Origin of the sequence: Gordonia sp. AC31, from assembly GCF_031844505.1 — a bacterium.
In the GTDB taxonomy this organism is placed as follows: domain Bacteria; phylum Actinomycetota; class Actinomycetes; order Mycobacteriales; family Mycobacteriaceae; genus Gordonia; species Gordonia hongkongensis.
Genome location: NZ_JAUZVK010000001.1, coordinates 56,852 through 114,522 on the forward strand (window position 1 = coordinate 56,852; position 57,671 = coordinate 114,522).

49 protein-coding genes and 3 pseudogenes (2 of these 52 running past the window's edge) are annotated in these 57,671 nt (G+C 68.6%); 8 read left to right on the forward strand and 44 right to left on the reverse strand.

The features are described from left to right. Together Q9R39_RS00280 and eutC are read left to right on the forward strand one after the other, a co-directional pair. Positions 1 to 848 carry the 3' portion of an ethanolamine ammonia-lyase subunit EutB gene (locus tag Q9R39_RS00280; protein WP_058251780.1) on the forward strand. It extends 562 nt beyond the left edge of the window, so only the last 848 of its 1,410 coding nucleotides appear in the window; its start codon lies beyond the left edge, outside the window; its stop codon occupies positions 846 to 848. After that, complete coding sequence (eutC, locus tag Q9R39_RS00285) at positions 845 to 1,654, forward strand: ethanolamine ammonia-lyase subunit EutC (protein ID WP_078113216.1); 810 nt, start codon at positions 845 to 847, stop codon at positions 1,652 to 1,654. The genes Q9R39_RS00280 and eutC overlap by 4 nt, the downstream gene beginning before the upstream one ends. Before the next feature lie 317 nt (positions 1,655 to 1,971). On the opposite strand, the gene Q9R39_RS00290 is transcribed toward eutC, so the two are convergent. The 29 genes from Q9R39_RS00290 to Q9R39_RS00430 all read right to left on the reverse strand — a co-directional run bounded on the left by Q9R39_RS00290 (position 1,972) and on the right by Q9R39_RS00430 (position 33,959). Beyond that, positions 1,972 to 2,277 (reverse strand): SHOCT domain-containing protein, encoded by a 306-nt coding sequence (locus Q9R39_RS00290; protein WP_311276938.1) that lies wholly within the window; start codon positions 2,275 to 2,277, stop codon positions 1,972 to 1,974. Between the two features lie 10 nt (positions 2,278 to 2,287). Next, a complete protein-coding gene (locus tag Q9R39_RS00295; protein ID WP_058251776.1) occupies positions 2,288 to 2,746 on the reverse strand; it encodes a DUF6325 family protein in 459 nt (152 codons plus the stop codon). 52 nt (positions 2,747 to 2,798) lie between these two features. Continuing rightward, positions 2,799 to 4,628 carry a long-chain fatty acid--CoA ligase gene (locus tag Q9R39_RS00300; protein ID WP_078112864.1) on the reverse strand — a complete coding sequence of 610 codons (1,830 nt, stop codon included), beginning with the start codon at positions 4,626 to 4,628 and terminating at the stop codon, positions 2,799 to 2,801. 108 nt (positions 4,629 to 4,736) lie between these two features. Further along, complete coding sequence (locus Q9R39_RS00305) at positions 4,737 to 6,722, reverse strand: ABC transporter ATP-binding protein/permease (RefSeq protein WP_078112863.1); 1,986 nt, start codon at positions 6,720 to 6,722, stop codon at positions 4,737 to 4,739. A gap of 221 nt (positions 6,723 to 6,943) precedes the next feature. Beyond that, positions 6,944 to 7,453, reverse strand: coding sequence for a hypothetical protein (locus Q9R39_RS00310; protein ID WP_249145343.1), 510 nt, complete (start codon positions 7,451 to 7,453; stop codon positions 6,944 to 6,946). Positions 7,454 to 7,478: 25 nt separating this feature from the next. Beyond that, positions 7,479 to 8,357 (reverse strand): acyl-CoA thioesterase II, encoded by an 879-nt coding sequence (locus Q9R39_RS00315; protein ID WP_065632354.1) that lies wholly within the window; start codon positions 8,355 to 8,357, stop codon positions 7,479 to 7,481. A gap of 64 nt (positions 8,358 to 8,421) precedes the next feature. After that, positions 8,422 to 9,846 carry a pyruvate kinase gene (pyk, locus tag Q9R39_RS00320; protein WP_065632353.1) on the reverse strand — a complete coding sequence of 475 codons (1,425 nt, stop codon included), beginning with the start codon at positions 9,844 to 9,846 and terminating at the stop codon, positions 8,422 to 8,424. A gap of 174 nt (positions 9,847 to 10,020) precedes the next feature. Further along, positions 10,021 to 11,526 carry a glutamate synthase subunit beta gene (locus Q9R39_RS00325; protein WP_078112862.1) on the reverse strand — a complete coding sequence of 502 codons (1,506 nt, stop codon included), beginning with the start codon at positions 11,524 to 11,526 and terminating at the stop codon, positions 10,021 to 10,023. Next, on the reverse strand, positions 11,519 to 16,090 hold the full coding sequence (gene gltB, locus Q9R39_RS00330) for a glutamate synthase large subunit (RefSeq protein ID WP_078112861.1): 4,572 nt from the start codon (positions 16,088 to 16,090) through the stop codon (positions 11,519 to 11,521). The genes Q9R39_RS00325 and gltB overlap by 8 nt, the downstream gene beginning before the upstream one ends. Before the next feature lie 273 nt (positions 16,091 to 16,363). Continuing rightward, complete coding sequence (gene lgt, locus Q9R39_RS00335; RefSeq protein ID WP_307848063.1) at positions 16,364 to 17,899, reverse strand: prolipoprotein diacylglyceryl transferase; 1,536 nt, start codon at positions 17,897 to 17,899, stop codon at positions 16,364 to 16,366. A gap of 80 nt (positions 17,900 to 17,979) precedes the next feature. Next, on the reverse strand, positions 17,980 to 18,789 hold the full coding sequence (trpA, locus tag Q9R39_RS00340) for a tryptophan synthase subunit alpha (protein ID WP_211539296.1): 810 nt from the start codon (positions 18,787 to 18,789) through the stop codon (positions 17,980 to 17,982). Next, positions 18,786 to 20,132 (reverse strand): tryptophan synthase subunit beta, encoded by a 1,347-nt coding sequence (trpB, locus tag Q9R39_RS00345; RefSeq protein ID WP_211539297.1) that lies wholly within the window; start codon positions 20,130 to 20,132, stop codon positions 18,786 to 18,788. The genes trpA and trpB overlap by 4 nt, the downstream gene beginning before the upstream one ends. Before the next feature lie 62 nt (positions 20,133 to 20,194). After that, positions 20,195 to 21,013 (reverse strand): indole-3-glycerol phosphate synthase TrpC, encoded by an 819-nt coding sequence (gene trpC / locus Q9R39_RS00350; RefSeq protein WP_065632347.1) that lies wholly within the window; start codon positions 21,011 to 21,013, stop codon positions 20,195 to 20,197. A 164-nt stretch (positions 21,014 to 21,177) separates the two neighbouring features. Beyond that, complete coding sequence (locus Q9R39_RS00355) at positions 21,178 to 21,984, reverse strand: TIGR02234 family membrane protein (RefSeq protein ID WP_211539298.1); 807 nt, start codon at positions 21,982 to 21,984, stop codon at positions 21,178 to 21,180. Then, positions 21,981 to 23,555, reverse strand: coding sequence for an anthranilate synthase component I (locus Q9R39_RS00360; protein WP_137808506.1), 1,575 nt, complete (start codon positions 23,553 to 23,555; stop codon positions 21,981 to 21,983). The genes Q9R39_RS00355 and Q9R39_RS00360 overlap by 4 nt, the downstream gene beginning before the upstream one ends. Further along, positions 23,552 to 23,731: a tautomerase family protein gene (locus Q9R39_RS00365; protein WP_004021167.1), complete on the reverse strand. Its 180-nt coding sequence runs from the start codon at positions 23,729 to 23,731 to the stop codon at positions 23,552 to 23,554. Before Q9R39_RS00365 ends, Q9R39_RS00360 begins: the two co-directional genes overlap by 4 nt. A 75-nt stretch (positions 23,732 to 23,806) precedes the next feature. Continuing rightward, positions 23,807 to 24,208: a phosphoribosyl-AMP cyclohydrolase gene (gene hisI / locus Q9R39_RS00370; protein ID WP_211539299.1), complete on the reverse strand. Its 402-nt coding sequence runs from the start codon at positions 24,206 to 24,208 to the stop codon at positions 23,807 to 23,809. Positions 24,209 to 24,248: 40 nt separating this feature from the next. After that, positions 24,249 to 25,022 carry an imidazole glycerol phosphate synthase subunit HisF gene (gene hisF, locus Q9R39_RS00375; RefSeq protein ID WP_211539300.1) on the reverse strand — a complete coding sequence of 258 codons (774 nt, stop codon included), beginning with the start codon at positions 25,020 to 25,022 and terminating at the stop codon, positions 24,249 to 24,251. Beyond that, positions 25,019 to 25,885: an inositol monophosphatase family protein gene (locus Q9R39_RS00380; protein WP_068970344.1), complete on the reverse strand. Its 867-nt coding sequence runs from the start codon at positions 25,883 to 25,885 to the stop codon at positions 25,019 to 25,021. The genes hisF and Q9R39_RS00380 overlap by 4 nt, the downstream gene beginning before the upstream one ends. Further along, the gene (gene priA / locus Q9R39_RS00385) at positions 25,885 to 26,628 is read right to left on the reverse strand and encodes a bifunctional 1-(5-phosphoribosyl)-5-((5-phosphoribosylamino)methylideneamino)imidazole-4-carboxamide isomerase/phosphoribosylanthranilate isomerase PriA (RefSeq protein ID WP_058251759.1); all 744 of its coding nucleotides are present in this window, start codon (positions 26,626 to 26,628) and stop codon (positions 25,885 to 25,887) included. The genes Q9R39_RS00380 and priA overlap by 1 nt, the downstream gene beginning before the upstream one ends. A gap of 80 nt (positions 26,629 to 26,708) precedes the next feature. After that, positions 26,709 to 27,044, reverse strand: coding sequence for a hypothetical protein (locus Q9R39_RS00390; RefSeq protein ID WP_211539301.1), 336 nt, complete (start codon positions 27,042 to 27,044; stop codon positions 26,709 to 26,711). Next, a complete protein-coding gene (hisH, locus tag Q9R39_RS00395; RefSeq protein WP_068970342.1) occupies positions 27,041 to 27,682 on the reverse strand; it encodes an imidazole glycerol phosphate synthase subunit HisH in 642 nt (213 codons plus the stop codon). Before hisH ends, Q9R39_RS00390 begins: the two co-directional genes overlap by 4 nt. After that, positions 27,679 to 28,317: an imidazoleglycerol-phosphate dehydratase HisB gene (hisB, locus tag Q9R39_RS00400; protein ID WP_055476578.1), complete on the reverse strand. Its 639-nt coding sequence runs from the start codon at positions 28,315 to 28,317 to the stop codon at positions 27,679 to 27,681. The genes hisH and hisB overlap by 4 nt, the downstream gene beginning before the upstream one ends. Beyond that, positions 28,314 to 29,459, reverse strand: a complete 1,146-nt coding sequence (locus Q9R39_RS00405) for a histidinol-phosphate transaminase (RefSeq protein WP_211539302.1) — start codon at positions 29,457 to 29,459, stop codon at positions 28,314 to 28,316. The genes hisB and Q9R39_RS00405 overlap by 4 nt, the downstream gene beginning before the upstream one ends. After that, positions 29,456 to 30,799 (reverse strand): histidinol dehydrogenase, encoded by a 1,344-nt coding sequence (gene hisD / locus Q9R39_RS00410; RefSeq protein WP_211539303.1) that lies wholly within the window; start codon positions 30,797 to 30,799, stop codon positions 29,456 to 29,458. The genes Q9R39_RS00405 and hisD overlap by 4 nt, the downstream gene beginning before the upstream one ends. Before the next feature lie 201 nt (positions 30,800 to 31,000). After that, entirely contained in the window at positions 31,001 to 31,930 is a 930-nt protein-coding gene (nadC, locus tag Q9R39_RS00415) for a carboxylating nicotinate-nucleotide diphosphorylase (RefSeq protein WP_211539304.1), read from the reverse strand. Next, positions 31,927 to 33,000, reverse strand: a complete 1,074-nt coding sequence (gene nadA / locus Q9R39_RS00420; protein ID WP_211539305.1) for a quinolinate synthase NadA — start codon at positions 32,998 to 33,000, stop codon at positions 31,927 to 31,929. Before nadA ends, nadC begins: the two co-directional genes overlap by 4 nt. Before the next feature lie 195 nt (positions 33,001 to 33,195). Next, on the reverse strand, positions 33,196 to 33,702 hold the full coding sequence (locus Q9R39_RS00425) for a DUF1990 family protein (protein WP_211539306.1): 507 nt from the start codon (positions 33,700 to 33,702) through the stop codon (positions 33,196 to 33,198). Beyond that, positions 33,699 to 33,959: a helix-turn-helix domain-containing protein gene (locus Q9R39_RS00430; protein ID WP_055476572.1), complete on the reverse strand. Its 261-nt coding sequence runs from the start codon at positions 33,957 to 33,959 to the stop codon at positions 33,699 to 33,701. Before Q9R39_RS00430 ends, Q9R39_RS00425 begins: the two co-directional genes overlap by 4 nt. Positions 33,960 to 34,060: 101 nt before the next feature. Between Q9R39_RS00430 and map the strand changes: the two genes are divergently transcribed. Further along, positions 34,061 to 34,834: a type I methionyl aminopeptidase gene (map, locus tag Q9R39_RS00435; protein WP_211539307.1), complete on the forward strand. Its 774-nt coding sequence runs from the start codon at positions 34,061 to 34,063 to the stop codon at positions 34,832 to 34,834. A gap of 320 nt (positions 34,835 to 35,154) precedes the next feature. After that, on the forward strand, positions 35,155 to 35,883 hold the full coding sequence (locus Q9R39_RS00440) for an NUDIX domain-containing protein (RefSeq protein ID WP_311276939.1): 729 nt from the start codon (positions 35,155 to 35,157) through the stop codon (positions 35,881 to 35,883). Here the strand turns inward: Q9R39_RS00440 and Q9R39_RS00445 are convergent. The 6 genes from Q9R39_RS00445 to Q9R39_RS00470 are packed head-to-tail and all read right to left on the reverse strand — an operon-like array spanning position 35,846 to position 41,148. After that, entirely contained in the window at positions 35,846 to 36,442 is a 597-nt protein-coding gene (locus tag Q9R39_RS00445; protein ID WP_311276940.1) for a DUF2567 domain-containing protein, read from the reverse strand. The two genes, Q9R39_RS00440 and Q9R39_RS00445, sit on opposite strands and share 38 nt — an antisense overlap. After that, complete coding sequence (locus tag Q9R39_RS00450; RefSeq protein ID WP_055476568.1) at positions 36,439 to 36,678, reverse strand: hypothetical protein; 240 nt, start codon at positions 36,676 to 36,678, stop codon at positions 36,439 to 36,441. Before Q9R39_RS00450 ends, Q9R39_RS00445 begins: the two co-directional genes overlap by 4 nt. A 33-nt stretch (positions 36,679 to 36,711) precedes the next feature. Next, entirely contained in the window at positions 36,712 to 37,749 is a 1,038-nt protein-coding gene (gene bioB / locus Q9R39_RS00455) for a biotin synthase BioB (RefSeq protein ID WP_311276941.1), read from the reverse strand. Further along, on the reverse strand, positions 37,746 to 38,627 hold the full coding sequence (bioD, locus tag Q9R39_RS00460; protein ID WP_311276942.1) for an ATP-dependent dethiobiotin synthetase BioD: 882 nt from the start codon (positions 38,625 to 38,627) through the stop codon (positions 37,746 to 37,748). Before bioD ends, bioB begins: the two co-directional genes overlap by 4 nt. After that, entirely contained in the window at positions 38,624 to 39,823 is a 1,200-nt protein-coding gene (locus Q9R39_RS00465; protein WP_078112858.1) for an 8-amino-7-oxononanoate synthase, read from the reverse strand. The genes bioD and Q9R39_RS00465 overlap by 4 nt, the downstream gene beginning before the upstream one ends. After that, positions 39,820 to 41,148: an adenosylmethionine--8-amino-7-oxononanoate transaminase gene (locus Q9R39_RS00470; protein WP_311276943.1), complete on the reverse strand. Its 1,329-nt coding sequence runs from the start codon at positions 41,146 to 41,148 to the stop codon at positions 39,820 to 39,822. Before Q9R39_RS00470 ends, Q9R39_RS00465 begins: the two co-directional genes overlap by 4 nt. 130 nt (positions 41,149 to 41,278) lie before the next feature. On the opposite strand from Q9R39_RS00470, the gene Q9R39_RS00475 reads away from it, so the two are divergent. From Q9R39_RS00475 to treY, 4 genes are all read left to right on the forward strand, one after another. Then, complete coding sequence (locus Q9R39_RS00475; RefSeq protein ID WP_078112856.1) at positions 41,279 to 41,836, forward strand: TetR family transcriptional regulator; 558 nt, start codon at positions 41,279 to 41,281, stop codon at positions 41,834 to 41,836. A gap of 159 nt (positions 41,837 to 41,995) precedes the next feature. Beyond that, positions 41,996 to 44,173, forward strand: a complete 2,178-nt coding sequence (locus tag Q9R39_RS00480; protein ID WP_311277062.1) for an acyltransferase family protein — start codon at positions 41,996 to 41,998, stop codon at positions 44,171 to 44,173. A 115-nt stretch (positions 44,174 to 44,288) separates the two neighbouring features. Continuing rightward, positions 44,289 to 46,880 (forward strand): glycogen debranching protein GlgX, encoded by a 2,592-nt coding sequence (gene glgX, locus Q9R39_RS00485; protein WP_396275630.1) that lies wholly within the window; start codon positions 44,289 to 44,291, stop codon positions 46,878 to 46,880. A 5-nt stretch (positions 46,881 to 46,885) separates the two neighbouring features. Continuing rightward, positions 46,886 to 49,309 carry a malto-oligosyltrehalose synthase gene (treY, locus tag Q9R39_RS00490; protein ID WP_247449496.1) on the forward strand — a complete coding sequence of 808 codons (2,424 nt, stop codon included), beginning with the start codon at positions 46,886 to 46,888 and terminating at the stop codon, positions 49,307 to 49,309. 81 nt (positions 49,310 to 49,390) lie between these two features. Here the strand turns inward: treY and Q9R39_RS00495 are convergent, their stop codons facing one another. From Q9R39_RS00495 to Q9R39_RS00535, 9 genes and pseudogenes are all read right to left on the reverse strand, one after another. Continuing rightward, positions 49,391 to 50,305 carry a hypothetical protein gene (locus Q9R39_RS00495; protein ID WP_159371024.1) on the reverse strand — a complete coding sequence of 305 codons (915 nt, stop codon included), beginning with the start codon at positions 50,303 to 50,305 and terminating at the stop codon, positions 49,391 to 49,393. A 59-nt stretch (positions 50,306 to 50,364) separates the two neighbouring features. Next, the gene (locus Q9R39_RS00500; protein WP_159371025.1) at positions 50,365 to 51,537 is read right to left on the reverse strand and encodes an MlaD family protein; all 1,173 of its coding nucleotides are present in this window, start codon (positions 51,535 to 51,537) and stop codon (positions 50,365 to 50,367) included. After that, a complete protein-coding gene (locus Q9R39_RS00505) occupies positions 51,534 to 52,682 on the reverse strand; it encodes an MlaD family protein (RefSeq protein WP_159371026.1) in 1,149 nt (382 codons plus the stop codon). The genes Q9R39_RS00500 and Q9R39_RS00505 overlap by 4 nt, the downstream gene beginning before the upstream one ends. 11 nt (positions 52,683 to 52,693) lie before the next feature. After that, positions 52,694 to 53,794 carry an MCE family protein gene (locus Q9R39_RS00510; RefSeq protein ID WP_311277063.1) on the reverse strand — a complete coding sequence of 367 codons (1,101 nt, stop codon included), beginning with the start codon at positions 53,792 to 53,794 and terminating at the stop codon, positions 52,694 to 52,696. A 56-nt stretch (positions 53,795 to 53,850) separates the two neighbouring features. Beyond that, complete coding sequence (locus Q9R39_RS00515) at positions 53,851 to 54,840, reverse strand: MCE family protein (RefSeq protein ID WP_055476590.1); 990 nt, start codon at positions 54,838 to 54,840, stop codon at positions 53,851 to 53,853. Beyond that, positions 54,837 to 55,871, reverse strand: coding sequence for an MCE family protein (locus Q9R39_RS00520; RefSeq protein WP_311276944.1), 1,035 nt, complete (start codon positions 55,869 to 55,871; stop codon positions 54,837 to 54,839). The genes Q9R39_RS00515 and Q9R39_RS00520 overlap by 4 nt, the downstream gene beginning before the upstream one ends. Further along, positions 55,868 to 56,962: pseudogene (locus Q9R39_RS00525) on the reverse strand (MCE family protein); the annotation flags it as partial. The gene Q9R39_RS00520 and the pseudogene Q9R39_RS00525, both read right to left, overlap by 4 nt. Then, positions 56,941 to 57,426, reverse strand: a pseudogene (locus Q9R39_RS00530) (MlaE family ABC transporter permease); the annotation flags it as partial. The pseudogenes Q9R39_RS00530 and Q9R39_RS00525, both read right to left, overlap by 22 nt. 1 nt (position 57,427) lies before the next feature. Further along, positions 57,428 to 57,671: pseudogene (locus Q9R39_RS00535) on the reverse strand (MlaE family ABC transporter permease) (it continues 577 nt past the right edge of the window).

Sequence of the window (57,671 nt, forward strand, 5' to 3'; positions counted from 1 at the left end):
GTGGCGACGCGGTCATCGGCATCAACCCGGCGTCGGACTCACCACGGGCGACCGCGGATCTCCTGCACATGCTCGACGACATCCGGCAGCGTTACGAGATCCCCATGCAGTCGTGTGTTCTGTCGCATGTGACGACCACCGTCGACCTCATCGAGCAGGGTGTGCCGGTCGACCTCGTGTTCCAGTCGATCGCAGGCACCGAGGGAGCCAACAAGGGATTCGGGGTGACGCTGGACATCCTGCGCGAGGCCGACGAGGCGGGTCGGTCGCTGCACCGAGGGACCGTCGGCGACAACGTGATGTACCTCGAAACCGGTCAGGGATCGGCACTTTCGGCCGGCGCGCATCTGGGAACCGGCGGCAAGCCCGTCGATCAGCAGACCCTGGAGGCGCGTGCCTACGCGGTCGCGCGAGAACTGAATCCCCTGCTGATCAACACCGTCGTCGGTTTCATCGGGCCCGAGTACCTCTACGACGGCAAGCAGATCATTCGCGCCGGTCTCGAGGATCACTTCTGCGGCAAGCTGCTCGGGCTCCCGATGGGCGTCGACGTCTGCTACACCAATCACGCCGAGGCCGACCAGGACGACATGGACACGCTCCTCACCCTGCTCGGCGTCGCCGGTGCCGCGTTCGTCATCGCCGTTCCCGGAGCGGATGATGTGATGCTCGGGTACCAGAGCCTGTCGTTCCACGACGCGCTCTACGTCCGGGAAGCACTCGGACTCCGACCGGCCCCCGAGTTCGAGTCCTGGCTGGTGCGACTAGGCATGACCGACGGCGCCGGGCGCATCCTGCCGGTGGATCCGGGCGAGTCTCCGCTCCTGTCATTGACGGCCGGCCGATGACGGAGGCCCGGCCCACATCAGCGGGCGGTCACGCGCCGCAGCCCGACCCGTGGTCCGAGCTGCGGCGCAGCACACAGGCCCGGATCGGACTCGGGCGCTCGGGCAATTCGCTGCCCTCGCGGCGGGTCCTCGAATTCCAGGCCGCCCACGCCGCCGCCCGCGACGCCGTCCACGAGCCCCTCGATGTCGACGGTTTCGCGCGCTCGATCGGCGAACTCGAACTCGATCCCCCGGTCGTCGTCACGAGCCGTGCGGGGACACGCAGCGAATACCTGCGCCGGCCCGACCTCGGCCGGTTGCCCGAAGATCTCTCCCAGGTTCCGCGCTCGGACGCCGAAGTGGGGATCGTGCTGGCCGACGGACTGTCACCGCGGGCTCTTGCCGACCACGGCCGGGGTCTCGTCGCCGCGCTCCTCCACCAGTTCGACGGCCGGTACTCCATCGCACCGCCGGTCATCGCGACCGAGGCCCGCGTCGCCCTCGGCGATCACATCGGCGAGGCGCTCGGGGTCAGCACCCTCATCGTGATCATCGGTGAGCGCCCCGGCCTCTCGGTCGCCGACAGCCTGGGCGTCTATCTCACCCACCTCCCCCGGCCGGGACGCGCCGACTCCGACCGGAACTGCATCTCGAACATCCACCCGCCCGACGGTCTGCACTACGACGTCGCCGCACGGACGACTGCCGCGCTCATCGCCGGCGCCCGGAAACTCGGACGATCCGGTGTTGCACTGAAGGACATGTCGCGCACCGGAGAACTCGACGGGATCGACGACGCGGAAGCGACGCCCCCCGCTTCCCCCTGAGGTGCGAGGAGCGCAAGCGACGCCCCCTCCGCTCCCTGAGGTGCGAGGAGCGCAAGCGACGCCCCCTCCGCTCCCTGAGGTGCGAGGAGCGCAAGCGACGCCCCCTCTGCTCCCTGAGGTGCGAGCGAAGCGAGCCACGAAGGGTCTCGCAGACGCCTCACCAGGCCCTTCGTGGCTCGTCGCTACCGCTCCTCGCACCTCAGGGAGCAGGGGGTCGACTCCCTCGCACCTCAGGGAGCAGGGGGTCGACTCCCTCGCACCTCAGGGTCCGGGGGTTATGCGGTTCTTTCGGATCAGGGAGCAGGGCGGAGCGGCGATCAGGTCCCGAGGATCTTCGCTTTCTGCGCGGCGAACTCGGCTTCGGTGAGAATGCCCTGCTGGTACAGGGCTCCGAGCTCCTTCAGCGCCGAGATGGTGTCCGTCGGGGTCGATGCGGGCGCCTGCTGCTGAGGCGGCTGGGCGTACTGGGGTTGTGCGTATTGCTGTTGCGGCTGTGGGTCCTGGGCGGCGGCACCCTGCTGGGCCCACCGGCTCGCCTGGCGCCGGGACACCCGATTGCTCACCGCTGTCGCGGTTCCGGAGATGACAGCGGTGCGTGCGACACCGCGGAGAAGTCCTGGCATGTCGGTCCTTTCAGGATTCGATTCGGTTGTCGGCGGCATCGAGCTGCTCCAGTAACGCGTCCACCGGAATCCGGCCCGATGCGACGAGCTGTCCACCGCCGTTACGGACGGCTGTGGCGAACGGCGCGGCCCAGGCGTTCTCCCAGACGACAACGGCCGCACTGGAGCCCGGGTCGATGATCGCGGCTGCCTCCGCGAGATCGGAATCGTCGAGCAACGAGGTCGCCGCGCCGTCGAAGATCGCGAAATCAGCGCCGAGCGAGTTGATCTCGAGCCGGGCGACCGTACCGTCGGCGTCCTTGGTGATGAAGACGATGTCGATCAGTCGCACGATCCCGCGGTCGATCAGATCGATGAGGTGTGGAAGTGCCTCACCGGTCGGCTGCTTGCCCGTCCACTCGACCACGATGTAGTCGATGGGTCCGAGTTCGCGGTCAGCCGTCTGGTCGACACCTGCTTGGTCGTCCAATTCCTTCTCCCTGTCTCGTGCCGGCGATGTGACCGTCTGCAACGAGCCCCGGTCACGACCTCAGATCCACCACCGAACGTCCCGGTTGCGCCTCGTACAGTTCGCCGATCTCACTGGCGTACTTGGTCGCAATCGGCTTGCGGCGCAACTTCATCGTGGGGGTGAGCTCGTCGCCGCCGGGATCCCAGGCAGTCGGCACGATGGTAAATCGTTTGACCTGCTCCACGCGGGACAGTGACCGATTTCCGGCACGGATTGCCACCGCCACCTCGTCCACCACATCGGGGTGCGAGGACAACTCGGTCAGGTCGGCACCGGACAGGTCGAGTCGCTTGGCTCGCGCGGCCGCCGCATCCGGGTCGAGAACCACGAGCGCGGACACATAGGGCCGGCCGTCGCCGATCGCCGCGACCTGACCGATCAGCGACGACGCCGCCTTCATCGCGTTCTCGATGTTGTTGGGCGACATGTTCTTCCCGGACTCGTTGATCATCAGTTCCTTCTTGCGGTCGACGATGGTCACGTTGCCGTCACCGTCGATCGTCGCGATGTCACCGGTCGACAGCCAGCCGTCGGCATCGATCGTCTCGGCCGTCTTGTCGGGCTGTTTGCGGTAACCGCGCATCACGACCGGTCCGCGGACGAGGAGCTCTCCGTCGTCGGCCAGTCGCACCTCCATGCCGCGCACCGGTTTGCCGACGGTGCCGATCCGGAGGTTGTCGCTGGTCGTCATCGTCGAGACGCCAGTCGTCTCCGACATCCCCCAGACCTCGAGAACCGGAATACCGAGTCCCAGGAAGAACTTCAGCACCTCCGGTGGGATCGCGGCCGCACCCGATCCGGCGAAGGAGACCTGATCGAGGCCCAGCGCGGAACGGACCTTGTGCAGCACAAGGCGATCGGCGAGACCGTGTGTGAGACCGCCGGAGCCCTTGCCGTCGATCTGGGCCTGCGCCGCCGAGGCCCCGGCGCGGAACGCCCAGTCGGCGAGCGCCTTCTTGACCGGGCTGGACTCCTCGGCGAGCTTCGCCTCGATCCCCGCTCGGATCTTCTGCCACACCCGCGGCACCCCGAAGAAGAACGTCGGGTGCACGTCGGGAAGGGCCGCGGCGATCTCCCGGGGATCAGGCACCGTGGTGATCTGGATGCCGCGCATCATGTTCGCGGCGTGGGAGGAGACCCGGTCGGCGATGTGCGCTGCCGGTAGATACGAGATGGCCCGGTCGTCGAAGCCCGCCTGAACGATCTCGGCGAGCGCCGTCATCTCGGCGACGATGTTGCGATGGGTGATCTCGACGCCCTTCGGCGGGCCGGTGGTGCCCGAGGTGTAGATCAGGGTCGCGAGGTCCTCGGGTTCCACCGCCTGCCACGTCGCGGTGAAGTCGAATCCGGCCGGCGGCGGGGACTGTTCGAGATCGGCCAGCGACAACGCGCCCGTCGCGACGCCGTCGACGACGATCCTGGTGGACACCCCGGTCGCCGCGGCGGTGATCGCGGGCAGGAACACCTGCTCGGTGACGACGACGGAGTTCTCCGCGTTGCCGAAGAGGTACTCGATCTGTTGGGGCGAACTGGTGTTGTAGATCGAGAAGGGAACCGCGCCGAGGTGCAGCGCCGCGGCGTCGACGAGGTGGAACTCGGGGCGGTTCGTCAGCATGATCCCGACGGTGTCACCGCGCTTGACCCCCAGGGCCGCGAGCCCACCGGCGATGGCTTCGACGCGCGCGGCGTACTCCGCCCACGTGATCTCCTGCAGCCCGCCGACCGTACGGATGGCGACGGCGTCGGGCCGTACGGTGACCGTCTGCTGGAACGCGGCGGGCAGTGTCGCCACTGCGACACCGGTCTGATGGGGGAACGTGATGGTCTCTGCAGCGGTCATGACAGTCCTCGACTGGCCGGAGTGATGTGTTGCACGTCACATTAGCCAGTCCGGGCGTGTGTCACGGCCGGTTCCGGTGAATGGTGAACGGTTGACAAAAACCCCAGATCAGGACGGTTTGTCGAGCGAAGGACGCTCGGTCAGCGACTCGAGATTCCAGGCGCCGCCACCGGTCAGTTCGAGCAGGTCGGTGTGATGCTGGTCGGTGGTGCTCCGGTGACTCACCGACACCAGGATCGTCTCCGGCAGCTCCGTGCGGATGAGCGAGTACAGCGAGTACTCCAGCCCCTCGTCCACGGCCGAGGTCGCCTCGTCCATGAACACGGCCTGCGGCCGGGTCAACAGGATGCGCGCGAAGGCGACGCGCTGCTGCTCGCCCGGGGAGAGCACCTTGACCCAGTCCTCCTCGTCGTGGAGCCGGTCGACCAGATGCGGGAGGAAGACCTTCTCGAGCGCCGCCTTGATGGCCTCGTCGCCGACGTCGTCGGGCAGTGCCGGGTAGGCGACCGCCGTGCGCAGATCCCCCAGCGGGATATAGGGCATCTGCGACAGGAACAGGGTGTGCTCTCCCGGCGGTCGGGTGAACTCGCCGTCGATGAAGGGCCACAGTCCGGCGAGGCCGCGGAGCAGTGTCGTCTTGCCCGAGCCCGACCGCCCTTTGACGACGAGAGCGGCCCCGGGTACCAGGGAGAGGTTGAGCCCGCTGATGAGTTCGTCGCCGCTCGGGGTCTTCACGTCGACGTCCGAGAGGGCAACGGCGCGTTCCCGATCCACGGTCGTGACCTGGGCCATGGTCCGCGACCGTGCATCGGCGTCGGCGAGACCGTCGAGACGGATGATCGACGCGCGAAGAGCGGTGAAATCGTCGTAGGCGTTCCGGAAGAACGAGAGTGCGTCGTGCATCTCGCCGAAGGCGCGGGCGGTCTGCGTCATGTCACCGAGCTTGATCTGACCGTCGAAGAACCGCGGTGCCTGCACGAGAAGTGGGAACACCACCGCGAGCTGCGACGCGCTGAAGTTCCATCCGACGAACGCCAGCTGCACATGGATGATCTGCCAGAAGTTCTTCACGACCGCACGGAATCGAGTCATCAGGTTGTTGTGTTCGACGCGCTCGCCGCTGTAGAAGGCGACGTTCTCCGCGCTGTCACGGACGCGGACGAGTGCGTAGCGGAAGTTCGCGGTGAGGCGTTCGCGCCAGAAGTTCAGTCGGATCAGCGGGCGTCCGATGGCGAACGCGACCACGCTGGCGACGAGAACGTAGACCAGGACCAGCCACATCATCATGCGCGGGATCTCGACCCCGAACAGCGTGACCGGCCCGGACAGGTCCCAGAGCACGACCGAGAACGACACGATGGACGCACACGCCGGGAGCACACCGTTCGTCGAGACCCCACCGCCGCCCCAGAACAACGACGAGCCGACGGTGGCGATGTTGGTGATGTCGGCCTCGATACGCTGGTCCGGGTTGTCGACCCCGGGGTGGATGTCGACGGCCCGTCGCTGCGGATCCGACTTACCGCGCCCGAATCGTCTGCGCCGTAACAGTCCCGCGCTGAGGTCGACGAACCGGTTGCGGTAGAAGGCACGGCCGGACATCCAGTCGGCGGTCGCCCCTTCGGTCAGCCAGTAGCGGAGCCGGATCTCGAAAGCCGCACCGACATAGATCTCGACCATGGTGCGGACGACGTGAGTGGCGGCGAGGATGCCGAAGATCGTAATCGAGTGCCAGAACGCGTCTTTGCCGATCTGGAGCATCTCCGCCCCCTGTGGCCCGCCCGTCGCGATGCCCTCGGCCGCGGTCTGCAGAGACGTGTACAGGTCGTTGCTCCAGTAGCTGAACAGGACGCTCAGCCGCACACCGAGCAACGAGAGCAGGGTGAGGACGACGACCAGCGCCCACGCCCAGACCCGAGTTCTCGGGTCGGTGAAGAACCCCCCGATCACCCGCCACAGCGGGCCGCCCCACCGGCTGAACCGCGACAGCAGGTAGCCGATCACCAGGATGGCCACGGCCGAGATCGCGAACGCGATCGCCAACCACTCCAGACTGGCCCACACCTCGTTGCCCCAGTCGATGCTGTACTCCACGCACACTCCTCGCGTCGGATGGCCCGGCGGCGGGCATCACGGTCGACAAACCCCGGTCGATCGCAGCGAGGACCCCGTCGCCACAACGGGTCCGGGCCTCAACGATGATCCGGCGCAGTTTAACCCGGCGTTCACCCGGTGTCCGGGCAACCGCGTCGACGGAGCGCCGACCGGTCGCCGGGAGCGCGGAATGTCGGTTTTGCCGAGCGGTTCTGGTGACGTCAGCCCAGCGGGCGCAGCACCGCACCCTGCTGGAGCGCCGCGGTCGAGACCGACTCCGAGAAGCGACCGTCGGCATCGCCGACGCTGACGAGATAGCCCGCGTCGGTGTACTCCACGCCGCTCACCTCGAAAGTGAGTTGGCACCCGTCGTCGCCGCGGAGGAACACCGACAGCGTGGTGGTCGCCACATCGCCACCGGCCGCGTCGTAGAGGACGACCGGTGCGCCGCGGGCGAGGGTGCCGCCCCCGGGCAGGGTGGCGACCTCGGTCAGACAATCCGCAACGACCCCGCCCTTGGCGGTGAACGTGGGCGCGGTCAGGAGTCCGGCGACGACCGCGACGCCCACGATGACCGCGAAGACGATCATCGCGGCGGCGGTCGCGACGATGACCGGGACCCGCGTGCGCCGCTGCCATGTCCGGCGCGGCAGCGGCGGGCCGGGGTCCAGCCACATCTCGGGTGCGGGGCCGTACCCCGGGGTCATCGACCCGCCCGTGCCGCGATCCATCAGCTTCCCCTGCAGACCCGTGCGGTCACTTCTTGGGCGGGAAGTACTTGATGAGCGCTTCTTGCACGACCGACGTCGCGAGAGTGCCGTCGCGCATCCAGAACCGGCCCGATCCCATCCCGCGTGACCCGGTGGCAACCGGTGACCGCGTGGCGTACAGCAGCCAGTCGTCGAACCGGAACTCGCGGTGGAACCACATCGAGTGATTGACGGTCGCGGCGAACAACCGGTCCATGCCCCAGGAGAGGCCGTGGGTGGTGATGATCGAGTCCAGTACCGTGGTGTCGGAGGCGTAACACATTGCGGCGACGTGCATCACGGGGTCGTCGGGCATCGTGCCGTCGGCCTTCATCCACACCCGGTTGTCGGTCAGCTTCTCCCCCGCCTCCTTCGCCTTCCAGCTCGGATCGTTCGCGAAACGGATGTCGATGGGGTGCAACGCATTCACGAAGGCCGCGATACGGTCCTCGTAGCCCTTGAAATGCTCACCGAGAGTGGGTAATTCCTCCGGATAGGGCACCTGGGGGATCTCCACCGCGTGCTCGAGCCCAGAAGTGTTGTCCTGGAACGCGACCAGCATCGTGAAGATCTCTTCGCCGTCCTGCTTGGCAGTCACCTGACGATTGGCGAACGACCTGCCGTCGCGGAACCGGTCGACGTGGTACTCCAACGGTTTGGTGACATCACCGCCACGGATGAAGTGCGCGTGCAGCGCGTGGATCGGCGGGTTGCCCCGACTCAGACTCCGGGCCGCCGCGACGACCCCCTGGCCGAGCAACTGACCGCCGAACGTCCGGGCGGTGACCTGCTCGGGATGGTGCCCGATGAACAGGTCGTCACCCTGACGTTCGACGTCGAGCAATGCGAGCAGCTTGCCGAGATCCCCGGCCTGGTCCACGGTCATGCCTCACACCCTAGAACCCGGACGCGGCTGCGTCGTGCACCGGCCCGAGCAGGAGCGGACGCGGTCAGTGGTCCTGCTCGCCGATCCGGTGCACGTGGATCAGGTTGGTCGAACCCACCGTCCCGGGCGGGGCCCCGGCCACGATCACCACGACGTCACCCTCACTGAGGCGCCCGATACGCAGCAGCTGATGGTCGACCTGGTCGATCATGTGGTCGGTCGTGTCCACGTGGTCGACGATGAACGTCTCGGTTCCCCAGCTCAACGCGAGCTGGCTGCGGACAGCCTGGGTCGGCGTGAACGCCAGCAACGGGAGGCGCGAGTGCAGACGGGCCAGTCGACGCACGGTGTCCCCGGATTGGGTGAACGCGACCAGCGCCTTCACCTCGAGGCGCTCGCCGATGTCGCGGGCCGCGTAGGAGATGACACCGCGCTTGGTACGGGGCACGTGGGACAGCGGCGGCACGTCGCGGGGGCCGGTCTCGACCGCCCGGCAGATCCGGTCCATGGTCCGCACCGTCTCGAGCGGGTACTTGCCCACCGACGTCTCGCCGGACAGCATGACCGCGTCGGCACCGTCGAGCACCGCGTTCGCAACATCGGAGGCCTCGGCCCGGGTCGGCCGCGAGTTCTCGATCATCGAGTCGAGCATCTGCGTCGCCACGATCACCGGCTTCGCGTTCTCGCGGGCCATCTGGATGGCCCGCTTCTGGACGAGCGGGACCTCTTCGAGCGGGAGTTCGACGCCCAGGTCACCACGGGCGACCATGATCGCGTCGAAGGCCAGCACGATGGCCTCGAGGTTCTCGATCGCCTCGGGCTTCTCGAGCTTCGCGATGACCGGCACCCGGCGGCCGACGCGGTCCATCACCTCGTGGACCAGTTCGATGTCGGACGGGCTGCGCACGAAGGAGAGCGCCACCATGTCCACGCCCAGTTCGAGGGCGAATTCGAGGTCTGCGATGTCCTTCTCCGACATCGCCGGCACCGAGACACTCATCCCGGGCAGCGACAGCCCTTTGTTGTTGCTGACCGGGCCGCCCTCGGTCACGGTGCAGAGCACGTCGTTGCCCTCGACCGCGGACACGGCGAGGCCGACCTTGCCGTCGTCGACGAGCAGGCGGTCGCCGGGGCTCGCGTCCTCGGCGAGCTGCTTGTAGGTGGTCGAGACGCGGTCGTGGTCGCCCACGACGTCGTCGACGGTGATGCGCACCTGCTCGCCGGTCTCCCAGACGGTCGAGCCGTCACAACCGTCGAAACGGCCGAGCCGGATCTTGGGGCCCTGTAGGTCGGCGAGGACGCCGACGGCTTTCTCCGTGGTGTCCGAGGCCTTGCGGACGCGCGCATAGACGGCCGCATGGTCCTCATGCGTGCCGTGGCTGAAGTTCATCCGGGCCACGTCCATGCCGCTTTCGACGAGCTCTTTCAGTCGCTCGTCGCTCGCGGTGGCGGGGCCCAGGGTGCAGACGATTTTGGTTCGGCGTGTCACAAGAACACCTTAGTCCCGTCCATGGTCCATCTCCATGTCGCCGACGACATGTCACCGGCCCGCCACCGGCTGTTACCGCTGGTGGCGAGCCGCTACCGCCGAGTATGAAATTTACTTAACTTGTTGCGGCCGCGTGTGTTCGACCGAGCCCGTCGGGTGGCGACGAGGGCCTGCTCAGCGCACCGACAGGGGCAGGGACGCCGGACGGACCGGAGACGGGAGGTCGGACTCGCCGACCAGGAACTCGTCGACCGCACGCGCGGTCGAGCGACCCTCCGCGATCGCCCACACCACCAACGACGCGCCGCGGTGGGCGTCACCGCAGACGAACACGCCCGGGGCGTCGGTCTGCCAGTCGCTCCCGCAGGAGATCACGCCGCGCCGGTTCGGCTCGATCTCGAGATCGGTCAGCAGCGTCCCACCCCGTACCCCGGCGAACCCGATCGCGAACAGGGCCAGCTCGCAGGGGATCTCGAATTCCTCACTCACCGGCGTGATCTCGCGGCGACCGTCGGCGTCGCGCGTCACCTCGACCTCGGCGAGCACCATCGTCGTGACGTTGCCGTCCTCGTCACCCTCGAATCGCTGCACCGCGACCTGGTGCAACCGTTCGCCGCCTTCGTCGTGTGCGCTCGAGGTCCGCATGATCAACGGCCATGTCGGCCACGGCGACCGTTCGTCGTCGCGCTGCCCGGGCAGTTCCGGGTTGTAGTCGAGTTGCACGACCGAGGCCGCGCCCTGACGGTGCGCCGTACCCAGGCAGTCGGCTCCCGTGTCACCACCGCCGATGATCACCACGTGCTTGCCCGCGGCGGTGATGGGTGACGGCCCGTCGCCCTCGCACTCCTTGTTGGCGGGCACGAGATGCTCCATGGCGAGGTGGATGCCGTTCAGCTCCCGCCCCGGCACCGGGTTGTCGCGTGCCTCCATCGCACCGATGGCCAGGACCACCGCGTCGTGCTTCGCATGTAGATCAGCCACGGACAGGTCGGCCCCCACGTCGCAGTTGGTGACGAAGGTCGTTCCCTCCGCCCGCATCTGGGCGATACGCCGGTCGATGTCGGACTTCTGCAGCTTGTACTCCGGGATGCCGTAGCGCAGCAACCCGCCGAGACGGTCGTCGCGCTCGTAGACGGTGACGTCGTGACCGGCCCGGGTGAGCTGCTGTGCCGCAGCCAGTCCCGCGGGTCCCGAGCCGACGACCCCGACCGACTTGCCGGTCGTGGACTCGGGCGGCTCGGGCCCGATGATGCCTTCGGCCCACGACTCGTAGGCGATGGTCTTCTCGATGCGCTTGATGGTCACGCTGCCGCCGGTCGCCGGTTCGGAGATCGACAGCACGCAGGCGGACTCGCACGGCGCCGGGCACACCATCCCGGTGAACTCCGGGAAGTTGTTGGTCGCGTGCAGCCTGCTGCTCGCGGCATCCCACCGGCCGCGCCGGACGAGGTCGTTCCACTCCGGGATGAGATTGCCCAGTGGGCAACCCGCGGTTCCGGAGTGACAGAACGGGATACCGCAGTCCATACACCGGCGGGCCTGTCCGCTGACCTCGTCGAGAACCTTGATCGGATTGTCGGCGTGTTCGTAGACATCGTCCCAGTCCTGGACGCGTTCGGCGACCGGACGGTACTTAGCCTCTTTCTTCGGGACCTCCAGGAACCCGCGCGGGTCAGCCACGTGCCGCCTCCATGATCGCTGAATCGACGTCGCGCCCTTCGGCTTCGGCCATCCGGGCCGCGTCGAGGACACGCTTGTAATCGGTGGGCATCACCTTGGTGAACGCCAGGCAGCGTCGAGGCCAGTCGGCCAGTATCGACGCGCCGATCGCGGAACCGGTCAATTCCGTGTGCGTGGCGATGGTGTGCTTGAGCCAGGCGAGGTCCTCCGGGTCAGGACGCAGGAGTTCGACCATGGCCATGTTGACCTTCGCGGGATCGAGGTCGTGGACGAACGCGATACCACCCGACATGCCGGCCGCGAGATTGCGTCCCGTCGGTCCGAGGACGACCACCCGGCCACCGGTCATGTACTCGCAGGCGTGGTCGCCCACTCCTTCGACGACCGCCGTCGCACCCGAGTTGCGTACCGAGAAGCGTTCGCCCACTCGGCCTCTGAGGTACACCTCACCGGAGGTCGCCCCGTAGAGGATCGTGTTGCCGGCGATCACCTGGTCCTCGGCGACGAACAGCGAGTCGGGATTCGGCGTGACGACGATCTTGCCGCCGCACAGCCCCTTTCCGACGTAGTCGTTGGTGTCACCGGTCAACCGGATCGTCACGCCCGGCGGCAGGAAGGCTCCGAGCGACTGCCCGGCCGAACCCTCGAGCCTGACCGTGATCGTGTCCTCGGCGAGGCCGTCGGCCCCGTACCGCCGGGTCACCTCCGAACCGAGCAGGGTGCCGACCGTCCGGTTCACGTTGCGCACCGGCAACTCCAGGGTCACCGGGTGTGCGTCCTCGAGTGCACCCTCGGCGAGCTGGATCAGCGTCTGGTCCAGCGCGCGCTCGAGGCCGTGTTCCTGGCCCCGCACCCGACGACTCGGACCCTTGTCCTCGACCTTGCGGAAGATCGGGCTGAGGTCGAGCCCCTTGGACTTCCAGTGCGCGACCGCGGCGTCGGTGTGCAGACGCTGAGACTGCCCGATGGCGTCGTCGAGCGTGCGATAACCCAACTGCGCCAGATACTTCCGGACGTCCTCGGCGATGAAGCGGAAGAAGTTGACCAGATGGTCGACCTGACCGGTGAAGCGGGACCGCAACAGCGGGTTCTGGGTGGCGACGCCGACCGGGCACGTGTCGAGGTGACAGACGCGCATCATGATGCACCCGGCGACGATCAGCGGCGCGGTCGAGAACCCGTATTCCTCGGCGCCCAGCAAGGCCGCGGTGATGACATCGCGCCCGGTGCGCAGCGCCCCGTCGCACTGCACCGTGATGCGGTCGCGCAGGCCGTTCAACATCAGCGTCTGCTGGGCGTCGGCGAGGCCGATCTCCCACGGCGTGCCGGCGTGTTTGAGCGAGGTGAGCGGCGACGCGCCGGTGCCGCCGTCGTGCCCGGAGATGAGGACGACGTCGGCGTGCGCCTTCGACACTCCGGTCGCGACCGTCCCCACGCCCACCGCACTGACCAGCTTCACGTGGATGCGTGCCTGCGAGTTCGCGTTCTTCAGGTCGTGGATCAGCTGGGCTAGGTCCTCGATCGAGTAGATGTCGTGGTGCGGCGGCGGCGAGATCAGCGCGACACCCGGCGTCGAATGCCGGGTCTTCGCGATCCACGGATACACCTTGTAGGCCGGGAGCTGGCCGCCCTCACCGGGTTTGGCACCCTGCGCCATCTTGATCTGAATGTCGGTGGCGTTGATGAGGTAGTCGCTGGTCACGCCGAACCGGCCCGACGCGACCTGCTTGACCGCGCTGCGGCGTTCCGGATCGTACAGACGCTCCACGTCCTCGCCGCCCTCCCCGGAGTTCGAGCGGCCGCCGATCCGGTTCATGGCCATCGCGATGGTCTCGTGGGCCTCCGCGGAGATCGAGCCGTAACTCATCGCGCCGGTGTTGAAGCGCTTCATGATGTCCTCGACCGGCTCCACCTCGTCGAGCGGGATCGGTTCGCGCGCATCGAGATCGAAGTCGAACAGTCCGCGCAGGGTGCCGCCCTCACGCGAGAGCCGGTCGACCTCGTCGGAGTACTGCTGGAAGATCTCGGCCCGGCCGGTCTTGGTGGCGTGCTGCAGCAGGAAGATGGTCTCGGGCGAGAACAGGTGCAATTCGCCCTCGCGGCGGTACTGGTACTCGCCGCCGACCTCGAGCCGACGGTAGACCTGTTCGGTGGGGTTCTCCGGGAAGGCCCGGTGGTGGCGGATGCGCACCTCCTCGGCCAGTTCGTCGAGTCCGACGCCCTCGATCCGCGACACCGTACGGGTGAAGTACTCGCGCACCACCTCCGACGACAATCCCACGGCCTCGAAAGCCTGTGCCGCGGTGTAGGAGCTGATGGTCGAGATGCCCATCTTGCTCATCACCTTCAACACGCCCTTGCCGAGCGCCTCCAGATAGTTGCCGATCGCCTTGGCCCGGGTCACCCCGGTCAGCTCACCCTCGGCGATCAGGTCTTCGATGGTCTCGAGCGCCAGGTAGGGATTGACCGCGGCCGCCCCGAAACCGATCAGGGTGGCGATGTGGTGGACCTCGCGGGCATCGCCGGACTCCACCACCAGCGCGACCCGCGTCCGCTCCTTGGTGCGGACCAGGTGGTGGTGCACCGCCGAGGTGGCCAGCAGCGACGGGATGGGCGCGTGCTCGGCGTCGGTGAGCCGGTCGGAGATCACGAGCGTCGTGTGCCCCTCGGCGATCGCCTGACTGGCGCGCAGCCGGAGGTCCTCGAGCGCCGCGGCGAGACCCGCACCGCCCTCGGACACCTCGTAGAGCGCCCGGAGCACCTTCGCCGACAGACCGGGATTGTCCCCGTCGTCGTTGATGTGGACGAGTTTGGCCAGCTCGGCGTTGTCCAGCACCGGCCAGTGCACCATGATCTGGCGGCACGACGCCGCGGTCGGCCGCAGCAGGTTCTGCTCCGGGCCCATCACGCGGCTCATCGACGTGACGATCTCCTCGCGGATCGCATCCAGCGGCGGATTCGTGACCTGGGCGAACAGCTCGACGAAGTAGTCGTAGAGCAGCCGCGAACGCTGCGACAGCACGGCGACCGGGGTGTCGGTGCCCATCGATCCGAGGGGTTCGTAGCCCGACGCCGCCATCGGGGTCAGGAGTACGCGCAGATCCTCCTCGGTGTAACCGAAGGAGATCTGCCGGCGGACGACGGTGTCGTGGTTGGGCTGGAAGACCGGCCGGTCCGGGAGCGTCGCGATGTCGAGCAATCCGGCGTGCAACCACTCGTCGTACGCCTCGGCGTTCATGAGCTCGCCCTTGAGTTCCTCGTCCGGGATGATCCGGCCCTGCTCGGTGTCGACGAGGAACATGCGGCCGGGTTCGAGCCGGCCCTTGCTGATCACGTCGTCGACCGGGACGTCGAGCACACCGGACTCGGAGGCGAGGATGACCCGGCCGTCGCGTGTCTGCCACCACCGGCCCGGGCGCAGTCCGTTGCGGTCGAGGACCGCGCCGACGACCGTGCCGTCGGTGAACGTGACGCACGCGGGACCGTCCCAGGCCTCCATGATCGAGGAGTTGAACTGCAGGAACGCCCGACGACGGGGATCCATGTCGGGCACGTTCTCCCACGCCTCGGGCACCATCATCATCACCGCGTGGTGGACGTCCCGACCGCCGAGGTGCAGGAGCTCGAGGACCTCGTCGAGCGACGCCGAGTCGGAGGCCTCGGGCGTGCAGATCGGGAACGCGCGCTTGAGATCGCCGGGGATGAGGTCGGTCTCGAGGAGCGCCTCGCGGGCACGCATCCGGTTCCGGTTGCCGCGCACGGTGTTGATCTCGCCGTTGTGCGCCACGAACCGAAAGGGGTGCGCGAGCGGCCACGACGGGAAGGTGTTGGTGGAGAACCGGGAGTGCACGATGGCGATCGCACTGAGGCAGCGATCATCTCGCAGATCCTCGTAGTACAGCGGGAGCTGCATCGTGGTGAGCATGCCCTTGTAGACCATCGTTCGACTCGACAGCGATGGGAAGTACAGCCCGGTGCCGGCTTCGTCGATCTCCAGTGTCACCCGTTCGGCCTGCTTGCGGAACGGGTAGATGAAGCGGTCGAGAGCGAGCCCGGCGATGCGGTCGGCGCCAGGCGCCGGGTCGACGGTGACGAACAGCTGCATCATGTACGGCATGCACGCGACGGCCGTTCCGCCGACGTCGGCGTGTTCGTGGTCGACGGGGAGGTCCCGCCAGCCGAGTACGGTGATGCCCTCGTCGGCGGCGAGGGCCTCGACCCGTTCGATCGCCGCGCGGCGGAGATCGGGGTCCATGGGCAGGAAGCACGTTCCCGCGGCGTAGCTGTTCGATCCGTCCGCGGCGGGCTCGGGAAGGTCGAAGTCGACGGTGTCGCGCAGCAACTCGTCGGGGAGTTGGATCAGAATTCCCGCGCCGTCACCGCTGTTGGTCTCCGCCCCGGCCGCACCGCGATGCTCGAGGTTCTCCAGCGCCAGCAACCCGTCGGCGACGATCGAATGCGAACGGCGACCGTGGATGTCGGTGACCATGGCCACACCACACGAATCGACCTCGGCCTCCGGGTCGTACAGACCCTGCTTGGCCGGCAGCGCAGAAAACAGCATCACTACCTCCACTCGAACCGAGAACCGGCTCGCTGCTGAGTGTCCAATGGGACAGCACTGGCCCGTGGAGCATTGCGCGGCGTACGAATGACCGTGCCGAGATCGGTACCGGGCTGAGTCAGAACCGTTGAGCGCTCACGTGCTCTGGAACGGTCGGTACCGGGCGGAGGGATCGCGCACCGTGAGATCCGATCCTATCCGAACACCCGGGGAGGCGTCGTCACCCGCGACCTGTGACCCTGCCGACGGATCAGCGCGTGGCAGGACCGAACGTCAGGACTTGTCTGCGTCAGACGAACCGGCACCGGCACCCGGTGTGGTGTCGGTGGGGGTGTCCGTCGGGATGTCGGTATCCGACTCCTCAGCGGGATCGGCGGTGTCGGTGACCGCGTCGGCGTCGGTGTCCGGGGCTGCGTCGGGAACCGAGTCGGTGGTCGAGTCGTCCTCGTCGGTCGACTTCTCGACTGCGTCCATGTCGTCGGGCTCGGGGTCCGCGGTCTCGTCGGCAGCCGGTTCGTCCCCCGGCGACGTCGCCGTCTCCGGCTGAGCCGGCTCGTCGACCGCCTCCTCGCCACCGGCCTCGACGGTGTCCTCGCCTGGATCGACCGGACCGTCGGCAACCGGCTGCGGTTCGGTGGACGAGTCGGTGTCCGGTTCGGCGCCCGGCTCCGCATCGCTGCCCGCGGTCACGGGGTGTGCGGCCGCGACCGGGTCATCCGTGTCGGCGGTGTCGTCGGTGGACGGCTCCCCCACCGCGCCCGCCTTCCGACCCTGGTCGTCGGAATCGAAGAGGGATGATCCCGCTGCACCCGTCGCCACCCCGGCGGCGGCCGCCGGACTCGGCTCCGGTTCGATGTCCTCGTCGTACCAGTCGTCGACGTACCCGGCGACACCTTGCTCCGCGAGCTCCGCGGCACGGTCGTCGTGATACATCTCCAGTCCCTGTTCGCGTCCCTTGGGCGCGACCACGAAATAGACGACGGCGGCGAGGAACACCAACGCCGCGGTGAAAAGGTTCGGTCGGATGCCCGCGATGTCGTTGGCGACGGCCGCGCGATCGTCGCGCAGCAACTCGATGAAGAACCGGCCCAGGCAGTAGCCCGCCACGTACAGCGCGAACAACCGGCCGTGCCCGATGCGGAAGTACCGGTCGACGACCACCAGGAGCACGACGACGAGCACGTTCCACAGCAGCTCGTAGAGGAAGGTCGGATGGACCACCGCGACCACGACGCCGTTGGACACGCCGTCGATCAGTCCGGGGTCGGAGTACCCGGCGGCGTTCTCGCGTTCGTAGATCTCGAGGCCCCACGGGAGTGTGGTCTCGCGTCCGTAGAGCTCCTGGTTGAAGTAGTTGCCCAGGCGACCGATGGCCTGTGCCAACAGGATCGGCGGCGCGATGGCGTCGCCGAAGGCCGGTAGTCGGATGCCCCGGCGTCGGGCGCCGATCCACGCGCCCACCGCACCGAGCGCGACCGCGCCCCAAATACCGAGTCCGCCGTCCCAGATCTTCAGTGCGTCGATCGGTTCCTTCAGCGCATCGGCACCGAAGTACGTCTTCCAATCGGTGATGAGATGGTAGAGCCGGCCACCGATGAGGCCGAACGGAACCGCCCAGATCGCGACGTCGAGAACTTCGCCGTCCTGGCCGCCGCGGGCCATCCATCGGCGGTTGCCCCACCAGACCGCGACGATGATGCCGACGATGATGCACAACGCGTACGCGCGTAGCGGGAAGGGTCCGATCTCCCACACGCCCTGAGGCGGACTCGGGAGGTAGGCGAGCATCGTCGAGGTCGGCGCGATCACGCTGTCACCCTAGCCGACCGGATGGGACGTTCGACCTGTCGACCGGGACCCGCCGCGTCGATCACGAGAGCGCATTCGGTTCAGACAGACGCCCGACGCGAGCGGACCCCTTCGGCCAGTTCGGAGACGAGCGAGGCCAACCGGTCCTGGCCCGCGTTCGCCGCGGTCACCAGCGCCGAGCCCACGATGACTCCATCTGCGTACGAGGCGATCTGGGCCGCCTGCTCGCGGTTGCGAACGCCGAGCCCGACGCCGATCGGGATGTCGGAGTACTCGCGAACCCGCGCGCACAGCTCGGGAGCCATGTCCGACACGGCATCTCGCGCACCGGTGACACCCATCGTGGAGGCCGCGTAGACGAAACCCCGGGACGCATCGACGGTGAGGGCGATCCGCTCAGTCGTCGACGACGGGGCGACGAGGTAGATGCGGTCGAGCCCGTGCCGGTCGGCCGCCTCGTGCCACTCCGCGCCCTCTTCGGGGATCAGGTTCGGGGTGATGAGTCCGGCACCGCCGGCCGCCGCCAGATCGCGGGCGAAATTCTCGACGCCGTACTTGAGAACCGGGTTCCAGTAGCTCATGACCACCGCGTTGCCGCCGGCGGAGGTGATGGCCTCGACGGCGGTGAACACGTCACGGACACGCACACCGTTGGTCAGTGCCTGGTCGGCGGCGTCCTGGATCGTCGGGCCGTCCATCACCGGGTCGGAGTAGGGCACGCCGACCTCGATGATGTCGCATCCGGCGTCGACCATCGTCCGGAACGAGGTCAGCGACTCGTCGACGGTCGGGAAACCGACCGGGAGGTAACCGATCAGTGCACTGCGACCCTCGTCCCGGCAGCGGGCGAACACGGGGCCGAGCTTCGACGGGATCGACTGTGTGCTCATGCCTGCTCTCCGGGCTTCTGGACGTCCGACGATTCCGACAGGGTGGCCTCGTCCTGGGACGGCGGGGCGTCGAACAGCCCGAACCAGCGGGCGGCGGTGTCCACGTCCTTGTCGCCGCGGCCGGACAGGCTGACGACGATGATCGCGCCCTCCCCCAGTTCCTGCCCGAGCTTCAGGGCGCCGGCGACCGCATGGGCCGACTCGACCGCGGGGATGATGCCCTCGCGGCGGCTGAGCAACGCGAGGGCGTCCATCGCCTCGGTGTCGGTGATCGGCCGGTACTCCGCCCGTCCGGCGTCCTTGAGATAGGCGTGCTCGGGCCCGACCCCCGGGTAGTCCAGGCCGGCCGAGATCGAATGGGATTCGATGGTCTGACCGTCGTCATCCTGAAGCAGGTAGGAGTACGCGCCCTGGAATGCTCCGGGTGTACCACCGGTGAAAGTTGCTGCGTGGCGGCCGGTCTCGACCCCGTCGCCGGCGGCCTCGAAGCCGACGAGCCGGACGCCCTCGTCGTCGATGAACGGATGGAAGATGCCGATCGCGTTGGAACCACCGCCGACGCAGGCGGTCACCGCGTCGGGCAGGCGTCCGGCCTTCTCCAGGATCTGCACGCGCGCCTCGAGCCCGACGACGCGCTGCAGATCGCGAACCATGACCGGGAACGGGTGCGGCCCGGCCGCGGTACCGAAGCAGTAATACGTGTTGTGCGCGTTGGTGACCCAGTCACGCATGGCCTCGTTGATCGCGTCCTTCAGCGTCGCCGAACCGTTGTCGACGGCGATCACCTCCGCACCGAGGAGTCGCATGCGGGCGACGTTGAGCGCCTGGCGATCTGTGTCGACCCGGCCCATGTAGATCACGCACTCGAGACCGAGGAGCGCGCACGCGGTCGCGGTGGCGACCCCGTGCTGTCCGGCGCCGGTCTCGGCGATGACGCGGTGCTTGCCCATCCGCTGGGCCAGGAGCGCCTGTCCGAGAACGTTGTTGATCTTGTGCGAGCCCGTGTGGTTGAGGTCCTCGCGCTTGAGGAAGATCCGCGCCCCGCCGGCGTGCTCGGACAGGCGTTTCGCCTCGTACAGCGGCGACGGGCGGCCGGCGTAGTCGCGCTGCAGGCGGTCCAGTTCGGCAAGGAAATCGTCGTCGGCGCGGACCTTCTGGAAGGTCGTGGTCACCTCGTCGATGACGGCCATCAGCGCCTCGGGTACATGGCGCCCGCCGTAGACACCGAAGTGCCCGTGCTCGTCGGGTTCGATCGAGGTACGAGTGGTGAGCCCGACGCTCGCGGTGGGCAGCGGAGTCGCCTCGACGGCGTCGGTGCGGACGGAATCAGGATGAGCGGTCACTTCAACTCACAGACGATCGGGCCGACAGGCTCACGCGGACCGATGCCGGCCCGGACGCATTGTCAGCGAACAGGTTTCGGGCACGACGGGTGCGTGCCCGCGGTGACGAGTTCACGGACCGCGGCACGCGGGTCGCCACTCGTGACGAGACCTTCGCCGACGAGGACCGCATCGGCGCCGGCACCGGCGTAGGCCAGCAGATCGGCGGTGCCGCGCACACCCGACTCGGCGATGCGGATGGTCTCCGTGGGCAGACCGGGTGCAATGCGCGAGAAGGTGTCCCGCTCGACCTGCAGGGTCTTGAGATTGCGCGCGTTCACGCCGACGACCGATGCGCCGGCTTCGAGGGCACGGCTGGCCTCCTCCTCGGTGTGCACTTCGACGAGCGCGGTCATTCCCAGGCTCTCGGTGCGGTCGAGGAGTGAGGCGAGCACGTTCTGCTCGAGGGCGGCGACGATCAACAGGATGACGTCGGCGCCATGGGCACGAGCCTCGTGGATCTGATACGTGCCGACGATGAAGTCTTTGCGCAACACCGGGATGTCGACCGCGGCGCGGACGGCGTCGAGGTCGGCGAGCGAGCCGCGGAACCGGCGTTCCTCGGTGAGCACGCTGATGATGCGCGCGCCGCCGTCTTCGTATGCGCGGGCGAGTTCGGCGGGGTCCCCGATGCTGGCGAGTTCGCCTTTCGACGGACTGGCGCGCTTGACCTCGGCGATGACACCGATTCCGGGCTGACGCAGGGCGGCCAGCGCATCCTTGGGGGCGGGAGCCTTGGCGGAGGCCGCTTTGACCGAGGCGAAGTCGACGACGGCCTCACGTGCCGCGACGTCGGCTTTCACTCCCTCGATGATCGATTCGAGAACGTTGGGCACGCTCACAGCGACTTGCTCCCTTCTCCCTCGACGTGTGTTCTCAGGGTAGACGGGCCGTTCGGGCCGGTTGCGTCCGGGTTGGCCGATCTGTGACCTCATCGCGCTGATGCGTCCATCGTCGGAGTCTGCGGCCGGGCGTCGCCGGCGCCGACCCGTCATCGGCTTGAGGTTCAGCGACGGTCGGGGTCGTTCGGGTCGGTCGGGTCGAAGCCGGTGTCGAGCGCGTCCCACATCATCCGCTCGTTCGCTCCGGGCGGCGTCGGATCCGCCGCCGGGCCGGGGTCGTCCGCCCGACCGCTCGTTCCCGGCTTCGCCGAACCGGATCGGGTCGCGCCTGGCTCCGCGGCCGCGGCGTCCTCGTTCTGCTCCGCGGCCTTGCGACGCTCGTAGTCGGCGAAGATCTCGGTCTCGATCTCTTCGCGGCGAGCGGCCGGGGTGGTGTATTTCGACGATCGGGTGGCGCCCTTCGCGACGCGGAGCAGCATGACCGCTGCACCGACCGCACTCAAGGTGCCGGCGAGCACGACCACCGCGGCGAGGGGGTTGGTGTCGACGAAGAGCACGATGTAGCGATCGGGGATGCTGCCCGCCTCGGCGGCGTACGCAGAGTCGGTGCCCCCGGTGATCAGCGAGATCGCCGGGAACGCGGCCAGGAGCCCGCCGACGGCGACCAGTATCGCCACGACGCGCAGCGCCCAGCCGCGCACCGACAACGCGGCGGCGATGCCCGCCAGGTAGACCAATGCGAGCGGGGTCAGCCACGGGCTCCAGTCCGCGCCGCTGACCTCGAACGCCCGCTGCGGGGACAATCCGTCCTCGGCGGAGACGGTGGCCCACGTCAGCCGGCTCGCCCCCCAGAACGCAGCCGCCGCCACCGCCATCAGCAGGGCCGCGACGACCTGGCGGCGCCGGACGGACTTGCGGCGGACCGCCTCGGCGTCAGGACCTGCCGCGGCTCCGTCTTCAGCAGAGGTCATGAGTTCTCACCCACCCGTCGCATCGTCGAGGCGGCCGCGACCGCGTTGAGCACCGCGGTGGCCTTGTTACGCGCCTCGTTGTACTCGTACTCCGGCTCGCTGTCGGCCACCACCCCACCGCCCGCCTGGACGAACGCCTTGCCGCGCGCGAGAAGTGCGGTGCGGATGGCGATGGCGGTGTCGGCGTTGCCGGCGAAGTCGAGGTAGCCGACGATCCCGCCATAAAGCCCGCGGCGGGTCATCTCGTGCTCGTCGATGAGTTCCATCGCCCGCACCTTCGGTGCGCCGGTGAGGGTTCCGGCCGGGAAGCACGCCGTCACGGCGTCGAGGGCATGCTTGTCGTCGCGGAGGGTCCCCGACACGGTCGAGACGAGATGCATGACGTGGCTGTAGCGCTCGATGTGCCGGTAGTCGCTGACCTTGACCGTGCCGGGTACGCAGACACGTCCGAGGTCGTTGCGCCCGAGGTCCACCAGCATCAGGTGCTCGGCGTTCTCCTTCTCGTCCTCGATCAGTCCCTTGCCGAGCAGTTGGTCTTCCTCCTCGGTCGCGCCGCGCCAGCGGGTGCCCGCGATCGGGTGTGTGGTCGCCACCCCGTCGGCCACGGTGACCAGTGCCTCGGGGCTGCTGCCGACGATGGTGAACGGTTTGCGTGCGATCGCGTCGGGCGAGCCGGTGTCGCTGTGCTCCTCGGTGCCGGGCATCCGCAGCAGGTACATGTACGGACTCGGATTGGACGCGCGCAGCACGCGATAGACGTCGAGCGGGTCGGCGTCGGAGTCCATCTCGAAGCGCATCGACGGCACGACCTGGAAGGCCTCGCCGGCCTCGATCTCGCCGACGAGATCGGTGACGATCTCGCTGTACTCCGCGAGCGATCGCTGCGCGGCGAACTCGGGCCGCGGGCGGTCGAAGGTCGACACCGTCGACGGCGCGGGTGCGGCGAGCGCTTCGGTCATCCGGTCCAGCCGGTCGAGTGCGTCGGCGTAGGCGTCCTCGACCCGCTCGTCGGAGCCGTCCCAGTTGACCGCGTTGGCGATGAGCGTGATCGTGCCCTCATGATGGTCGACCGCGGCGAGGTCGGTGGCCAGCACCATCATCATGTCCGGGAGGCCCAGATCGTCGACCGTGGTCTCGGGCAGACGCTCGAGCCGGCGGACCATGTCGTAGGCCATGAAGCCGACGAATCCGCCGGTCAGCGGCGGCATCCCGGGGAGCGGGTCGGTCTGCAGGAGGCGCAACGACTCCGCGAGGACCTCGAGCGCGTCGCCGCCCTCGGGTGCGCCGACGGGCACCGACCCCCACCAGTGCGCCTGTCCGTCGACGACGGTCAGGGCCGACGGTGCGCCCGCGCCGATGAACGACCATCGGGACCAGGACCGCCCGTTCTCGGCGGACTCCAGCAGGAAGGTCCCCGGACGGTCGCCCGCGAGTTTGCGATAGGCCGACAGCGGCGTCTCGGAGTCGGCGAGGACCTTGCGCGTCACCGGTACGACGCGGTGATCGCGCGCGAGGTCGAGGAACTCGGCGAGAGTCGTGGTGTCGGCGGCCCCGCCGGTGGTGGCCGTCATCCGAGCGGCTCGCCGCCGACGCCCCACTGATTTCGCGGAACCTCCGTGATCGTCACCCAGACCGAGTCGGGGTTCTTGCCGGTTGCCTTGGCGTAGGCCTCGGTGACCGCGGCTATCGTCTCGCGCTTGACGCGATCCGACAGTCCCGGCGTCTGCGAGATCTGGATGAGGGGCATGGACGCACCGCCTTTCGAAGGTCTCGAGCTGTGGCGTGTCCCGGGAGTTCGCACCCGGGACTCGTGTCTCGTGGTCTATTCTGCTGGGTCCGGCGAACCCTGCCCGGATTCGGGCCCGGACCCGGACGCCGCGTCGATCCCGAACGCCAGCGACTCGGTGTCGAAGCAACTGTGATTGCCGGTGTGGCAGGCCGCGCCCACCTGATCGACGATCAGCAGCACGGTGTCGCCGTCGCAGTCGATGCGGGCGTCGTGCACATACTGCGTGTGCCCGCTGGTCTCCCCCTTCACCCAGTACTCCTGGCGTGACCGCGAGTAGTAGGTCCCCTTCCGGGTGGCGAGCGTGCGTTCGAGCGCGACGTCGTCCATCCAGGCGACCATCAGCACCGTCCCGGTGCTGCGTTCCTGCGCCACCGCGGTGAACAGGCCGTCGGCGTTGCGTTTGAGGCGGGCGGCGAGAGCGGGATCGAGTGCCATCAGCGACCTTCCGGGTCGGTGCGGGAGGGGACGCGTCGTGTCATCGGACGGTGATCCCGGCGTCGCGCATGGCCGTCTTCACCTCGGCCACGGTGAGTTCGCCGAAGTGGAAGACCGAGGCCGCGAGAACCGCGTCGGCGCCCGCCTGCACCGCCGGCGCGAAATCGTCGATACTGCCGGCGCCGCCGCTGGCGATGACCGGCACCGACACCGCGGCGCGTACGGCCGTCAGCATGCGCAGGTCGAAGCCCTGTTTGGTGCCGTCGGCGTCCATCGAGTTGAGCAGGATCTCGCCGACACCGAGGTCCTGGCCACGGACCGCCCACTCGACCGCGTCGATCCCGGTGCCCTTACGGCCGCCGTGGGTGGTGACCTCCCAGCCCGACGGCGTGGGTTCCGCACCTTCGGGAACGGTCCGGGCGTCGACGGACAGCACGATGCACTGCGAACCGAAGCGCCGGCTCATCTCGGCGAGCACCTCCGGCCGGGCGATGGCCGCGGTGTTGACGCTGACCTTGTCGGCCCCGGCGCGCAGCATGGTGTCGACGTCGTCGACGGTCCGGATGCCCCCGCCGACGGTGAGCGGGATGAACACCTGATCGGCGGTGCGCTTCACCACGTCGATCATCGTCGAGCGCCCCGAGCTCGACGCGGTCACGTCGAGGAAGGTCAGTTCGTCCGCGCCTTCGCGGTCGTAGCGCTCGGCCAGCTCGACCGGGTCGCCGGCGTCGCGCAGGTTGGCGAAGTTGACGCCTTTGACCACGCGGCCGTCGTCGACGTCGAGGCACGGGATGACCCGGGTCGCCAGCGTCATCGTCGGGTCTCCTTCGGGGTGGTGGATTCTGGGGTGATGACGTCTGCCGTCCATTCCGGGATCGTCTCGCCGATGACACGCATCAGACCGGCGTGCACGGTCGGGGTACCGGCGACCAGCGACGGCGACGCCACGGTCCACGGACGGCCGGCGATGTCGGTCGCCACACCGCCGGCGGCCCGGACCAGCGCCGCTCCTGCCGCGTTGTCCCAGGGGTGCCGGCCGAAGGCGATCGCCCCGCCGAACACGCCGGCCGCGGTGAACGCCATGTCCACACCCGTCGACCCGGTCATCCGGATCCGGGCGGCACGCGTGCTGAGTTCGCGCAGGAGGTCGGCCCGGCGCGCGCCCGGGTAGCGGCCACCGCCGCGGGCATCGAACGGACCGAAGGCGATGGCTGCCTCGGCGAGTTCCATGTCGGGGGCCGGCGGGACGGCTACGCCGTTCAGCAGCAGCGGACCGTCGGCGTGTGCGGCGTACCGGCGTCCCACGAGCGGCAGCCAGGTCATCCCGAGCGTGGCCTCGCCGTCGACCACCAGACCGAGGAGGATCCCGGTGAGCGGCATCCCCGCGGAGTAGTTGAAGGTGCCGTCGATCGGGTCGAGCACCCACACCGGACCGTCGACGACGTCGGCGCCGCCGAATTCCTCGCCGTGGACCGGGATCTGGGTCCGGTCGGCGAGCTCGGCCCCGATGTGGCGCTCGAGGTCGAGGTCCACCTGCGTGGCGAAGTCGGTGCCGCCCTTGTTGATCGCGCTCGGCGCACCCTGACCGTCGACGAAGCGATCGACGGCGGCGTCGAGGATCGACCCGGCGGTGTCGAGCAGCCGGGGCAGGTCGAGGGTGGAGTCCGCCGCGCTCATCAGACCCCGGCGACCGCGGTCAACGCCTCCGGCAGCGTGAATCGGCCCGCATAGAGCGCCTTGCCGACGATGGCGCCCTCTACACCCTGGCCGGTGAGGCCGGCGATCGCGACCAGATCGTCGATGGCCGAGACGCCGCCCGAGGCCACGAGGGGGGCGTCGGTGGCCGCGGCGACCTCGGCGAGGAGATCGAGGTTCGGACCCTGCAGCGTGCCGTCCTTGGAGACGTCGGTGACCACGTAGCGGGCGCATCCGTCGCGATTCAACCGCTCGAGGACCTCCCAGAGATCGCCTCCGTCGGTGACCCAGCCCCGCCCGCGCAACCGGTAGGAACTGCCGTCGCGGATCACGTCCAGACCGACCGCGATGCGGTCCCCGTGCTCGGCGATCGCGCGGGCACACCACTCCGGGTTCTCCAGGGCGGCGGTACCGAGGTTCACGCGCGTGCACCCGGTGGCGAGGGCGGCGGCCAGCGAATCGTCGTCGCGGATGCCGCCGGACAGTTCGACCTTCACGTCGAGTTCACCGACCACGCCGGCCAGCAGTTCGCGATTGTCGCCGCGGCCGAACGCGGCGTCGAGGTCGACGAGATGGATCCACTCCGCACCGTCCCGCTGCCACGCCAGCGCCGCGTCGCGCGGCGAACCATACGACGTCTCGGTGCCGGCCGCGCCCTGGACCAGGCGGACCGCCTGCCCGTCGGCGACGTCGACGGCGGGAAGGAGTTCGAGGGTGCTACCCATGGGTGAATCTGTCCTGTCTGTTCTGGATCGAGCGCGGTTCTTGATCGAGCGAGTCGGCGGTGGACGTGATCGGGGTGGGGTCAGGCGGGGTGGTGACAGTCGCGCGCCGCGATCAGGTCTGTCCGGGCGCGGTCGACCATGCGGTTGGCAACGGTACCGATCGCGGCGATCATCGCCGCCACCGCCACCAGCGCGGCGACCAGTCCGGCGATCGGCGACCAGTGCGCACACAGCGCGATGATCGGGACGGACACGATCAGGACCAGCACTCCCGCACCGAGAGCGTAGAAGGCGAGCTTGGCGATCGAGAAACCGGAGGACGCCGAGGACGCGCCCGCCGCGTCGGACCCGGACGGTCGCCCGACGGGTCCGTCGCCGTACCCGGCGTCGTCCGGGCGCGGCGTGCCGTCGGTCACGAGAGTCCCCGAACCCAGTTCTCCAGCAGGTGCGCACCGGCGTCGCCGGACTTCTCCGGATGGAACTGGGTCGCCGACAGCGGCCCGTTCTCCACCGCGGCGAGGAACGGTCCACCATGTTCGGCCCAGGTCAGCTTGGGCGCGGTCAACGGCGAACCCTCGTTGTCCATCTCCCAGGTCTGCGCGGCGTAGGAATGCACGAAGTAGAAGCGGGTGTCGGCGTCGAGCCCGTCGAAGAGCACGGTGCCCTCGGGTGCGTCGACCGTGTTCCAGCCCATGTGCGGCAGAACGGGAGCGGGCAACTGGGTCACACTGCCCGGCCACTCCCCGCAGCCCTCCGCCTCGACGCCGAACTCGACGCCGCGCTCGAACAGGATCTGCATGCCCACGCAGATGCCCAGGACCGGGCGGCCGCCCGCCAATCGTCGCCCGACGATCCGGTCGCCCTTGACCGCGCGCAGGCCTTCCATGCAGGCGGCGAACGCGCCGACGCCGGGCACGACGAGGCCGGTGGCGTTCAGGGCCGTGTCGAAGTCGGAGGTGACCGTCACCTGTGCCCCGGTCCGCTCGAGCGCACGCTGCGCGGACCGCAGGTTGCCCGAGCCGTAATCGAGGATCGTGACGTCGGCGACGCTCACAGCGCGCCCTTCGTCGACGGCACACCGGTCACGCGGGCGTCGTATTCCGTCGCCGCGCGCAACGCGCGGGCCACGGCCTTGAACTCCGCCTCGGTGATGTGGTGCTGGTCACGGCCGTAGAGGACCCGCACGTGCAGCGCGATACGGGCGTTGAGCGCGATCGACTCGAACACGTGCCGGTTGATGACGGTCGAGTACGGGACACCCGGGTAGCCACCGATCACGGCGGTCAGCATGTGCTCGGGCTCGCCGGTGTGGACGCAGTACGGGCGGCCCGACACGTCGACGACGGCCTGGGCGAGGGTCTCGTCCATCGGGATCCAGGAATCGCCGAAGCGACGGATGCCCTTCTTGTCACCGAGCGCCTGGCCGAGAGCCTGGCCGAGCACGATCGCGGTGTCCTCGATGGTGTGGTGGCCCTCGACCTCGATGTCGCCCTTCGCCTCGACGGTGAGATCGAAGCTGCCGTGCTGACCGAAGGCGGTGAGCATGTGATCGAAGAACGCGATGCCGGTCGATATGTTCGTCACGCCGGTGCCGTCGAGATTCAGCTCGACGGAGATCGACGACTCCCTGGTGCTCCGTTCGACCTTCGCGACACGGGGCGCGGGGTTGGTCGCAGAGGGGGTGCTCACTGAGTGTTCTCCAGATCTGTGGTGGCGAGCGTGCGGCTGACGTCGAGGAAGGCGTCGTTCTCATGCGCGAGACCGATGGTCACCCGCAGGTGACCGGCTATGCCGACGTCCCGGATGAGGACGCCCTGGTCGAGGTAACGCTGCCACGTTGCCGCAGCATCCCGGAACCGTCCGAACAGCACGAAGTTGGCGTCGGAGTCGATGACGCGGTACCCGAAGGCGGTCAGCGCCGCGACCACGCGCTCGCGTTCGGACCGGATCGCGGCGACACCGGCGAGAGTGTCGTCGCTGTGGCGCAATGCGGCTCGCGCGGCGGCCTGGGTCAGCACGGACAGGTGGTACGGGAGCCGCACCAGCTGGATCGCGTCGACGACGGCGGGTGCTGCGGCGAGGTAACCGAGTCGGCCGCCGGCGAAGGCGAAGGCCTTGCTCATCGTGCGGCTGACGACGACCTTGGCCGGGAACTCGTTTATGAGCTCGACGGCACTCGGAGCCGCCGAGAACTCGGCGTAGGCCTCGTCGACGATCACGATGCCCGGAGCCGCCTCGACGATGCGACGCAGGTCCGCGAGCGGGATCGAACCGCCGGTCGGGTTGTTCGGCGACGTCACGAAGACGACGTCCGGCTCGCGGTTCGCGACTTCGGCGACCGCGTAGTCGGTGTCGAGCGAGAAGTCGCCCGCCCGCGCCGCGACCAGCCAGGTGGTGTCGGTGCCGTCGGAGATGATCGGATGCATCGAATACGACGGCACGAACCCGAGCGCACTGCGGCCGGGACCGCCGAAGGCCTGCAGCAGTTGCTGCAGAACCTCGTTGGAACCGTTTGCCGCCCACAGGTTCTCGACGCCGAGCTGCACACCGGTGGCCCGGGTCAGGTAGGCGGCGAGGTCGACACGGAGGGCGACGGCATCGCGATCGGGATAGCGGTGCAACTCAGCGGCGGCCTCGCGCACCGACGCGGCGACATCGTCGATCAGGGCCGGCGACGGCGCGTGCGGGTTCTCGTTGGTGTTGAGGATCACCGGAACCCTGAGTTGCGGTGCGCCATAAGCGCTCTTGCCACGGAGGTTCTCACGTAGCGGCAGGTCGTCGACGGTGATCGAGCTGCCCGGGGTTGCCGTCACCGGATCGGCGGCCGTCACCGGCCCGCGCTCCCGACGAAGCGCTGCTTCACCGCATCACCGTGACCGGGCAGGTCCTCGGCATCGGCGAGGGTCACCACCTTGTCGGCGACCTCGCGCAGCGCGGCCTCGTCGTAGTCGATGACGTGGACGCCCTTGAGGAAGGTCTGCACCGACAACCCGGAGGCGAAGCGCGCCGAACCCGACGTCGGCAGAACGTGATTGGAGCCCGCACAGTAGTCACCGAGGCTGACCGGCGCGTAGGGCCCGACGAAGATCGCGCCCGCGTTGTGCACCCGATCGGCGACCGCGGCCGCGTCCCGGGTCTGGATCTCGAGGTGTTCGGCCGCATAGGCATCGACGACGGCGAGCCCCGCGTCGAGATCGTCGACGAGGACGACGCCCGACTGCTCCCCCGACAGCGCGGTGGTCACGCGTTCGCGGTGCTTGGTGGCCGCGACCTGCTGCTCGAGAGCCTCGTCGACGGCGTCGGCGAGTTCGGCGCTGTCGGTCACGAGCACCGACGCCGCGAGGACGTCGTGCTCGGCCTGGCTGATGAGGTCGGAGGCGAGGATGCCCGCGTCCGCCGAGTCGTCGGCGAGGATCGCGATCTCAGTGGGTCCGGCCTCGGAGTCGATGCCCACCACGCTGCGGCACAGACGCTTGGCCGCGGTGACGTAGATGTTGCCCGGGCCGGTGATGAGGTCGACAGGGTCGAGAACGGCATTCGGCTCGTCCGCGGATTCCGTGTCGGCGCCACCGTAGGCGAGCAGGGCCACGCCCTGGGCACCGCCGACCGCCCACACCTCGTCGACGCCGAGGAGCGCACAGGCGGCGAGGATGGTCGGGTGCGGCCACCCGCCGAAGTCCTTCTGCGGAGGCGAGGCGACGACCAGCGAGCCGACCCCGGCCTCCTGGGCGGGGACGACGTTCATGATGACCGACGACGGATAGACGGCGTTTCCGCCCGGGACGTACAGGCCGACGCGGCGCACCGGAATCCACTTCTCGCTGACGACGCCGCCGTCGACGACCTGGGTGCGGGTGGTCTCCCGTCGCTGGTCGGCGTGCACCTTGCGGGCGCGGATGATCGACTCGCGCAGCGCCTCGGCGACCTGCGGGTCGAGCCCGGCCAGAGCATCGGCGATGACCCGAGCGGGCACCCGCACCGACGCGGGTCGGACACCGTCGAACTTCTCGCCGTAGTCGAGCGCAGAACTGCTGCCGTTCTCCGCCACCGCATGCACGACCGGTGTCACCGTGTCGAGGACGGCATTGACATCGGTACCCCCGCGGGGCAGCGCACGACGCAACTCGGCGAGTGTCGGCGTGCTACCGCGCAGGTCAATTCGGGCGAGCATGATCTCTCCTGGTGGCTGCTGATGTACCCAACAAGGATACGTGTCGGGTGCCAGCGGGTTTCTGGTGCGGGTTGTCACCCGAGAACGTCGGGGCAGTTCGATCCGGCATGCGGACGAATCTGCCCCCCGTCCTTCAACCGGCCGTTCGCCAGGACCGAGTTGTCCGACGTCGAGGTCCGAACCGGCGACGCGGGGCTGAACCTACGGTGCCGGGATGTCCAGACCGAGGTCCAGGACGGTGACGGAGTGCGTCAGCGCGCCGACGGCCAGGTAGTCGACGCCGGTGCGGGCATAGTCGGCCGCGACGTCGAGCGACAGGCCTCCCGAGCTCTCCAGCTTGGTGCCCGGCGAACGGGTGTTGCGGCGCTGGACGGCCATCTGGGTCTCCCACGGCTCGAAGTTGTCCAGCAGGACCAACTGCGGTTCGAGTCCGAGGACCTCGTCGAGCTGGGCCAGCGAGTCGACCTCGACCTCGACCGGTAGGCCCGGCGCCGCCGCCCGGACCGCCTCCAACGCCGCGGCGACCGAACCCGCGGCGACGACGTGGTTGTCCTTGATGAGGGCGGCGTCGCCGAGCCCCATCCGATGGTTGACTCCCCCGCCGGCACGAACCGCGTACTTCTGCAGATGCCGAAGACCCGGAAGTGTCTTGCGCGAGTCGCGGATTCGGGCGTCCGTACCCTCCACCGCCGCCACCCAGGCCGCGGTGGTCGTGGCGATCCCCGACAGGTGCGAGATCAGGTTGAGCGCCGTGCGTTCCGCGGTCAGCAGCGCTCGCGTCGGGGCGTGGACGGCGAGTACGACAGCGCCTGGTTCGACGCGGGTTCCATCGTCGACGCGCGACGTGATCGTGTACTCGCCAGCGCCGATCACCTCGTCGAAGACCGCCTCGACCACCGGGACGCCCGCGATCACGCCGTGCGCGCGACTGACGATCGCCGCGTCGACGACCGCGTCGGCGGGCACCGTGGACGCGGTCGTGACGTCGGGCCCGTATCGCAGATCCTCGTCGAGCGCGGTCCGGATCAGCGCGCGGACCTCGTCGGTGACCGCGGCGCCGAGTTCACCGCCCGCGGCCTGGCCGACGAAGCCATCGCCCGGCGAGGTCGTCGAGGGAGCCGGGTTGCTCACTCGCCCGATCCGGGGTTGCCGATCGCGATCATGCGCTCGACGCTCTTGCGCGCCTTCTCGGCGACATCGGCGTCGACGAACACCTCGTCGCGACCCTCCCGTAGGCACCGGAGCATGGCCGCCGGGGTGATCATCTTCATGTAGGGGCACGATGCCCGTTCGTTGACCGCCTGGAAGTCGACACCCGGTGCGGCCTTGCGCAACTGGTGCAGCATCCCGACCTCGGTGGCGACGAGCACCTGCTTCGCGCCAGTTTCGCGCGCGGCGTCGAGCATGCCGCCCGTGGACAGGATCTTCACCTTCTCCTCGGGCACGAAACCCTCGCCGGCCAGATACAGCGCCGAGGTCGCGCAACCGCATTCGGGGTGGATGAACAGGTCGGCGTCCGGGTGCGAGTTCGCCTGCGCGGTCAGCTCGTCACCGTTGATGCCGGCGTGCACGTGGCATTCGCCCGCCCAGATGTGGATGTTGTCGCGGCCGGTCTCGCGCTTGACGTGCGCGCCGAGGAACTGGTCCGGCAGGAACAGGACATCGCGGTCGGGATCGATCGACGCGACCACGTCGACCGCGTTCGACGACGTGCAGCAGATGTCGGTGAGGCCCTTCACCTCGGCGGTGGTGTTCACGTAGGACACCACCAGCGCATCGGGGAACTCAGCCTTCCAGGCCCGGAGTTCGTCCGCGGTGATCGAGTCGGCCAGCGAGCATCCGGCGCGCTCGTCGGGGATCAGGACCCGCTTCTCGGGGCTCAGGATCTTGGCGGTCTCGGCCATGAAGTGAACGCCGCAGAAGATGATCTCGTCGGAGTCGACCTCGGCGGCGATCCGCGAGAGGGCAAGGGAGTCGCCGACGTGGTCGGCCACATCCTGGATGGCCGGGAGCTGGTAGTTGTGCGCGAGCAGCGTCGCGTTGCGCGCCTTGGCGAGGCGGCGGACCTCGTCCGCCCACTCCTGCGTCGGCTCCACGCCGGTGTAGCCGCCCGGCGCGTCGTACCACGTCGCATCGACGAGCGCCGAGTCCTCGACTGCGGGCGCGGTCATCGACGTGTGGCGATCACTGGTGATGCTCATCTACCACTCCTCTGGCTACCCGGCGACGAGTTCCGTCCCCGGGACGCTGGTTCCCCAGATCACGGGCCGTGTGTCCGAGGCAGGTTTTCGACTCATGGTCGAAAACACTGTGCATCGTAACATTCGCCACACTCACGGCATTCCCATGACCTCGTCGCCGGCGTTCTCGGCCCGCGATTCAGGCGGACGACGAGTTCAGCCACACATCAGCGCGTCGAGGTAGCGCTCGGTGAATCGCGACTGCGCAACCCGCCCGATCGGCCCACCCAGACGCGTGAACCAACGCCCCGGACGCGAGAAGGCGACGACGTGCCCGACCACGGTGTCGTCGTCGAGCCATTCCACCCAGAAGCGCTCTTCGCCGATCTCGGGATGGCCGGGCAGCGTGCCGTACGCGAAGCCGTGCTCGCGCGGGGCGTCGATCACCTCGACGACCCGGCACCGGGCGGTGATCGCGAGGGGGCCGAGACCGGCACGCAGGTCGACGTCGGCGTCGACAGTGGCCGCCGGCGTCGATTCGTCGACGCCGAAGCCGGCACGACGATGCATGTCCCAGTTCATGATTCGCCGGCCGGCCGTGGAGAAGCAGGCAGCTCCCGAGCCGATGACCCGTGACCGGCGCAGATGGTGATAACCGGGCGGGAGCGTCCCGGCCGTCGCCCCGACCTCGGGATAGGTGAGACCCGATCGGTTCGCGGTCACCCGACTCGTGCCACCTCGGCGTCGAGCACGAGCGCCAGATCGTCGAGTGAGGTACCCAGCGCGCGAGCAAGCGCCGCGATCGTGGCGAAAGCGGGCGTCGGCATGCGTCCGGTCTCGATCTTGCGCAGGGTCTCCGGCGAGATACCCGCGCCCGACGCCACGTCGCCCAGCGGACGATCGCCGCGCAGCTCGCGGAGACGGGCGCCGAGCCGGCGGCCGGCCGCGATCTGTTCCGGGGTCAGGGGGTTACGCACCATGTGGCGATCTTAGCGGGTCCGGTATACAAATACCGAGACGCGGTGGTATTTGTATACCGACCAGCGATCCGAAAGAACGCAATGACCACGAGAGGACGGGAATGGTCGAACTGAAGTCGCCTGCCGAGGTGGCCGCCATGGGAGTGACGGGGGCGTTCATCGCAGATCTCCTCGACGACCTCGCCGGACGCGCCGACGTCGGGGTCAACCTCCTCGAGCTCGAGGAACGCGCGCGGAAGCTCGTCAACGACCGCGGTGCTCAGTCCTGCTACTGGGACTACTCGCCGTCCTTTGGCCGCGGCCCGTTCCGCAATGTGATCTGCCTGTCGGTGAACGACGCTGTCCTGCACGGACTCCCGCACGATTACGTCCTCGCCGACGGAGACCTGCTCTCGATGGACATCGCCGTCGCCATCGACGGCTGGGTGGCCGACTCCGCGCGCAGCGTCATCGTCGGCACCCCACAGCCCGACGATCAGCGCCTCGTCGCGGCCACGGAAGAAGCACTGGCCGCAGCCATCGACGCCGCTCGTCCGGGCGGTCGGCTCGGCGACATCTCGGCCGCGATCGGAGCGGTCGCCGCCGCACACGGGTATCGGGTCAACACCGAGTTCGGCGGACACGGACTCGGCCGCACCATGCACGAGGATCCCCACGTCGCCAACGTGGGCCGGGCCGGACGTGGCATGAAACTACGCCCCGGCCTGACCCTCGCGCTCGAACCGTGGTTCACGCTCGGTTCCGAGCGCATCAAGTTCGACGCCGACGGGTGGACCATCCGGTCGTTCGACGGCTCCCGCGGCGCGCACAGCGAACACACGATCGCCGTCACCGATGGCGAGGCGCTGGTCCTCACGGCGCACGGGGGCGGGTAGTCGAGGTCACCAGGTGGCTTCGACACGGCGCCTCGACCTCGACGCGCTCCTTCGTCGCTTGCTCGGCCCGGCGGCTTCGCTCGGAGCCGGCTCAACCAGCAGGGGGTCGCCGACTCCTCCAGCGGAGGTCACCAGCACAACCAGCATGGGGCGCCGGCTCAACCAGCCGGGTGTCGCCGACACAACCAGCCGGGGCTCGCCAGCACAACCAGCGGGGGGTAACCGGCTCAACCAGCCGGGGGTCACCAGCACGTCCGGCGGGGGCTCTCCAATCTCAACCAGCGGGGGTCACCAGCAGGGCGCACCCTACAATCGGGCGCATGCCATCCGCCGGGTCCGAGCCACCCATCGCCGACGGTGCGACCCTCCGGGTGGAAGTGCTGAGCGTCGTCTTCCAGATCCGCGTACCCCAGACCCGGAACACGCCGGACACCGACGACCCGTCGTTGTGCGTCCTGCTGTCGCGGTCCGCCGACGGCGTGTGGACACTTCCCGGCGGCGGGGTCGGCGCGGAGGAGACGTTGTCGGCGAGCGCACGCCGGCTCGTCGCGGACGCGCTCGACGTCCGTGAGATCGCGCACCTGGAACAGTTGTCGGTCTTCTCCGACCCGCATCGGGTGCCCACGGTCCGCACCATCGCGTCGACCTACATGGGCCTCGTGCCCTCCGACGCCGAGGCGACACCACCCGACGCCGCGGGCTGGTTTGCCGTCGACGACTTGCCGGCCCTGGCCTTCGATCACGCCGGGATCGTCGAGGCCGCCCGGCATCGACTCGCCGCCAAACTCTCCTACACCAACATCGCGTTCGCGCTGGCCCCCGCCCGGTTCCCGATGTCGGCGCTGTCGGAGATCTACTGCGCCGCACTGGGTTATCCCGTGGACACGACCAACCTGCTGCGTATCCTGAGCCGGCGCGCGGTGGTGGTCGCCACCGGGACCGTCGGCAAGACCGGCCGCAACGGGGGCCGCCCGCCGGCGCTCTACGCCTTCGCGGAGAAGGAGTTACGCGTCACGGATGAGTTCGCGACGCTGCGCCCACCGATGTGAACACGTCCGCCGGCGGCTCGTCGGACTCGAGATCTCCGACGCCCAGATCGGCTGTCCGCGAGGACAACACGCAGACGAGGTACACCACGGCGAACGCGAACGGGGCACAGATGAGCAGCGTCCACGGTTCGCTCGAGCCGGACCGCGTCGCGCCGTCGAGCCACAGCTCCGGCGCGATCCGGTAGACGGCGTCCACCGGCAGTGCGGTCGGATCGTCGTCGAACCGCAGGCCCGCGATCCACGTCCCGACCGACGCCGCAAGCGCCGAACCTGCCACCGTCGCGAGTGCGGGCCACACGAATCCGGCGACCCCGCGCCACGCCCGGGCCGCGAACCACACGGCGACGGCGGCGACCGCGCCGTAGGCGAACATCGTCAGGGCGAAGGCGCCCACGCCGGCGAAGTCGGCGGGGATGTCCTCGCGGCGGAGACCCTCGAACGCGACGCCGGTGGTCGGCGGGGTGACGAGCGCCCAGACCACGCCGGCGACCACGCCGATCAGTGCCACCCCGACGGTGACCGCGGCCAGTCGCGAGACCGTGCGGACCGGCGGTTTCACCGGCGACCCAGCTCCGACGAGTCGACCGTCCCGTGCCGTGAGCAGCGGGCATCCCATCCGTCGGGCCGCACCTGGACCACCATCCGGCGACCGCACTGGCCACAGAAGCGAGGGGGTTCGAGACCCAACCGGGCGGCCGGCGGCACGGCGTCGGGAGCCTGCAGTTCCAGTTCGAGTCCGGTGAACACACCGAACCGGCACGGCTCGGCGAGAGGACCCGGGACGGTGTCGATCATGAGAACACGCTACCCATCGCTGCGACGAACCCGTCAGATCGTGTCGTTCAACGACTTGATCGGCATGGACAGGTCACTGAGGAGATCGAGGTCGTCCTCGGCGGGTCGGCCGAGGGTCGTCAGGTAGTTGCCGACGATGACGGCGTTGATGCCGCCGAGGATCCCCTGCTTGGCCCCCAGGTCGCCAAGCGTGATCTCACGACCTCCGGCGAAGCGCAGGATGGTGCGCGGCAGCGCCAGACGGAAGGCGGCCACCGACTTGAGGGCCTCCGCGGCGGGGAGCACGTCGAGATCTCCGAAGGGGGTGCCGGGCCGCGGGTTCAGGAAGTTCAGCGGCACCTCGTCGGGCTCGAGCGTCGCCAGTTCGGCGGCGAACTCGGCCCGTTGCTCCAGGGACTCACCCATACCGAGGATGCCGCCGCAGCAGACCTCCATGCCCGCCTCCCGGACCATGCGCAGGGTGTCCCAGCGCTCCTCCCACGTGTGGGTCGTCACCACGTTCGGGAAGTGGCTGCGCGCGGTCTCGAGATTGTGGTTGTAACGGTGCACGCCCATGTCGCGGAGCTGGTCGACCTGCTCCTGGGTGAGCATGCCCAGGCTGCACGCGATCTGGATGTCGACCTCGTTGCGGATGGCCTCGATTCCCGCCGCGACCTGACTGAGCAGCCGCTTGTCGGGACCGCGGACCGCCGCGACGATGCAGAACTCGGTCGCACCGGTCTTCGCCGTCTGCTTGGCCGCCTCGACGAGGGAGGGGATGTCGATCCACGCACTGCGCACCGGCGAGGCGAAAAGTCCGGACTGGGAACAGAAATGGCAGTCCTCCGGGCACCCGCCGGTCTTCAGCGAGATGATGCCCTCGACCTCGACCTCGGGCCCGCACCAGCGCATCCGCACATCGTGGGCGAGCTGGAGCAGTTCGGTCAGCCGGTCGTCGGGCAACCGCAGAACCCGGAGAATCTGCTCCTGATCGAGCGGCTCGCCGCGGTCGAGCACCTGGTCACGGGCGATGGCGAGGATGTCGTCCGACGCCGGTGCCGAGGTGGCGGCGTCGACTGTTGCCTGGGTCACTGGTGATACTCCTTGGATGATTGTTCCGCTGCGGGAACGTGTTTCGGCGTCCGGACGAGCTGTTCCGGATGGCTGGGAGAAAGGGTCGCGAGCCACTCGTCGTCGAACCACGACGCTGCGTGGCGGCGGAACTCGTCGGGTTCGAGGTGCGCGGCGCCGGCGGGCAGGACCCCGACGACCGGCACCCCGGTCACCCGTGGGAGATCGGTGCGGTTGCACCGCATCGCGAGGTCGGGATCGTCCGGCCACCAACCGATCACGAGTCCGACGGGACGCAGACCGCGCGCCCGCACCGCGTTCACGGTGAGCTCGGCGTGATTCAGCGCGCCCAGCCCCGGCGCCACCACGACCACCACACCGTCGACGGTGTCGGGAACGAGGGTCGCCGCGGCGATGTCGAGGATCGTGGCCGACTCCCCCAGTCGCACCAGCACTCCGCCGGCACCCTCGACGAGGGTCAGGTCGTGTGACGCGGCCAGATCGTCCACGGCGCGGACGATCACCGCCGGATCGGCCAGTGGCATCCCGGCGCGGCGCGCGGCGGTGTCGGGCGCGAGGGGTTCCGGGTAGCGGTAGAGCTCGACCGCGGTGACGTCGCCCGCCAGGCGTTGCACCTCGGCGAGGTCGCCGGGTTCGTTCGGACCGACGCCGGTCTGGACGGGTTTGCAGACGGCGACGCGGGTCATCGGCCCTTCGTGGCTCGTCGCCAGGGCTCCTCGCACCTCAGGGAGCAGGGGGTCGGCCACCTCAGGGAGCAGAGGATCGGCCACCTCAGGGGGCAGGCAGGCAGCGGCGAGTGCCGCGGTCACGACGGTCTTCCCGACGTCGGTCGAGGTCCCGGTGACGGCGAGGACCCTGCCGCGGCGTGCGGCGATCACCGCGCACCGACTTCGCGGAGCGCGGCGTCGACGACGGCGGCCACGTGGTCGAGGGCAGCGGCATCGAGGTCGGCGCGCACCGTGATCCGCAGCCTCGAAGTCCCGACCGGGACCGAGGGCGGACGGAAACATCCGACGAGGACGCCACGGTCCCGGCACGCGGCAGCAGCCGCCACCGCGCGTTGCGGATCCCCGACGACGATCGAGATGACCGCCGCGGCGGGCTCTTCGACGCCACACGCGAGCGCCAAGCGACGGGCGTTGTCGCGCAGTCGGTCCGGCAACCCGGGTTGCGCCCGCAGGATCGTCAGGGCGGCATGCGCGGCGCCGACCGCGGCCGGGTTCAGGCCGGTGTCGAAGATGAAGGTGCGGGCGCAGTCGATGAGGTGCGAGCGCAGCAGCTCCGACCCGAGGACCACACCGCCCTGCGCGCCGAGCGATTTCGACAGCACGGTCGTGACGACGAGATCGGGAGCACCCGAAAGTCCCTGTTCGGCGACGAGTCCGCGACCACCCGGACCACGCACCCCGAGAGCGTGGGCCTCGTCCACGAGCAGGACGGCCCCGTGCGCGCGTGCCGCAGCATACAGATCCGCGACCGGCGCCGGTTCACCGTCGATGCTGTACACCGAATCGGTGACGACGAGCGCCCGGGCCTCGGTACGTTCGGCGAGGGCCCGCCGGACCGCCTCGTGATCGCCGCGGTCGACGACCACCACCCGGGCACGCGACAACCGGCAACCGTCGATCAGCGACGCATGGGTGCCGGTGTCGCTGACGATCAGGTCGCCGCGCGTCGCCAGCGCGGTGATCGCACCGACATTCGCCAGGTAACCGGACGAGAAGACGAGTGCCGCATCGAATCCGAGGAAGTCGGCGAGATCGTGCTCGAGATCGATGTGTGCCAGGGTGGTGCCGACGACGAGGCGCGACGCCGTCGAGCCACCTCCCCACCGTTCCGCGGCGGCCCGCGCACCGGCGATCACCGCGGGGTGGGTCGACAACCCGAGGTAGTCGTTGGAACCGAGGTTGATCTCGTCGCCGGCCGCCCTGCGGACGTGTGGGCTGCGATGCAGGCCGGCCTCGGCGCGCGCACGGGCGGCGCCGGCCAGCCACGCCAGACCGATCTCTCCCCCGCCGCTGACCCGCGCATCGCCGTCGACCCTCGAATCCCGCTGCACCTGAATCGAAGTCATGACCGCACCACCGCCGGCTCGCGATCGCCGACCGTGGCGTGCACGGCAGCGGACACTCCGCGCACGATCACCCCGATGTCCTCGGGTGTGCAGATGAACGGCGGCATCGTGTAGACGAGATTGCGGAACGGCCGCAGCCATGCCCCGGCCTCGACGGCCGCGTCGGTGGCCGCCACCATGTCGACCGGGCGATCGAGTTCGACGACGCCGATCGCGCCGAGGACCCGCACATCGACGACGCCGTGGCGATCACGCAGCGGTTCGAGTCCGTCGCGGAGCCCCCGCTCGATCGCCGAGACCCGCTCGGCCCAGGGCGTTTCCAGCAGCAGTTCGATCGCTGCGACGGCCACCGCGCAGGCCAGCGGGTTGGCCATGAAGGTCGGGCCGTGCGCGAGTCCGCCCGCCTCCCCCGCACTGATCACCTGAGCGATCTCGGACGTGCACAGGGTCGCGGCGAGCGTGAGGTAGCCACCGGTGAGCGCCTTGCCGACACACATGATGTCGGGCGCGACGCCGGCGCCCGGCGCCGCGTCGGCCCCCGGGGCGACGTCGGCCGCGAACAACGTTCCGGTACGGCCGAATCCGGTCGCGATCTCGTCGAAGATCAGCAGGACGTCGTGGCGGTCACAGATCTCCCGGAGCGCACGCAGATATGCCGCGTCGTGGAATCGCATGCCGCCCGCGCCCTGGACCACGGGTTCGACGATGACCGCGGCGAGCTCGTCGCGGTGCGCGCGCACGGTGCGCTCGAACTCGGCGACGTAGTCGGGCCGGAACTCGGCCGGCGGGGCGTCGACGAAGATCTGTTGTGCGAGAACACCCTTCCACATCGCGTGCATGCCGCCGTCGGGATCGCAGACGCTCATCGGGGTGAAGGTGTCGCCGTGGTAGCCGCCACGCCAGGTGAGCAGACGCGTGCGGCCGGACCGACCGCGGCTGCGCCAATACTGCAGCGCCATCTTGACCGCCACCTCGACCGACACCGACCCCGAGTCGCAGAAGAACACCTTCTCCAGGCCGGCCGGGGTGATCTCGACGAGGAGCTGCGCCAGCCGGGTGGCCGGTTCGTGGGTCAGGCCGCCGAACATGACGTGCGACATCCGACCGAGCTGAGCGGCCGCGGCGGCGTCGAGTCGGGGGTGTCCATAACCGTGGATCGCCGCCCACCAGGAGCTCATCCCGTCGACCACCGATCGGCCGTCCGCGAGTTCGAGGCGGACACCCGAGGCCGAGGCCACGACCAACGGCCGGGTGGCCGCCGGCAGCGCACCGTAGGGGTGCCAGATGTGGTCGGCGTCGATGCGACTGATCGCGTCGTGATCCATGAGGCACCTCCCGGCCTGTCGTTAGGCAGTCCTGAACACCGTCCAGGGTCCTGAACACCGTACAGGGCGTCCTGAACGCTGTACAGGCCCGGGGTTCGATGCCCACTGCCGGGTCATTACGCTGACGCGGGTGAGCAACAGTCGCACCGACGTTCTGCGCGCCGCCCGCGACATCCTGGGCGAGCACAGCCTGGCCGACCTGTCGATGCGACGCCTCGCCACCGAACTCGGCGTCCGTCCCAACGCGCTGTACTGGCACTTTCCCAACAAGCAGACCTTGCTGGCCGCACTCGCCGACGACATCCTGGGTGCGGTCGCCATCCCCGACACCTCGCTGGCCTGGGACGAGCGCCTCGATCTGCTCGCGACCGACATGCGCAGTGCGCTCCTCGGAGTGCCCGACAGTGCCGAGGTCGTGTCCTCGAGCTGGGCGAGCGGCCTGTCGTCGAAAGCCATCACCGCTGACATCATCGCCGCCGGCACGGCCGGTGGTCTGTCCGTCCGCAACGCCGAGGCGGTCAGCACCGCACTGTGTCAGCTGGTCATCGGGCTCACCATCGAGGAACAGACGCGCGCGCAGATGGAGCGTCTGGGTGTCACCGGGCCGTCGGGTCGCGACTTCGCGGGCGAGTTCCGCGACGGGCTGGCCATCATCCTCGACGGAGCCCGGACGCGCCGCTCGCGGTGAACCCCGCGCGGCCCCGCAGACCGGTGCGCGAGTGTCGCGGTCGTCCGAATCGGTGTTTCACAGCTTCGACGAGTACATTGCTAGCCGGTCATCCCGGCCCCGAGACCGATCTGTCCCCCACCGGAAAGAACACGCCCTGTGGCATCGACGACGCGAGTAGTGGCGCCGGAGTCGTCCCCCTCGACGCCGACAACGCCCGCATACCGCACCGACCTCGACGGCCTGCGCGGTATCGCCATCGCCCTCGTCGCCTGCTTTCACGTGTGGTTCGGCAAGGTCTCCGGCGGCGTCGACGTCTTCCTCACCCTCTCGGGATACTTCTTCGTCGGGTCGCTGCTGCGGCACGCGATCACGAGCCAGGCTCCGCACGTCTCGTTCCGCGACACCCTCAACCCGTGGCCACGTCTCAAACGGCTCCTCAAACGGCTTCTACCGGCGCTGCTCACCGTCCTGATCGCGGTCACGGCGCTGACCCTGCTGATCCTCCCGCAGACCCGGTGGGCCAATGTCGGCCGCGAGGTCATCGCGAGCGCGCTGTACTACCAGAACTGGTATCTCGCGCAGAACTCCCAGGACTACCTCGCCGCGAGTTCGGCGAACAGCCCCTTGCAGCACATCTGGTCGATGTCGGTGCAGGGCCAGTTCTTCGTCCTGACCCTGCTCGTCGCCCTCGCGTTCGCGGCGTTGCTCAAGGTCGGTGCCCGCGTCGCCCGGCCGTTCGCCGACCCGCGGGTCATCAGGTTCCTCGTCGGCGGCGCGGTGTTGGTCGTCGCACTCGCGTCCTTCTACTGGGCGCACCGCGGCCTGGCGATCAACCAGCCGTACAACTACTACGACACGATCTCCCGTCTGTGGGAACCGCTGGCCGGCGGCCTGCTCGCGATCTGGTTGCCGTCCCTGCGAATCCCGAACTGGCTGCGCAACATCGCGACCGTCTTCGCTCTTGCGCTGATCGTCAGCTGCGGGTTCTGGATCGACGGTGTCAACGCCTACCCCGGTCCGATGGCGCTGGTGCCGGTCGGCGCGACGCTGCTGATCATCTGGGCGGGCGCGACGGCGTTGCAGAAGCCACCTCGGGGGTCCCATGCCGCGGCCACCGAGATGCCCGTCACGAACCGCTGGCTCGCGAGCAGGTGGCCGGTCTGGCTCGGGACCATCGCGTATTCGCTGTACCTGTGGCACTGGCCGCTGCTGATCTTCTATCTGACCTGGCGCGACAAGAACCATGCCAACTTCGTCGAGGGCGTGCTCATCCTCGCGGCGTCGGTCGGGCTCGCGTGGCTCACCAAGCGCTACATCGAGGACCCGCTGCGCGGCGGCGATCGTTCGGCGCTGAGCCGCGGCCGCCGCGACGGACGGTCGCGGTGGCTGTCGTACACGTCGGTCGTCACCTCGATCCTCGTGGTGGCGACGCTCGTCACCGGCGTCGGCATCACCGTGTGGGAGCGGCACGTCGCGAACATCGTCGTCGACACCAAGAACCTCGACCCGAGGTCGTACCCGGGGGCCCGAGCACTGCTCGACGGCTGGCCGGTGCCCGCCCTCGACCCACAACCGTCGGCGCTGGAGGTCATCAAGGACTTCCCCGAGACCTCCACCGACGGGTACATGAGCGACTTCACCGACAACGAGATCCACGTCGGCACCTACGGCGATCCGACCGCGACGCGCACCATCGCGCTCGCCGGCGGATCGCATGCCGAGATGTGGATCTCGGCGCTGGACACCCTCGGCAAGCGCAACGGTTTCAAGGTGAAGACCTACCTCAAGATGGGGTGCCCGCTGTCGACGAACCGGGTACCCAAACAGCGCGGCGTGCCCTACCCGGAGTGCTACGACTGGGGACAGCGCGTCATCGATCGCGTCATCGCGGACAAGCCGGACGCTGTGCTGACGAATTCGACGCGACCGCGGGACTACGAACCCGGCGACTGGGTGCCACCGGACTACGTGCCGATCTTCGACCGTTTCCTCGACGCCGGGGTGCCGGTGTTGGGCATGCGGGACACCCCGTGGCCGAAGAACGCGAAGGGCACCATCGACACCCCGATCTGCCTCGCCGACGGCGGCGACGCCGAGAGCTGCGGGTCGCGCCGCAGTGCTGTCCTCTCACCCGAGGACCCGGCGGCGGAGCTGGCCGCCACGCGACCCGACTTCCACCCCCTCGACATGTCCGACGGGATCTGCGACGCCGAGCGGTGCCCGGCGATCGTCGGCAACATCACCGTCTACAAAGACCCGCACCACCTGAGTGCGACCTATGTCCGCAGCCTCACCGACGAGCTGGGGCGCCAGATGGAGGCGCAACTGCCGTGGGCTGGTCCCGCGGTGCCGTGACGGTCGGCGGAAGTCGCGGTCTTCCTCCGGAAGCGGCGGGTGGGGCAGCCCACATCTGACCCCACCGGCCGCGTCCTGAGATGACCGTCCGCGGCAACGCGACTAGGGTCGACCCATGACGTCGTCGAAGGCGGGTAAGACCGGACCGCCGGCCCCCGGTGAACAGCCGGGTGATCCCGACTCCACTCCCGATTCAGATTCCACTGCCGATCCCGGCTCCCCCTCGGAGCCCCGCGCACCGGAGCCCGACACCACCTCGACGACGGCAGCGCCTCCGAGCAGCGGCAAGACCATCGCCGACCCCGTACCGATGCCGTCCGACCCGATCCAGGCCGAGGCGCTGGTCCAACCGGAACCGGCCCCGATCCCGGTGTGGCCGGGTACTCCGTACCCCCTCGGCGCCACCTATGACGGTGTGGGAACGAATTTCTCGCTGTTCTCCGAGGTAGCCGAAGCCGTCGAACTGTGCCTGATCGACCGCGAGGGCCACGAGCGTCGGATCCGGCTCGAAGAGGTCGACGGTTACTGCTGGCACTGCTACCTGCCCAACGTCGGCCCCGGCCAGTTCTACGGCTTCCGCGTCTACGGGCCGTACGACCCGTCGCAGGGATTGCGTTGCGACCCGAGCAAACTCCTGCTCGATCCGTACGGCAAGGCCTTCCACGGCGACTTCGACGGCGACGCATCGCTGTTCTCCTACCCGCTCCCGACGCCGCCCGAGGACACCGACGAATCGGCGGTCGACGACGACGCATCCGCAACCCCCGAGACCGGGGACGCCGACACCGGGACCGGCGGTGGCGGGACCGACGAGGGTGCGGTCGACGATGCCGACGAGCCGACCGCCGAGGCGGGCGATGCGGCCGATCCCGCCGATGTGGCAGGCGAGTCCGACGGCGATGCCGCGCCCGCGGAGCACGAGGACATCCCCGATCCCGAGCCGGTCAATCCGATGCCGCAGTTGGACTCACTCGGGCACACCATGGTCTCGGTGGTGATCAACCCCTACTTCGACTGGCAGAACGACCGGTCGCCCAATCGTCCGTACCACCAAACGGTCATCTACGAGGCGCACGTCAAGGGCATGACCGCGACCCATCCCGACATCCCCGAGTACCTGCGCGGCACGTACGCGGGGCTGTGCCATCCGGTGATCATCGATCACCTCAAGGAGTTGGGCATCACCGCCATCGAACTGATGCCCGTGCACCAGTTCATGCAGGACTTCGTCCTGCGCGATCAGGGTCTCCGAAACTACTGGGGCTACAACACCTTCGGATTCCTGGCACCGCACATCGAGTACTCGTCGAACCCCGACCAGCCGGCCAGCGCGGTGACCGAGTTCAAGGCGATGGTGCGTGAGTTCCACAACGCCGGCATCGAGGTCATCCTCGACGTCGTCTACAACCACACCGCCGAGGGCAACCACCTCGGACCCACCGTGTCCTTCCGCGGCATCGACAACGCCGCCTACTACCGGCTCGTCGACGGCGATCCCGAGATGTACATGGACTACACCGGAACCGGCAACAGCCTCAACGGTCGTCATCCGCACACGCTGCAGCTCATCATGGATTCGCTGCGGTACTGGATCCTCGAGATGCACGTGGACGGCTTCCGTTTCGACCTCGCGTCCACGCTGGCCCGCGAACTGCACGACGTCGATCGGCTGTCCGCGTTCTTCGATCTGGTGCAGCAGGACCCGGTGGTCAGTCAGGTGAAACTGATCGCCGAGCCCTGGGACATCGGCGAGGGTGGTTACCAAGTGGGCAACTTCCCGCCGCTCTGGACCGAATGGAACGGCAAGTACCGCGACACCGTCCGCGACTACTGGCGCGGCGAGCCGTCCACCCTGGGCGAGTTCGCCTCCCGGCTCACCGGATCGTCGGATCTGTACGAGGCGACCGGCCGACGGCCGCTCGCGAGCATCAACTTCGTCATCGCGCACGACGGTTTCACGCTGCGGGACCTGGTGTCCTACAACGAGAAGCACAACATGGCCAACGGTGAGGACAACCGGGACGGCGAGAGCCACAACCGGTCGTGGAACTGCGGAGTCGAGGGACCCACCGACGATCCCGAGATCAACGCCCTCCGCGCGCGGCAGCAGCGGAACATCCTGGCGACGCTGTTCCTGTCGCAGGGCACGCCGATGCTGGCGCACGGCGACGAGATCGGGCGTACGCAACAGGGCAACAACAACGTCTACTGCCAGGACTCCGAGTTGTCCTGGATGGACTGGACTCTCGCCGAGGAGAACGCCGACCTGCTGGAGTTCACCCGCAAGGCCATCGCGCTGCGCACCCGGCATCCGGTCTTCCGGCGACGAAAGTTCTTCGGCGGGAAGCCGATCAGGTGGGGCGACCAGGCACTCGACATCGCCTGGCTCACGCCGGCCGGCCAGGAGATGACCGCCGAGGACTGGGACAGCGGGTTCGGCAAGAGCCTCGCCGTGTTCCTCAACGGAAACGGACTGGGCGAGAAGGACGAACGTGGCGAACTGGTCGTCGACGACTCCTTCTTCATCTGCTTCAACGCCCACTACGAGGACCTGGACTTCACGCTCCCGCCGACGTGGTACGGCAACGAGTGGGTCGGCGAACTGGACACGACGCATCCCGTGGGGGACAGCGAGCTGACGGCCGCCGCCGGTGAGTCGGTGACCGTCGGCGCCCGCTCCGTCCTGGTCCTGCGAAAGACCTCGTGACTCCCATGGGCAATCGTCCGACCCCGCGCGCGACGTACCGGCTCCAACTACACGGCGACTTCGGATTCGCCGATGCCACAGCACAGCTCGACCACCTCGCCGAGTTGGGGATCAGCCACGTCTACCTCTCCCCGATCGGCACGGCGTCGGCCGGGTCGACGCACGGCTACGACTGGTTGCCGCCGCCGGCGGTCTCCGCCGTGCTGGGCGGGATCGACGGGCTGCGGGAACTGCGTTCCGCCGCCGCCGAACGCGGTCTGGGTCTGATCATCGACATCGTCCCGAACCACACCGGAGTCGCCGATGCACTCGCCAACCCGTGGTTCGCCGACCTGCTCCGCCACGGGCCCGGATCGGCGTACGCGCACTATTTCGACGCCGACTTCAGCGACGACAACGGTGCCGACGGAAAGCTGGCCCTGCCGATCGTCGCCGCCGATGGGGACTTGAGCCCGCTCGAGATCGACGAGCACGGGAATCTGCGGTACTACGATCACGCGTTCCCGATCGCCCCCGGCACCGCGGGAGACATTCGGCCCGCTCGCTCCGCTCCCGGCGCCGGGGACACTCGGCCCGCTCGCTCCGCTCCCGGCGCCGGGGACACTCGGCCCGCTCGCTCCGCTCCCGGCGCCGGCGGCACACCGGGTGAGATCCACTCCCGCCAGCACTATCGGCTCGTGCCGTGGAACAGCGGCCTGATCGGCTACCGGCGGTTCTTCACGGTCAACGAACTCGCCGGTCTGCGCCAGGAGGACCCGGAGGTCTACGACGCGACGCACCACTGGCTGCGTGAGTTGCTCGACGCCGACCTCATCGACGGTGTGCGCGTGGATCATCCGGACGGTCTGTGGGACCCCCAGGATTATCTGCGCCGATTGCGAGCGGACGTGGGCGACGACCGTCTCCTCTACATCGAGAAGATCCTGGCGCCGGATGAGCCCCTCGAACCGACACTGCCGGTCGAGGGCACCACCGGGTACGACCACATGCGCGTGATCGATGCCGTGTTCGTGGCGCCGGCCGGCGTCGCCCAGCTCACCGAGCTACACGAACGGATCACCGGCGAGAGCGGTGACGCGCGGTGGGTGGAGGCCGCCGAGCACGATCGCAAACTCCGCACCGTGCGGGAGTCGTTCCCGGCGGAGCTCAGACGTCTCGTGCGCGCCGTCACCACGCGCGTCGAGGGATCACCGGCCTCGGATCCGGACGTGATCGCCACCGCCTGCGCCGAACTGATCGCCGCGCTCGGGGTCTACCGGGCGGACTACCCGTCGTTGCGTCCACGTCTACTCGCCGTCGCCACCGGGATCGCCGAGGCGAAACCCGAACTGCGTGCCGCGATCGACCTCATCGTGCGGGAGACGGCGGTGCCCGGCGAGGCGACATCGAGGCTGGCGCAGACCTGCGGAGCGGTGACCGCGAAGAGCGTCGAGGACAGCTTGTTCTACCGGACGGCCCGGCTCGTCTCCGCCCAGGAGGTCGGTGGCGATCCCGCGAATCCCGTCATGTCGCTGGCCGATTTCCACGAGCACAACGCCGAGCGCGCCGCGCGGTGGCCGCTGGCCATGACGGCCACGTCGACGCACGACACCAAACGCGGTGAGGACGTGCGCGCGCGGATCGCGGTGCTCGCCCAGATCCCCGACCGCTGGTCCCAGCTCGTCGAGGAGGTCTGGCGCGAGACCGACGTGCCGGATGACCTGACCGGCTATTTTCTGCTGCAGAACATCGTCGGGGTCTGGCCCACCGAGGACCCGGTCACCGATGAGTTGCGGGGCCGGTTGATCGAGTACGCCCGTAAGGCGACTCGCGAGGCCGGTCTGCGCACCACGTGGACCGAGGTGAACGAGGAGTTCGAGGCCGCGGTCGAGACCTGGATCGGCCAGGTCACCAGCGGGGACGTCGCATCCTCGGTCGCCGAACTCGTCGACCGCATCGGACCGGCGTGGGAGCAGGAAGCGCTGGCGCGCAAGGCGATCGCGATCCTCGGGCCCGGGGTCCCCGACATCTATCAGGGCACCGAGTGGTGGGAGGACTCCCTCGTCGATCCCGACAATCGACGACCGGTCGACTTCGGCCGGTCGACCGAGCACCCGAAGACCCGACTCGTCCAGGCAGCTCTCCGTGCCCGGGCCGCGCATCCCGATGCGTTCGCCGTTGCGGGCACCTATCAGCGACTGACCGCCGACGGGCCCGCCGCCGACCACACCATCGCGTTCGTGCGCGGCACCGGCGACACCCCCTCGGTCGTCGTGGTGACCGCCCGGTTCACCCACAGCCTCGACCACGATGCCGCGGCCGCGACGTCGATCGCCCTGCCCCCGGGGTTCCGGTGGCGCGACGACCGAACAGGGTCGGTGTACGAGGGATCGGTCGACCTCGCCTCGGCCCGTGCCGAACACCCCGTGGCGATACTCGTCCGAACGTGACGCCCACCCACCACTGATAGACGAGCGCGCCCCCGAATCGGTGGCGCGCTCGTCCATTGCCGGTGAGTGTGTCGGCCCGGATCAGCCGCCCGGCGCGGGCTGCGGTGCCGGCGACGGCTGCGGTGCCGGCGACGGCTGGGGTGCCGGCGCACCTGCGGCGCCGGGCAGCGACTGCGACGGATCGATCTGACCGCTGGGGCTCCCCGGCGGACCGTCGACCTCGGACACCAGCCACTTGCCGTCTTCCTTGCTGAGGTCCAAGCGGAAGACCATCAGGCTGGTACCGCCGCTGGGCAACTTGACGCTGCGGCCGGTCACCTCCGCCATCACCACGGTCTTGGCGGTGTCGGCATCGACGGTCTCGACGGCAACCACGCTGATCGTCGAGGACACCTCGATGTTCAGGGACTCCACATTGGCCTCGGTGTCGGCCCGTTCCTGCTCGAGGCGGTTGCGCAACTCCCCCGTCGACAGCGGACCCAGCAGTTCCTTCGAGTTGCCCGCGTTGTCGGCGTTGAGCGTCGTCACGAGCTTCGTGACGAAGTCGGCCGAGGCCGTCTTGGAATCGGCGAACGCGTCGGCCTCCCGCTGGAGGTCGTAGGCGCGCCAGCCGAAGAACGCCACCAGCGCGATGAGGGCAACCGCGACGATGGCGGCGAGAACCTTCTTGATCCCGCCGCCGGTGACCGTGAACGAGATCTCGCGACGATCCGAACCCGCCTTCGATGATGCTGCCGGCGACGGGTCACCCGCGGCACCGGAGGCGTCGGCACCGTCGGTCTCGGACGTGCTCGCCGCCGTGCCGGTTCCGCTCCGTCGAGCCGACTTCCCCCGCGGCGTCGCCGCGGTCCCGGCGTCGTTCGTGTCCTCCGCGCTCGTCGCCCCATCGGTGTGATCGGCTGCGACATCCCCGCTCTCGGGCGACGTGCTGTCGGCCTTCTCGTCCGTCGGATTCACGTCGGTATCAGTACGATCTGGGTCATTCCGGTCAGTCATCTACAGGTCACACAACTTGTCTGTCGTCGTCGAGTGGCCGTCAGTCGTCGAGCGGCCCATCACTTGTCGAGCGGAACGGTACGGGCGTTCGGGTCGTAACCCGGCGGCGGTCCCGCGGTGTCGTCGCCCGGTGGCCGCGGCGCATTGGCCGAGCCACGGATCTGCTGACGCGGATCCTCGGTCACACAGTACAGATTGGTCGGGATGGCCAGCTCGAGGATCTGCGTCGGGCGCCGCGGCGTCACCGGGTAGTTGCAGCTCGGACGGGGGTATACCGACCCGAAGGCCCACCACGCACCGTCGTGGAACATGGTGAGGCTCTTGACACTGGCATCGCGGATCGCGGGGAACAGCGTCGCGAGCGCCGGCGCACGCAACGCACCCTGCTCGGCGATGTCGACGAACTGCTTCGTCACATCGGTGATCGGATCCGTCAACTGGTTGATCGACCCCGCCAGGCTCGTGAACTGCGAGGGACCTCGGTCGAGGAGCTCGCGGAGTTCCTTGTCGGAGGCAGCCGCCGAGTTGACCAGCGAACTCAATCCCGCAACCGTCGTGCCGAGGTCGGGCTGGATCTGTGCCGTGGTCTTGAAGATGGTCCCCGCGTTCTGGATTAACTTGGTGGTCTCCGGCAGCGCGGTGTACAGCTTCGCGAAGATCGTGCCACCGGAATCGAAGATGACGGACAGGTCGTTCGTGCCGTCCTCGTCGTAGAGAGCGATCTTCAGATTGTCCACGGCGGAACGGAGTTTCGCCGGATCGATCTGGTTGATCAGTTCCAGCGAGGACTCGAGCAGTTGCGAGAACGGCACGGTGACCTCGGTCTGGTCGGCCCGGATGACGTCCCCGTCCTCCAGGTAGGGACCGTCGGACGTGTCCGGCTGGAAATCGACGTACTGCTCGCCCGCAGCCGACAGACCCAGTGCCGCAACGGTGGTGTCGCGGTTGATCTTGTACCGGTCCTCGACCGTGACGACGACCTCCACCGAATCCGGTTGCACCCGAACGGTGTCGACGTCGCCGATGCGCGCGCCGCGCAGTGTGACCCCGGACGTCTCCTGCAGACCGCCGGAGATCGGGAACTGGATGGTGAGCTTGTACTTGTCGGCGAACGGCTGCCACCGCAGGATGCCCAGGGCGAGATAGCTGAGTCCGACGACCATGACCAGTACCAGGGCGATGTTGCCCACGAGTACCGAATTCCGGCGTAGGACACCGAATATGCCGCTCATCCGCAACACCCCCTCGTCCCCGTGATCCGCGCCAGCAGACGGGTCAGTGTCTGCTGCAACGCCGCCGAACCCTCGTCCACGTCCTGGATCTCGGGCAGTCTGCTCGCCGAGTCGAAGCCGACACCCGGGCTGAGCCAGTAGACCTTCGATGACACCGCCGCCGCGCTACCCGGTGTGGACTTGACCCACTTCGGCGTGAGCTCGTGCAGGTTGTCGGCCAGTGATCCGAGCGGACCCGCGGCCTGCCGGAGCCCGGCCAGCACCGTCGACAGATGGCCCAGCATCTCGACCAGGTTGTCCTGATCGCTGTCGAGGAAGTCGTTGGTGGCCGCGGTGACCTGCTGGGTCTTGTCCAGGGTGGTCAGGATCGTGGCGATCTGCCCGTTCAGCGACTCGAGCGCCGGACCCAGTTTGTTGATCGACGCCATGATCTGCGCACGCCCGTCGGCGAGCTGACCGCTGAGCACCCGCGTGGCGGCCAGCGACCGATCGACCGCCGCCGAACTCTGGTTCAGCTTCCGGATGCCGGTGGTCAGGCCCCGGATGGCGCCGTTGAGATCCGACGGGTTCGTCGCGACCGCGCTGCTCAGCTCGGTGAGGATGATCGTCAGCGAGTTCAGCGAACCGCTGTCCACGACCCCGCTCATGCTGATCAGCAGATCCTCGACCGTCGCCGCGGCCGACGTCGGACCGGTGAGCGTGTCCCCGTCCACCATCAGACCGTCGCGCGCCTCGATCGGCGGCAGCAGGGCGACGAAGACGTCGCCCAGCGGTGTGGCCTGGCGGAGCTCGGCGCCGGTCCCGACCGGGAGCTTGGTCTTCTTGCTGACCTGCATGGTCACCACGGCGGTGTAGTCCTTGGCGACGAGGTCGGTGACCTGTCCGACATCGGTTCCGTTGAGCTTCACCTTCGCCTGCGCCGGCAGGTTGAGCGCGTTGGCGAAGTTCGCGGTGATCGTGATCGAGTCACCGATGCCGCCGGGTGCGGGCAGCGGGATCTGCTCGACCGTGAGACTCGGGAGGAGTCCGCAACCGGTGAGTCCCATGAGCGCCGCGAGCAGCACCGCCATGACCCCGCCTCGGCGGACCCGGCCGTGGGATCGCGCCGGGCGCCCGGGGCCGTCCGAACGGCTCAGCGAATCCATTGTCGCCGTTCTCATTTCGTCAGCTCCAGCATCGCCGAGTAGATACCGAGGTCGGGACCGAAGTCCTTGAGCTTGCCCGTTCGGCAACCGTCCTTCTGCAGGTTGATCGCCTCACAGAACTCGGCGAGGAGTTCGTTGTCGAGGAGCGTCTTGTCGAGCAGCACCTGCGTGCGCCACGCGCCCTGTTCGGCCGAGATCGAGTTGCTCAGGTTCTGGAAGAGCAGCGGGCCGACGTCGACCGTCTCGACGACCTGCCGCGAGTAGTCCCCGAGATTGGCGGTCAGCGCGGCGAGCCGGTCGAACGACACCGACATGGTGTTGGTGTTGTTCTGCAGGAACACGGTGGTGTTCTGCAGCGTCTGATTCAGGTTGGCCAGGGTGGCGAGCAGACCGGGCGCCTGGTCTCCCAGCAGCTGCGACACCTGGTTGACCGACTCGGAGAACGCCGTCATCTTCGGATAGTTCTGCACCAGGGTGGTGGTCAGACCCTCGATGGTCTCGAGGATGTCGACGAGGGCATCGCTGTTGCCCGCCACCACATCGGACGCCCCGCCGAGTTCGTCGAGCGCCGCGCGGATCTCCTCGCCGTTGCCGGTGGCGATGCCGGAGGTGATGTCGATCATCTCCGCGAGAGGGCCGGGTCCTTCTCCCTCACCCTTGAGGGCCACCACCAGACCGTCGATGGCGTCGAACAGCTCGCCGACCGACACCGGGGCCTTCGTCTCTTTCAGGACCGAGCCGTCCTCGAGCTTCGGTCCGCCGTCGTAGGCGGGCGACAACTCGATATGGCGGGTGGTGACGATCGAAGTGTTGACGATCGCCGCCGTGGCGTCGGCCGGGACGGGGACGTCGCTGTCGATCGTCATGGTCACCTTGACGCGCTCGCCCTGCGGCTCCACCGCGGTGACCTGACCGACCGGCATGCCGAGGACCGCGACGTCGTTGCTGACGTAGAGCCCGGCGACGTTGTCGAAATAAGCAGTCACCTCGATCGCCTGGCCGACCGCCGCCTTCCAGCTCCCCGGGATCATCGAACAGCCGGAGAGCCCGAGGATGCCGAGCAGCGCGACCCCGACCAGCAGGATCGGGCGGCGGAGTCCGTGGGCGCGCATCGTCGTACCTGCCGTCGTGTCCGGGCTCATCGTTTCCGGGCTCATCGTTTCCGGGCTCAGCATCCGTCCACCACCCGGGCCAGGCACAGCCAGTTGTCGGGAAAGATGCCCCAGGGCAGATAGCCGTTCGCGTAGGGCCCGTCGCCGATGACGTTGTTGGTCAGGCGCGCGGTGACCGGGAGGATCTCCAGCAACTTGCGGAGGTTGTTGCGGTTCTTCTCCAGGCCCTGGGTGATCGTGTTCAGGTTCGCCATGATGGGCGCGAACTGGTTCGCGTTCTCGCCGGCCACCGCGGTCGCCTGCTCGGTGAGTTCGGCGATGCCGTCGAGCATCCGGGTGACCAGCTCTTCACGCGCCACGATCTTCTGGGTCAGGTCGCGTCCCTGACCCACGATCACGGCGAGCTGGGCCTGATTGTCGTTGACGATGTTGGTGATCGTCTTGGTGTCGGCGATCAATTGGTTGATCTGGTCCTTGCGATTGGTGATGACCTTCGACATCTGGGTGAGCGCCTCGAAGGTCGGCTCGGTGATCGCCGGTACGCCGGCGAGCTGCCGGTTGAGGGTGCGGATGCTCTCGGAGAGCGTCCGGTCGTCGATCCCGGTCAGGATCGGCGCGCCCGCCTCGATGGTGCGCTGGAGATCGTAGGGCACGGCGGTCTTCGCGATGTGCCCGTCGGGTGCATCCTCCGGCGAATCTCCCAGCGACACATCGATGTAGCGCTGACCCAGCAACGTCGACATCTTGATCTCGGCAGAACCGTTGGACGTCACCCGGACGTCGCTGTCGACCTTCATGGTGATGGCGACGTGCTGTCCGGCGAGTTCGGTGTCGGTGACCTCACCGACGTCGATACCGGCGACGCGGACCTTGTCCCCCGGCCGGATACCGCCGGCCTGGGCGAAGTCGCCGGTGAGGGTCTTCTTGCCCAGATGCGCGGTCGCGAGAGCGGTCACGCCGAGCAACAGGGCGACGATGACCACGGCGCCGATCACGCCGAACCACACGCGCCGGTTGTCACGGAAACTCCTGCGGAACCAGCTCATCGGCACACCACCGAGTGATTCGTGCCGCCGATCTTGTTGAAGATCCCGGGCGGTAGCAGGACGTCGCCGATCGCGACGTCGAGATCACATGCAGAGATGTTCAAGTAAGCGCCCTCACCGAGCACGAGCGGGAAATGACCGAGGAAGATCGGCGCGTCGACCGCCATCCGATCGAGTTTGGCGCCATTGCTGATCAGGGTGTTGGTCGCGATCCGGCCGTCCGTCGCGGCGTCGGCGAGACTCTGTCGGCTCTCACTCAGCACGTCGGCGAATCCGCTTGCGGTGCGGCCGATGTCGGTCACCGCACTGCCGAACGCCGCGGAGTTCGAGTTGAGGTTGGCGATCAGCGCCGACATCGACTCGATGACGGTGCCCAGCTGACCGCCCTGGCGCGACAGGTCGCGCATGACCGCACTCAGGTTGTTGATGATCGCGCCGAGCACGACGTCCCGGTTTGCCGTGTCCTCCGCGAGGCGGCCGACCTCGGCGACCGTGTAGCTCAAGGACACCGAATTGCCCTGGAACGCCTGGATCAAGCCCTCGGACAGGGCGTTGACCTGTTCCGGGGTGAGGGTCTCGAAGACCGGCTGGAACCCGGCGAGCAATGTGGTGACGTCGAAGGAGTCCTCGGAGGGGAGCTCGAGCGTCGACCCCGGGTCGAGCGGCGTGCTCTCCCGATCCGCGACCAGCGTCAGGTTCAGATATCGCTGCCCGATGAGGTTCTGGTAGCGGACCGCCGCCCGGGTGTTGGTGTACACCTGCTGGTTGTCCTGCACCTCGAAGGTGACCCGGGCGCGGCCGTCGGCGAGTTCGATCCCGTCCACACGACCGACGCGGACTCCCGCCATGCGGACGTCGTCGCCCTCGGCCAGACCCGAGGCGTCACCGAAATAGGTGGTGTAGCTGTTGGTCGTCCCCGGCACCGAGCGCTCCAGCGTCGAGAAGATCACGTAGGTGACCAGCAACGCGGCGATCCCGAAGATGGTGAAACCGATCAGCGGTTTGCGGATCGATTCCGAAGCCGCGCTCATCGTCCTCCTCCTTGGCCGTCGCCACCCCGGCCCGGCTCGGCGGCGTTGCGCACCTCGAGCGTCTGGACCAGGGGGCCCAGCATGATCGTGTCCGCTGCCGACGGGGTACGGCGCAAGACGGTGCCGAGGGTCTTGTTGTCGGCATCGGTGGTGACATTGCCGACCGGCTTGTTCCGGCGCATCCCGTCGGACGGATAGATCGACAGCGGACCCGACATCGTCGGCCCCGTGCCCGTGCCCGGTCCCACGCAGCCGGGGCCGCGCAGTGTGCCGTAGGGGCCGCCGTCGTACACCGGGCAGTTCTGCCGGGTGTAGCGCTGGAAGGCGCCGAAGCTGACACCGATGTTGAGCTGCACGTGACCGTTGGTGCCGGTGAACACCGTCAGCACCCTCGCGGCCAGGTTGTTCAGTGCGATCACGCCCTGCGGCAGCGAGTTCGGCTCGAGGACGAGCGCACCCAGCATGCGGTTCAGATCGGTCACCAGACGCTGACCGCTGTCGCCATTGCGCGCGAACAGCAACTGGGTCTGATCGAGCAGGCCCTGACTCGCCGTCAACACCGCGGTCAGGTCACGCTGCTTCTCCGCGATGGTGATCGCCGGGATCACGCTGCGGCCCAGGGTGTCCAGCAGTTGCGGCGCCGACTGCGACAGTCCGGTGAGCGCGGCATCGAAGTTGTCGAAACCCGGGGGCGCGCCCGGTGGGAACTGGGCGTTGATCGAGTCGAAGTAGTTCTTCAGGACGGGGACGAACGACCCGAACACCGAGCCGCCGCCCTTCAGCGCGTCGGCGATCGTGCCGAGCACCTGCGCCAGTTCCTCCGGCGGCACCGCGTCGAGGATCCGCTTCAGCTCGTTCTGGGCGTCCTGCAGCTTGATCGTCTCGAGCGAGTCGTCGGCCGGGATCACATCGCCGGCGGACAACCGGTCGGCACCCACCTCGGCGGGCTGCACCAGCTCGACGGAGTTGACGCCGAACAGGTTCGACGGAACCGTGCGCGCGGTCACCGAGGCGGGAATGCCGTCGGCCTGCGCCGGTTCGATGTCGATGGCGACGTTCTTGATCAACCTGGCAGCGGCCGGATCGCGATCGCCTCGAGGGCGTCGATCTCCTCGGCGATGCGCATCGAGCCCAGCTGTGCGGTGAACCGGCAACCCGACTGGGCGGTGAACGCGGTCGCAGCGAGCAGCGGTGCGATCTCGCGGGTCGTCGCGAAGGCCGACAGGCCACCGGTCACCGGGGACATGCCGAGCAGGTTGAGGGCGGTGTAGCCCTCGATGCCCACGGTCGCGCCGCCCATGATGCCGAGGATCACCATGACGCCGACGGTGCCGCCACCGACGACGATGGCGCCGTTGCCCCACGCCACGTCGGCGAGCAGGCGCCACACCTCTTTGCTGTAGTGACGGAACGCCAGCGGCACCGCGGCGATCGAGCGGACCAGGAAGGTGATCAGATGGCCCATCGCGGCGAGCGCATCGCGCGGACCGCGGTACACCGCCTTGGCGGCCTCGAGCGGCCGCAGGGCCGGAGGTACATACCGTGACGCGGTCATCTCACACCACCCTCGACGGGAACAGGATCGCGAACAGTTGCGTGAGGATCACGTTCACCGTGAACAGCAGCAGGACCGAGTTGACGACAGCGGCGTTCACCGAGTCGGCCACACCCGCGGGCCCGCCCTTCGTCGAAAGGCCGCGATCGCAGGCGACGATGGCCACGATCGCGCCGAATACGACGGCTTTGGACAACGCGAACATGAGGTCGGCGGTGGTGGCGAAGGACGCGAAGGTGCCGGTG

What these genes read in the sequence shown, in the direction of transcription:
- Q9R39_RS00450 (WP_055476568.1), bottom strand. Translation starts at nt 36,678, where the DNA reads ATGATCGACACCGTCCCGGGTCCTCTCGCCGAGCCGTGCCGGTTCGGT.
- eutC (WP_078113216.1), top strand. Translation starts at nt 845, where the DNA reads ATGACGGAGGCCCGGCCCACATCAGCGGGCGGTCACGCGCCGCAGCCC.
- hisI (WP_211539299.1), bottom strand. Translation starts at nt 24,208, where the DNA reads ATGGCACTCGATCCCGCTCTCGCCGCCCGCCTCAAACGCAACGCCGAC.
- Q9R39_RS00505 (WP_159371026.1), bottom strand. Translation starts at nt 52,682, where the DNA reads ATGGATTCGCTGAGCCGTTCGGACGGCCCCGGGCGCCCGGCGCGATCC.
- trpA (WP_211539296.1), bottom strand. Translation starts at nt 18,789, where the DNA reads ATGAGCACACAGTCGATCCCGTCGAAGCTCGGCCCCGTGTTCGCCCGC.
- Q9R39_RS00520 (WP_311276944.1), bottom strand. Translation starts at nt 55,871, where the DNA reads ATGAGCGCGGCTTCGGAATCGATCCGCAAACCGCTGATCGGTTTCACC.
- nadA (WP_211539305.1), bottom strand. Translation starts at nt 33,000, where the DNA reads ATGAGCATCACCAGTGATCGCCACACGTCGATGACCGCGCCCGCAGTC.
- priA (WP_058251759.1), bottom strand. Translation starts at nt 26,628, where the DNA reads ATGGGTAGCACCCTCGAACTCCTTCCCGCCGTCGACGTCGCCGACGGG.
- Q9R39_RS00510 (WP_311277063.1), bottom strand. Translation starts at nt 53,794, where the DNA reads ATGCGCGCCCACGGACTCCGCCGCCCGATCCTGCTGGTCGGGGTCGCG.
- Q9R39_RS00495 (WP_159371024.1), bottom strand. Translation starts at nt 50,305, where the DNA reads ATGACTGACCGGAATGACCCAGATCGTACTGATACCGACGTGAATCCG.
- glgX (WP_396275630.1), top strand. Translation starts at nt 44,289, where the DNA reads ATGACGTCGTCGAAGGCGGGTAAGACCGGACCGCCGGCCCCCGGTGAA.
- Q9R39_RS00315 (WP_065632354.1), bottom strand. Translation starts at nt 8,357, where the DNA reads ATGACCGTGGACCAGGCCGGGGATCTCGGCAAGCTGCTCGCATTGCTC.
- Q9R39_RS00380 (WP_068970344.1), bottom strand. Translation starts at nt 25,885, where the DNA reads ATGAGCGCGGCGGACTCCACCCTCGACCTGCCCCGGCTGCTCGACACC.
- Q9R39_RS00515 (WP_055476590.1), bottom strand. Translation starts at nt 54,840, where the DNA reads ATGAGCTGGTTCCGCAGGAGTTTCCGTGACAACCGGCGCGTGTGGTTC.
- map (WP_211539307.1), top strand. Translation starts at nt 34,061, where the DNA reads ATGGTCGAACTGAAGTCGCCTGCCGAGGTGGCCGCCATGGGAGTGACG.
- Q9R39_RS00470 (WP_311276943.1), bottom strand. Translation starts at nt 41,148, where the DNA reads ATGGATCACGACGCGATCAGTCGCATCGACGCCGACCACATCTGGCAC.
- Q9R39_RS00290 (WP_311276938.1), bottom strand. Translation starts at nt 2,277, where the DNA reads ATGCCAGGACTTCTCCGCGGTGTCGCACGCACCGCTGTCATCTCCGGA.
- Q9R39_RS00440 (WP_311276939.1), top strand. Translation starts at nt 35,155, where the DNA reads ATGCCATCCGCCGGGTCCGAGCCACCCATCGCCGACGGTGCGACCCTC.
- Q9R39_RS00310 (WP_249145343.1), bottom strand. Translation starts at nt 7,453, where the DNA reads ATGGATCGCGGCACGGGCGGGTCGATGACCCCGGGGTACGGCCCCGCA.
- Q9R39_RS00355 (WP_211539298.1), bottom strand. Translation starts at nt 21,984, where the DNA reads ATGACCTCTGCTGAAGACGGAGCCGCGGCAGGTCCTGACGCCGAGGCG.
- gltB (WP_078112861.1), bottom strand. Translation starts at nt 16,090, where the DNA reads ATGCTGTTTTCTGCGCTGCCGGCCAAGCAGGGTCTGTACGACCCGGAG.
- Q9R39_RS00365 (WP_004021167.1), bottom strand. Translation starts at nt 23,731, where the DNA reads ATGCCCCTCATCCAGATCTCGCAGACGCCGGGACTGTCGGATCGCGTC.
- treY (WP_247449496.1), top strand. Translation starts at nt 46,886, where the DNA reads ATGGGCAATCGTCCGACCCCGCGCGCGACGTACCGGCTCCAACTACAC.
- Q9R39_RS00360 (WP_137808506.1), bottom strand. Translation starts at nt 23,555, where the DNA reads ATGACGGCCACCACCGGCGGGGCCGCCGACACCACGACTCTCGCCGAG.
- Q9R39_RS00465 (WP_078112858.1), bottom strand. Translation starts at nt 39,823, where the DNA reads ATGACTTCGATTCAGGTGCAGCGGGATTCGAGGGTCGACGGCGATGCG.
- Q9R39_RS00430 (WP_055476572.1), bottom strand. Translation starts at nt 33,959, where the DNA reads ATGGTGCGTAACCCCCTGACCCCGGAACAGATCGCGGCCGGCCGCCGG.
- Q9R39_RS00300 (WP_078112864.1), bottom strand. Translation starts at nt 4,628, where the DNA reads ATGACCGCTGCAGAGACCATCACGTTCCCCCATCAGACCGGTGTCGCA.
- hisD (WP_211539303.1), bottom strand. Translation starts at nt 30,799, where the DNA reads ATGCTCGCCCGAATTGACCTGCGCGGTAGCACGCCGACACTCGCCGAG.
- Q9R39_RS00500 (WP_159371025.1), bottom strand. Translation starts at nt 51,537, where the DNA reads ATGAGCGGCATATTCGGTGTCCTACGCCGGAATTCGGTACTCGTGGGC.
- hisF (WP_211539300.1), bottom strand. Translation starts at nt 25,022, where the DNA reads ATGACGCTGGCGACCCGGGTCATCCCGTGCCTCGACGTCGACGACGGC.